Here is a 57,525-nt window from a genome sequence, read left to right as displayed (position 1 = left end):
CCTCCACTGCGGCTTCTTCGAGTCCTTCGGCGCCCATCCCGATGGCGCCCGCGGGCCGTTCTCCGCCTCCGAGGTCCACCAGGTCAGGATCGTGTCGGAGGCGCCAACGGGCACGAGAAGATGTCGTCGACTCTCGCCGAGGGCATCACCGGGACGCTCGCCTGGGGCATCGCCGTGGGGCTGGGGCTGTTCGCCTGCATGGGGCTGGGGGCGCACCACGGCGAACAGTCGTGGTGCGACGTAGCATGCGGGGAGAGTCTCCGGTAGGCGAGGAGTTGCTGGATGGCGCAGGTCAAGCCCATGCGCGCGGACGCTCGGCGCAACTACGAGCGGTTGTTGAGGGCGGCGGTGGAGGCCTTCGCCGAGCACGGGGAGGGCGCGTCGCTCGACGACATCGCCAAGCGGGCGGGAGTCGGGTCGGGCACGCTGTACCGCCACTTCCCCACGCGACGGGCGCTGTTGGAGGCCGCCTACCTGGACCGGATCGAGGCGCTGGCGCTGCGCGCCGACGAGATCGCTCGGGAGCTGCCGCCGGGTGAGGCGCTGGTGGAGTGGCTCAACGAGCTGGGCCTGGGCGTGATCCAGGTCCGTGGCCTGAAGTCACTGCTGGGGTCGGCCGTCACCGACGACGGCTCGGCCGTGGCCACCGCCTGCGGGACCTGCCTGACCGGGGCCGCGGAACGGCTGGTGCGGGCGGCGCAGGCGGAGGGGACCCTGCGAGGGGACGTCGAGCCGATCGAGGTGCTGCGGCTGACGCACGGGGTGGCGACCGCGTCGGAGCTGGCGAGCGGGGAGGGGACGGACATCCGGCGTTACCTGTCACTGCTGACGGAGGGCCTGCGAGCAGCCCGCTGAGGGGACTCCGGGAATCCGCGCGCGCGAAGCCTCTCGGCGCGGTCCGGTGCCGGTCCGGTGCAGTCCGGTCCGGCGCGGTCCGGTGCGGTTCGGTGCCGGTCCCGTCCGGTCCGGGAAATGCTCCGGCCCCGGCTCGGGGTCCAGGTATCCCATGTCGGGTGCGGCGGGCGGCGGGGCTTGTGGTGTGGGGCGCCCGCCGCCGTCCTCGTGGCGCTGCCGGTTACTGCGTGACCGCCGCGGAGGGCGGTCTGCCGGTCCCTGCAAGGCCTGCTACAGGGCCTGCGCCGCCGGCTTGACCATGTTGCGGACCGTGCGGGCCTTGACGAAGTCCCCCATGGCCGTCATCTCCCACTCGCCGGAGAACTGCCGGATCAGCTTGGCCATCATCACGCCGGTCTGCGCCTCGGCGTTGGTGAGGTCGAAGCGGACGAGTTCCTCGCCGCTGGCCGCGTCGATCAGGCGGCAGTAGGCCTTGGCGACCTCGGTGAACTTCTGGCCGGAGAAGGAGTTGACCGTGAAGACCAGGCCGGTGACCTCCTGCGGGAGCCGGCCGAGGTCGACGGTGATCACCTCGTCGTCGCCGCCGCCCTCGCCGGTGAGGTTGTCGCCGGAGTGGCGGATCGCGCCGCCCACGATCTGGAGCTTGCCGAAGTAGCAGCTGTCGATGTGGTTGCGCTGCGGGCCGTACGCGATGACCGAGGCGTCCAGGTCGATGTCCCGGCCGCGGTACGCCGGCTCCCAGCCGAGGCCCATCTTGACCTGGGAGAGCAGCGGGCGGCCGCCCTTGACCAGGGAGACGGTCTGGTTCTTCTGCAGGCTGACCCGGCCCTTGTCCAGGTTGATCTTCCCGGCGCCGGGAGCGGCGGCGGGCGGGGCCGGGGGTGCGGCGGGCGGCGGGGGAGCCTGCGGGGTGGACAGCGGCGGGGCCGGCGGGGCCACCGGGGGCTGCACAGCGGCCGGGGGAGGGGTGACCGGCTGGGCCGGGGCGGCCGGCTCCTCGACGGTCACGCCGAAGTCGGTGGCGATGCCGGCCAGGCCGTTGGCGTAGCCCTGGCCGACCGCGCGGGCCTTCCAGGCGCCGTTGCGCAGGTAGATCTCGACGACCACCAGTGCCGTCTCGGTGCCGAGCTGCGGGGGCGTGAACGTGGCCAGGACGCTGTTGTCGTCGGCGTTGCGGATCGTGGCCGTGGGTTCGACGCCCTGGAAGGTCTGGCCCGCGGCGTCCGGGCTCGCGGTGACGACGATCTTCTCGATGCCCGGCGGGAGGGCGGTGGTGTCGACCGTGATCGCGTCGGGAGCGGCGCCGCCGCCGGAGCGGTAGGTCACGCCCGGACCGCTGGGCTGGTTGTAGAAGATGAAGTCGTCGTCGGAGCGCACCTTGCCGTCGGCGGTGAGCAGCAGGCCCGATACGTCGAGCCGCACCGGGGCGGCGACATCCACCGTCACGCGGGCGGCGGAAAGAGGGATGTTCGAGCCGGGGGTCATAGCTGTCATGCTCCGAGAACGACCGGGGCCGCTTTACCGTTCCCTTACCGTGCGGCCGATCGCGTCACCGGCGGTCCGCCCCGCACGGCCTCGCTCCCGAACGCCGGACGGGCCGGTTCCGCTGCCCCTCCGGCACCCGGGAGGCGCCGTCTCCTCCGGGCCCCCTACGGCACGACCACGATCTTCCTGCCCACCCCCGACGCGAACTGCTCCAGCGCCTCGGGATAGCCGCTCAGCGGCAGGCGGTCGCTGATGAACACCTCGGGGTCCAGGACGCCGTTCGCGAACAGCTCCGCCGCGCGTTCGAAGCTGTGCAGGACCGCCATCGAGCCGGTGATGGTGATCTCCTGGCTGTAGATGCGGTACGGGTCGACGGTCACCCGCGTCGCGTAGTCGGCCACGCCGAACTGGAGGAACGTACCGGCCTTGGCCACGCGGTCCAGGCCGTCCTGGATCGCCGCCGCGTTCCCGGTCGCGTCCACCACCACGTCCCAGCCCTGCGGTCGGTCCAGCTCGTCGGCGTTCGCCGCAGAGGCCGACACGCCCAGCCGGCGGGCGGTCTCCAGCCGCGCCGGGTTGACGTCCACCACGTCCACGCTCGCCGCGCCCGTGCGCTTGGCCAGTTCCAGCATCATCAGACCCATCGTGCCCGAGCCGTAGATCAGGACGTGGGCGCCGAGGCGGGAGCGCAGGACGTCGTAGCCGCGCACCGCGCACGACAGCGGCTCGACCAGTGCGGCGTCCTGGGTGCGGATGTGCTCGGGGAGCCTCACGCAGTTCGCCACCGGCGCCACCGCGTACTGCGCGGCGCCGCCCGCCGTCGTCACGCCGATCGCGGCCCACCGCTCGCAGAGGTTGTTGTGTCCGGTACGGCAGTAGCGGCACTCGTGGCAGTACAGCGACGGGTCGACGGCGACCTGGTCGCCGGGCGTTACCTCGGTGACCTGGGCGCCCACGGCCACCACCTCGCCCGCGAACTCGTGCCCGGGGACGATTGGGAGCTTCGGCGCGAACTCGCCCTGCAGGATGTGCAGGTCGGTGCCGCACAGACCGCACGCGGCGACCTCGACGACGACCTCGCGTGGGCCCGGCGTCGGGTCCGGGACCTCGGTGACGACGGCCCTGCCCACGGACTCGATGACGGCGGCCTTCATTTCACGGCTCCCAACGACAGGCCCTGGACCAGCTTGTCCTGGGCGGCGAACCCCGCGGCGAGCACCGGCAGGGAAATGACGAGCGACGCGGCGCACACCTTGGCTAGGAACAGGCCCTGGCTGGTGATGAAGCCGGTCAGGAAGACGGGGGCGGTCTCGGCCACCACTCCCGTCAGGACCCGGGCGAACAGCAGCTCGTTCCAGCTGAAGATGAAGCAGATCAGCGCGGTGGCGGCGATGCCGGGCAGGGCCATCGGGGCGATCACCCGGGCCAGCACCGTGGGCAGGCGGGCACCGTCCACGCGGGCCGCCTCGATCACCGCCACCGGGACCTCCGCCAGGAACGACTGCATCATCCACACCGCGATCGGCAGGTTCATGGAGGTGTAGAGGACGACCAGCAGCCAGATGTTGTCGAGCAGTCCGGCGTTCTTGGCGAAGAGGTAGATCGGCAGCAGGCCCGCCACCGCCGGCAGCATCTTGGTGGACAGGAAGAAGAACAGCACGTCCGTCCACTTGCGCACCCGGCGGATGGACAGTGCGTAGGCGGCGGGCAGCGCCAGGAGCAGCACCAGCAGCGTGGAGGCCACCGACGCCACCGTCGAGTTGATCAGGGACGGCCAGGGGCCGGCCCCGCCGCCCGCGCCGAAGAACTCGCGGTAGCCGTCGAGGGTGAGCGCGGCGCCGAAGGACGGCGGGTTCGTGGCCGCGTCCTTCTCGGAGTGGAAGGACGTCAGCGCCATCCACGCGACGGGCAGGAAGAAGACGATGCCGGCCAGCCAGGCCACCAGGCCCGGGCCGGCGCCCTTACGGGGGACACGACGGACGCGTACGGCGGTGCCGCTCATCCGCGGTTCACCTCCTCGCGGAACAGGGACGACACCACGCGCAGGGCGAAGGTCGCGATGACGATCGAGCCGATGACCACGAGGACGCCGGCGGCCGAGGCGAGGCCGTTCTCGTGGGCCTGGTAGAAGCTCTGGTAGACGGTGTACGGGAGGTTCGCGGTGCCCAGGCCGCCGGACGTGATGGTGAACACCGCGTCGAAGTTCTGGACGATGTAGATCGAGCCGAGCAGGGCGCCGAGTTCCAGGTAGCGGCGCAGGTGCGGGAGCGTGAGGTGGCGGAAGACCTGCCAGTCGCTCGCGCCGTCCACCCGCGCGGCCTCGACCTGCTGCGGGTCACGGCTCTGCAGGCCGGCCAGGATGATCAGCATCATGAACGGGGTCCACTGCCAGACGAGGGACGCCTCGACCGCGAGCAGCGGGGTGCCCGAGATCCAGTCCGGCTGTGGGCCGCCCACATAGTGCAACAGCCCGTTGAGCAGGCCGTATTCAGGGTTGTAGAGCACGTGTTTCCAGAGCAGTGCCGCCGCGACCGGGACGACCAGGAACGGCGCTATCAGCAGGGTGCGCACCAGGCCCCGGCCCCTGAAACGGCGGTCCAGCAGCAGCGCCAGCAGCAGGCCGAGGAGCAGGCTGACCAGGACGACGGTCACGGTCAGCAGGATCGTCGTCCACACCGAGTCGCGCAGGTCGGCGTCGGTGAGGACGTGGCGGTAGTTGTCGACGCCGGTGAAGCGGCGGGCGTCGGGGTAGAGGGCGTTCCAGTCGAAGAAGGAGATCACCAGCGTCGCGACGAACGGCAGCTGGGTCACGACGATCATGAAGATCAGGGCGGGCAGCAGGGGCGCCCGGGTGGCCCAGGCGCGCAGGCATGCCGACGGCCGGGGCCGGCCGGTGCGCACGGAGGGTGCGGCCACGGGGGCCGTGGTGGTGGCGGTCATCGTCCCTCGTACTCCTCGGAGATGCGCTCGGCGAGCTGCTGGGACTTCCTCAGGGCCGCGTCGACGGACTGGCGTCCGGCGATGGCCGCGCTGATCTCCTGGGAGACCTTGGTGCCGAGGTCGGTGAACTCGGGGATGCCGACGAACTGGATGCCGGGTGCGGGACGCGGCTGCACGCCGGGGTCGTTGGGCCGGGCGCCCTCGATGGCCTCCTTCGTCATCTCCTGGAAGGCGGCGGCCTCCGCGCGGTAGTCGGGGTTCGTGTAGGTCGACGCCCGCTTGCCCGCCGGGATGTTCGACCAGCCGATCTCCTCGCCGACCAGTTGCTCGTACTCCTTGCTGGACGCCCAGGAGACGAACTGCCAGGCCTTGTCGGCGTTGCGGGAGGCGTTCTGGATGCCCCAGGCCCAGGTGTAGAGCCAGCCGGACGACTCGGTCTTCTCCACCGGAGCGGGGGCGTAGCCGACCTTGCCCGCGACGGGGGAGTCGGCGGCTTCCAGGGAGCCGGCCGCGGAGGTGGCGTCGTACCACATGGCGACCTTGCCCTGCGTCATGTTGTTGAGGCACTCGGCGAAGCCCGACTGGGCGGCGCCGGACTCGCCGTGCTCGCGGACCAGGTCGACGTAGAAGCTCGTCGCCTCCTTCCACTCCGGGGAGTCGAGCCGCGCCTTCCAGTTCTCGTCGAACCAGGTGCCGCCGAAGGTGTTCACCACGGTCGTCAGGGGCGCCATGACCTCGCCCCAGCCGGGCAGGCCGCGCAGGCAGATGCCCTTCATGCCGGGCTCGGCGCCGTCCGTCTTCGCCGCCAGCTCCGCCACCTGGGTCCAGGTGGGGTGCTCGGGCATCGTCAGGCCCTCCTTCTCGAACACGTCCTTGCGGTACATCAGGAAGGACGACTCGCCGTAGAAGGGCTGGCCGTAGAGCTTGCCGTCGTCGGCGGTCAGGGACTGGCGCATCGGCCCGAGGACGTCCTGCTCGTCGTAGGCCGGGTCGCCGGCGACGTAGGAGTCCATCTCCTTCAGCCAGCCGTTGCGGGCGTAGATCGGTATCTCGTAGTTGGAGAGGGTGGCGACGTCGTACTGGCCCGCCTGGTTCGCGAAGTCCTGGCTGATCTTGTCGCGGACGTCGTTCTCCGGCAGCACGGTGAAGTTCACCTCGATGCCGGTGTCCTTGGTGAAGTGGGCGGCGGTCAGCTTCTGCAGCTCGACCATCTGGGGGTTGTTGACCATCAGGACGTTGATCGAGTCGCCGCCCGATCCGGCCCCGCCCGCTCCGACCCAGCAGCCGGAGAGCAGCGGGGCGAGCAGCGTCCCTGCGGTGGCCGCGACGAGCGTGGCTCGCGGTCTCCGTCGGCTCTGGGTTCGCATGGATCGCTCCTGAACAATTGGGGAGATAAGGGGCACTGCTGGGCGTGGGGGCGCCCAGGGGGAGTGAGTGGACCGTCAGACGCGGATGACCTGGGGACCGAGCAGGGAGTGGCGGTGCGCCTCGGCGGCGGGCAGCAGCGTGCTCGTGACGATCGCCTCCAGCGCGCCGATCTCGGCGAACCGGCAGAAGCTGACCGCCCCGAACTTGGTGTGCACGCCCGCGAACACCGTGCGCCGAGCCGCCCGCACCGCCTGCGCCTTGACCTCGCCGACCGCGGGGTCGGGGGTGGTCAGGCCCTGCTCCCGGGAGATGCCGTTGGCGCCGATGTAGGCGAGGTCGACGACGAAGCCGGCGAGCATCTTCGTCGTCCAGTGGTCGACGGTGGCCAGGGTGCCCGAGCGGACCCGGCCGCCGAGCAGCAGCACCGAGAAGCCCTCCACCTCCGCGAGCGCCCCGGCGACCGGCAGGGACGCGGTGACCACGGTCAGCGGCCGGTCCCTGGGCAGCGCCTCGGCGATGAGCCGGGGGGTGAAGCCCTCGTCGACGAAGACCGTCTCGGCGTCCCCGAGCAGTTCGGCCGCGGCGGCCGCGATCCGGCGCTTCTCCGGCACGTGACGGGTGGCGCGGAGGGCGAGGGTGGTCTCGAAGCCGGCGCTCTCCACCGGGTAGGCGCCGCCGTGGGTGCGGCGGACCAGCCCGTGGTCCTCCAGGGCGCGCAGGTCCCGCCGTACGGTCTCCTTGGCCACGCCGAGCCGGGCGGCGAGCGCGGTGACGTCGACGGAGCCGGTGGCGCGGGCCGCGCGCACGATGTCGCGCTGCCGTTCTTCTGCGGTCCGGTTCACCTTCGTCACCCGCCTTTTCGCTGCGCTGTGCCCGTTCGGGCCATGGGGGAAGTTCTACAGCGGGTGCTGGATGGTGACCAGGTCTGTTAGGGGGGTGATAGTGCCCGGATGTGCCCGTTCGGTCTTGGGTGCGGGCGGTTGCGGGGGGAGGGGTTTGTGTGTTGGCCGCGGGTGCGTCGGGGCTGGTCGCGCAGTTTCCCGCGCCCCTGGGGGCGGGTCCGGGCCGTTTCTCGAGGGGTGCCCGTATGCGGGGGCGGGCGGGCCCGCTTTCTGCCCGCCCGGCCTTGTCGTGGTCGGGATCTCGTCAGTACGGCCAGATCGGCGGGTCGGTGACGAAGTGGCCGCCCAGGCGGGCGTGCGCCGGATCGGCCGGGTCGAGCTCACCCTGCTCGGCGATCAGCTTCTCGGCGTACGGCTCGGAGTCGTCCTGCGGGTCGTAGCCGAGTGACCGCGCGCTCGACAGGTCCCACCACAGGCGCGTGTTCGCGGAGGAGCCGTAGACGACCGTGTGGCCGACGTTCGGGGCGGTCAGCGCGGCGTGGAAGAGGCGGGCGCCGTCGGCGGGGCTCATCCACACCGAGAGCATGCGCACGCTGGTCGGTTCCGGGAAGCAGGAGCCGATCCGGACGGAGACGGTCTCCATGCCGTACTTGTCCCAGTAGAACTGGGCGAGGTCCTCACCGAAGGACTTGGACAGGCCGTAGAAGGTGTCCGGACGGCGCGGCGTGTCGATCGGGATGAGCGGGTCGTCGCCCCGAGGGCGGGGGGTGTAGCCCACCGCGTGGTTCGAGGAGGCGAAGACGACGCGCCCGACGCCCTCCTCGCGGGCGGCCTCGTACAGGTTGTACGTGCCCTCGATGTTGGCCTTCAGGATCTTCTCGAAGGGGGCTTCCAGGGAGATGCCCGCGAGGTGGATGATCGCGTCGACGCCCCGCACGGCCTCCCGCAGGGCGGCCCGGTCGGCGAGGTCCGCGGTGATCGCGTCCGGTGCGCCCTCGACGGGGCGCAGGTCGAACAGGCGCAGCGCGTACCCGTGCGCCGGGAGCAGGTCCCGCATCAGGGTGCCGAGCCCGCCGGCGGCGCCGGTGAGCAGAACGGTGCGGGGAGCGGGCATCCTCGGGTCTCCTTGAGGGGTCTCCATGAGCGAATGGCCGCATGCATGCACGGCATTCACATTCGTGGACACGCTAGGGGGCGGGACCATGTCCGTCAAGGGGCGCGCGAAGTGGCGAATCCGCTGGTGTGATGGGGGTTGACCGGCTTGACCCCCCGCCAGGACCCGCCTTAGCGTGGGCTTGTTCAGGAATGTGGACGCGGAACAAGAATATAGACCTTGGACCTTGGAGAGCCCGTGACGCCAGCCCCGCTCGCCGCCCGCCTCAGCGTCCCCAGCGGGCCGCTGTTCTTCCCGGTCACCGCCTTCGGGCCCGACGGCTCGCTGCGCCTCGACGCCTACCGTGCCCACGTCCGCCGCGGGGTCGAGGCGGGGGCCGCCGCCGTCTTCGCGTGCTGCGGCACCGGGGAGTTCCACGCGCTCACGCCCGAGGAGTTCGAGGCCTGCGTGGAGGCGGCGGTGGAGGAGACGGCGGGGCGCGTGCCGGTGGTCGCGGGCGCCGGATACGGGACCGCGCTCGCCGTGCGCTACGCGCGGACCGCCGAGCGGGCCGGGGCGGACGGGCTGCTCGCCATGCCGCCGTACCTCGTCGTCGCCGGGCAGGAGGGCCTGCTGCGGCACTACCGGGAGCTCGCGTCGGCCACCGCCCTCCCGGTCGTCGTCTACCAGCGCGACAACGCCGTGTTCACCCCCGGGACCGTCGCCGACCTCGCCCGCACGGACGGGATCATCGGCCTGAAGGACGGCCTGGGCGACCTGGACCTGATGCAGCGGATCGTCAGCGCCGTACGCACCGGCGTCCCCGGCGACTTCCTCTACTTCAACGGACTGCCGACCGCAGAGCAGACCCAGCTCGCCTACCGTGCCATCGGCGTCCCGCTCTACTCCTCGGCCGTCTTCTGCTTCGCCCCCGAGATCGCCCTCGCCTTCCACGCCGCCCTCGCCTCCGGCGACGACCGCACCGTGCACCGTCTCCTGGACGGCTTCTACCGGCCGTTCGTCGAACTGCGCGCCCAGGGCCGCGGTTTCGCCGTCTCCCTCGTCAAGGCGGGCGTACGACTGCGCGGGCTCGACGTGGGCGAGGTGCGGCCCCCGCTGCACGAGCCGAGCGAGGACCAGGTCAAGCAGCTGGCCCAGCTGATCGAGCGCGGCCACGCGCTGCTGGAGGAGGCCGAGTGAAGGCGTCGGCGTTCGTCTACCCCTGGGACGTCAACGGGGACCCGGAGGCACCCGCGCGCGTCGCCGCGCTCGGTGTGGACCAGGTGACCCTCGCCGCCGCCTACCACTCCACGCGCGCCTTGACGCCCCGCCACCCACGCCACCGCGTCGTCACCGCCGAACACGCCGCCGTGCTCTACCCGGCGGACGCCCGCTGGGAGGGCCGCCCGCTGCGCCCGTACCCGGCCGGCGACTGGGCGCCCGGCGACGCCTACGGCGAGGCGGCCCACGCCCTCGCGGACGCCGGCCTGCCGGTGCACACCTGGGTGGTCCTCGCGCACAACTCCCGCCTGGGCGCCGAGCATCCGGACACCTCCGTCGTCAACGCCTACGGCGACCGCTACCCCTGGGCGCCGTGCGTCGCACAGCCCGCCACGCGCGCGTACCTGGTGGAGCTGGCCGCCGAGGCCGCGGTCCGGCCGGGCGCGCACGGCACCGAGCTGGAGTCCCTCGGCTGGTACGGCCTGGCCCACCTGCACGCCCACGACAAGACCGCGGGCGTCGCTCTCGGCGACGCCGCGCAGTACCTCATGTCGCTGTGCTTCTGCCCCGACTGCCGCGCGGGCTACGCCGCACACGGCCTCGACCCCGAACGGCTCGCCCGTGGCGTACGGACCGCGCTGGAACCGGTCTGGCAGGGGTCACCCTTCGACGGGGGCGGTTGGGCGGGCGTCGAGAAGCTGCTCGGCGAGAGCACGGCGAACGCCACGCGCGCGTGGCGCGACGCCACCGCACGAACCCTCCAGGAGGCGGCGGTCGCGGCCGTCCGCGCCGCCGCACCCGACGGATTCCAGGTCCTCCTCCACGCGGACCCGGTGTCGTACCACTGCGGGGCCAACGCGGGCGTGGACCCGGCGCACGTCCTGTCCGTCGCGGACGGCGTGGTGGTGCCGTGCACGGGCGGGGCGGGTCTGCTGACGCCGTTCGCCGAGGAGGGCCGTCAGGGCGCCGTGCTCGCCGCCAACTTCACCGTGGTCTCCGGCATGGGCGGCCGCCCCGGCACCCTGGCCGAGGACGCCGCACGCGCGCGTGCCCTCGGCGCCACGGAACTGCGGCTGTATCACGCGGGGTTGGCGTCGGACGGCGACCTGGCGGCGGTACGGGCGGCGCTCGCCCGCAGCTGAAGCGGCGTCGCCAGCAGGGCCAGACCCAGCAGCAGGAGCAGCGGCTGGTGGGGGAGGAGTTCGACCAGGGCCGCACCCACCGCCAGCCCCAGCACGTTCGGGGCGAACATCAGGGTGCTCGCCGTGGCGGCCGTACGGCCCACCAGGCCCTCCGGTGTGCCCCGCTGCACGGCGGTCAGGGCGGCGATCAGCACACAGGGCAGCCCCGCGCCGACCGCCACGCTGCCGGCCCACGCCGCCGCGTCGTACGGCACCGCCCGCAGCGCCACCGCGACGCCGGTGAGCGCGATCCCGGCCGCCGCGAACCGGCGCTCACCGAGCCGGCGCAGGGCGGTGCCGGAGGCCAGGCCGACCGCGACCGACCCGAGCCCCTGAAGGGCGGCGAGGACCCCGGCGTACGCCGGAGGGTGGCCGAGGCGCTCGACGACGGCGTACAGCAGGGCGCCGTTGAGCCCGGCGCAGAGCATCGTCGTGCCGCCCGCAAGGACCAGGGGACGCAGGCGGGGGTGGGCGCACAGCAGGCGGACGCCCTCGGGCGTGGAGGCGCGCCGGCCCGCGGCGGGCGGACGCTCCCGGACGCGCAGAGCGGCGTACAGGCCCGTCGCGACCAGGAACGTGGCCGCGTCCAGCAGGGCCACGCCCGCCCCGCCGTACGCCGCGTAGACGCCCGCTCCGGCCAGCGGGGCGATCAGCTTCATGCCCTCGGTGACGGTCGTGCGCAGGCCGTTGAAGTCGCCGAGCAGGGCGGGGTCGAGCGCGGTGGCGACGAGCGCCGACTCGGCGGCGTCCTGGACGACGCCCGCCGCGCCGTACACGAACAGGACCGCGAACAGCAGCCACACGTCACCCGGCGCGTCCACCGTGAGGAGCGTGGGCAGCAGCGCCGCCATCAGCAGGTTCGTGCCGATCAGCAGGGGCTTGCGCCGGACCCGGTCGGCCAGGGCCCCGAGGACGGGGCCCGCGAGCGTGGGCGCCCACATGGCGAGCAGACTCAGCGCGGCGAGGCCGTCCGAGCCGGTGAGGTCCTTCACCCAGACGCCGGTGGCCAGCCACAGCGCGGAGGTGCCGAGGCCGGAGACCACCGCGCCGGTCAGCTGCAGGGCGGCGTTGCGGTCGCGCAGGAGGCGGGCGAGGGGGCGGGTGCGCGCCGGACCGCTCCCGCGAGCACCGCCAGGTGTGCTGTTCATCCCGGTCATGCCTGGTCATCGTGGTTCTGAGGCCCCGGGGAGCGGATCGGGCAGATGCCGTAGACAGCCGTGCGGCGACCGATGACTTTCGCGGCCGCGGTCGGTCCACCTCCCGAGAGATCCTTCCCGAGGAGTACCGATGACCGACGTGACCGATGTGACCACCCTGGACCTCGGCCCGCAGACCCGGGTCGTCGCCCGCCTCGCCGCCGGGGTGAGCGACGAGCAGTTCGCGGACCCGACGCCGTGCCCGGACATGGCGGTGCGCAACCTGCTGGGACATCTGCTGGGGCTGTCCGTCGCCTTCCGTGACGCCGCCCGCAAGGCCCTGGGCCCGACGACCGACACCAGTCCGGACACGACCGTGCCGGACATCGGCCCCGGCTGGCGCGAGGAGCTGCCCAAGGTGCTCGACGACCTCGCCGACGCCTGGCGCGACCCGGGCGCCTGGACCGGCATGACCCGCGCGGGCGGCGTGGACCTGCCGGGGGCGGTCGCGGGCGTGATCGCGGCCGACGAGCTGGTGATCCACGCCTGGGACCTGGCCCGCGCGACCGGCCAGTCCTACGCTCCCGACCCCGCCGCACTGCGCGCGTCGTACGACTTCCTCCTCGCGGCGGCCGGTGAACCGGCCCGCGACGACGGCCCCTTCGGCCCGGTCGTCGACGTTCCGGCGGACGCGCCGCTGCTGGAGAGGGCCGTGGGGCTGAGCGGCCGGGACCCGGGGTGGCGGCGCGGCTGACCGCCCTGCCTAGCCGGTCGCGGTTCCTGCGGGGCGGTCCGCGGTCTCCGGACCGCGGGCCGCCCCCGGCCGGTCGGGCAGGTCCAGGGGTGAAGCAGGCGATGCGAAAGAGAGCCGCACCCAGCCGTCGTCGGCCACCACGCGGGCGCCGGCCGGCTGCGCTGACGTCCCACGGCCGGCCGATCTCACGGTGCGTGCCGTCGCCGCCGGGGCGGCCCGGGCCGTTCAGGGCGGACAACCGGCGTACTCGGGCTGCGCGGGCATGAACCATCCTGTGAGAGGGCGGCTGTGTGGGTTCGGGTGTCCTCGGAGTGCCACCGGCGATGTGACAGTGCGTCAATCGGTGCGAACGGTGCGGGTGGGAGCGACACTCTCGGTCGATCCGACGTACGGCGGGGCGATATCCATTCCGTAACACGGGGAAAACCTGAAACCGCGTCGACGTGGGAACAATCCAGCCAACATCCGCACACAGATCATTCAGGCACCAGGGAGCGTCCGCCATGTCCGATACGCAGAAGGTGACCGACCGGCCGAGTGCCCCGCCACCGGCGGCGAACGGCGTCGACCGGTTCTTCAGGATATCCGAGCGGGGATCCACCTTCGGCCGGGAGATACGCGGCGGCTTCGCCACGTTCTTCACGATGGCCTACATCCTCGTCCTGAATCCCCTCATCCTGGGCAGCGCCGAGGACAAGTACGGCGATCAGCTCGACCCCGTCCAACTCACCACCGCCACCGCCCTGGTGGCCGCGGTGATGACCGTCATCATGGGCATCGGCGGCAATCTCCCGCTCGCCCTCGCCGCCGGACTGGGCCTCAACGCCGTCGTCGCCTTCCAGATCGCCCCGCTGATGAGCTGGGACGCCGCGATGGGCCTGATCGTCGTCGAAGGCCTGCTGATCTGCGTGCTGGTGGTGACCGGCCTGCGCGAGGCCGTCATGCACGCCATCCCGCAGCCCCTCAAGCAGGCGATCAGCGTCGGCATCGGTCTGTTCATCGCGTTCATCGGCTTCGTCGACGCCGGCTTCGTCAGCCGGATCCCGGACGCCGCGAACACCACCGTGCCGGTTCAGCTGGGCGGTGCCGGCACGCTCACGGGATGGCCGATTCTCGTGTTCTGCCTCGGGGTGCTGCTGACCGTCGGACTGCTCGCCCGCAGGGTCAAGGGCGCCATCCTCATCAGCATCGTGACCATGACACTCGTCGCGATCGTCATCGACTCCCTCGCCGACGTCAAGAGCTGGGGCCTGACCACACCCGCCTGGCCCGACCAGGTGGTCGGCACCCCCGACTTCGGGCTGATCGGCGACTTCGACCTGTTCGGCGCGTTCGGCGAGCCCGGCGTCGGCGTCATCACGGTCGTGCTGCTGATCTTCACGCTGATCCTGTCCGACTTCTTCGACACCATGGGCACGGTCGTCGGCATCAGCACGGAGGCCGGGCTGCTGGACGAGGACGGCAAGGTCCCGAACCTCGGCCGCGTCCTGCTCATCGACGGCGCGGCGGCCGTCGCGGGCGGCGCCGCGTCGTCGTCCTCCGCCACGTCCTACATCGAGTCGGCGGCCGGCGTCGGCGAGGGCTCGCGCACCGGCTTCTCCAATCTGGTCACCGGCGGCCTGTTCGCCCTCGCCCTGTTCCTCACCCCGCTGCTCACCATCGTCCCCCTCCAGGCCGCCGCGCCCGCCCTGGTCGCCGTCGGCTTCCTGATGATGACCCAGGTCAAGCAGATCGACTGGGACAGGTACGAGATCGCCGTCCCGGCGTTCCTCACCATCGCCGTGATGCCGTTCACGTACTCCATCACCAACGGCATCGGCGCGGGCTTCGTCGCCTACGTCGTCATCAAGACGGTGCTGGGCAAGGCCAAGGAGGTGCACTGGCTGCTGTGGGCGACCTCGGCGCTGTTCCTGGTGTACTTCGCGATCGACCCGATCGAGCAGGTTCTCGGCGTGAAGTGAGGGACGCTGCGCGGCCGGTGCGGGTTCACCGTGGCCGGCCGCGCGCACGGGGCGGGGCCGCACATCGCACACAGCCCCGCCCCCCTCGGGGCGTTACCGCAATGCCGCTTCCATCACGGCCTTGGCCACGGGGGCGGCCAGCCCGTTCCCGCTCACCTCCGACCGCTCCGCGTCCGACTGCTCCACCACCACCGCCACGGCGACCTCCTTGTCCGAGGAGTCGGACTTGGCGTACGAGGTGAACCAGGCGTACGGCGTCTTGCTGTTGTTCTCGCCGTGCTGGGCCGTGCCCGTCTTGCCGCCGACGGTGGCGCCGGAGATCCGCGCGTTCGACCCCGTGCCCTCCGCGACGACCGTCTGCATCGCCGACTGGAGCTGCTCGGCGGTGGAGGAGCTGACGATCTCCTTGGTGGAGGCGTTGTCGTCGTAGTCCTCCAGCACGTCGCCGCTGTGGTCGGTGATCTTCGACACCATGTGCGGCTCGACCAGCTCGCCGCCGTTGGCCAGCGCCGCGGAGACCATGGCGATCTGGAGCGGCGTCGCGGTCACGTCGAACTGGCCGATACCGGAGAGCGCGGTCTGCGCCTTGTCCATGTCCTTCGGGTAGACGCTCTCGTACGCGCGCACCGGCACGTCCTGCTCGCTGTCGTTGAACCCGAACTTCTCGGCCATCTCCCGGACCTTGTCCTGGCCCAGGTCGACCGCCATCTTGCCGAAGACGTTGTTGCAGGAGTACTGGAGCGCCACCCGGATCGACGCGTCCTCACAGGGCGCGTTCGGGTTCTCGTTGGTGAGGTTGCTGGAGGACTGCGGCAGCGGGTACGGGTCGGGGCTCTTCGTCCTCTCGTCCACCGAGGAGTACAGCCCGTCCTCCAGCGCGGCCGCCGCCACCACCAGCTTGAAGGTGGAGCCGGGCGGCAGCGGCTGGCGCAGCGCCCGGTTGGTCATCGGCTTGTCCTCGTCGTCCTCGGTGAGCCGCGTCCAGACCTCCGAGTTGCCCGCGGTGATCTCCGACGGGTCGTACGACGGGGTGGAGACGACTGCCAGGAGCCTTCCGGTCCTCGGGTCGATGGCGACCGCGGCGCCCTTCTTGTCGCCGAGCGCCTCGTACGCCGCCCGCTGGGTGTCCGGGTCGATCGTCGTGATCACGTCACCGGGGTCGGCGCGCTTGTTGGTGACCGTGTCCAGCACGGTCTTCAGCCGGGTGTCGGTGCCGTCCAGCAGCTCCTGGTAGACGCCCTCCAGCTGGGTGGCGCCGTACACCTGTGAGCTGTAGCCGGTCACCGCCGCGTACAGCGCGCCGTCCTCGTAGGTCCGCTTGTATCCGAGGTCGCCGCCGGTCGTCCGGGCCGAGCCGGTCACCGGGTCGCCGGCCACGACGATGTTGCCGAGCGGCTCGCTGTACAGCTCGATCGCGTTCCGTCGGTTGTCCTTGTCGTCCGCGAGTGCCTGGCCCTTGTAGAACTGCACCCAGGTGGCCCTGACCAGCAGCACCAGCACCAGGAGCAGGGTGAAGACCGCAGCCCGCCTGATCGTCCTGTTCATTCCGCTGAGGAAGACGAGCGGCACCGGACGGAACGTTCCCTTCCGTCCCGTTTTCTCATCCGCTCCTCAGAAAACGGCGTCCCGGCCGCCGGGCCGGGCCGGTCACAGCCTGCGCGTGGCCAGCGTCAGGCGGTCGCGGGCATCGAACAGGGCGTCCTTCACCATCTGCTCGTGGGCGGGGGTGAGCCGGGCCACCGGGATCGAGCAGCTGATCGCGTCGCGGGCCGGGGTGCGGTAGGGGATGGCCACGCCGAAGCAGCGCAGCCCGAGGGTGTTCTCCTCGCGGTCGACGGCGTACCCCTGCTCCCGTACCAGGTGCAGCTCCTCGATGAGCCTCTCCCGGTCGGTGATGGTGTTCTCGGTCAGCGCGGGCAGGGTCTCCGGCAGCATCTTGCGCACCTGCTCGTCGGAGTACGTGCTGAGCAGCGCCTTGCCCAGCGAGGTGGAGTGGGCGGGCAGCCGGCGGCCGACCCGGGTGAACGGGCGCAGGTAGTGCTGCGACTGGCGGGTCGCGAGGTAGACGACGTTGGTGCCGTCCAGGCGGGCCAGGTGGATGGTCTCCGTGGTGTCGTCCGAGAGCCGGTCCAGGGTCGGCCGGGCCACCGCCACCACCTCGTCGCCGTCGATGTACGACGTGCCGACGAGCAGCGCGCGCACACCGATGCCGTACCGCGTGCCCGTCGCGTCCGTCTCCACCCAGCCGAGCTCGACCAGGGTGCGCAGCAGCATGTACAGGCTCGACTTGGGGTAGCCCACGGCCTCCTGCACGGCGGCCAGCGAGTGCATACCGGGACTTCCCGCGAAGTACTCGAGCAATTCAACGGTTCGCACCGCGGACTTGACCTGCGCCCCGCCGCCTGTCTCGCCTGCCGACATCGCCCTTGACCCCTTCGTTCGACGGGAAATAGTCTCCGCATCATATTCACCATGAGAGACAGCGTTCAGTATATCGAACAACGCTGGTGGATCGCGTGGTGAACGACGTACGTACTGCGGCAAGACATGTGGAGGGACCCGCGGTGGCAGCAGCACCAGTCTGGAGTGTCGACCCCCGAACCGGGAAGCAGCGCGAGCAGGTTGCGGTGGAGGCCACAGCCCAGGAGGTGGACACCACCGTCCGTGCCGCGCACGCCGCCCGTGGCGCCCTCGCCGACCGGGCCGTCCGGGCCGCCTTCCTGCGCACCGCCGCCGACCACCTGGAGGCGGCCCGGGACGGACTCGTGGAGACCGCCGACGCCGAGACGGCGCTCGGCCCCGTCCGGCTGACGGGCGAACTCGCGCGCACCTGCTATCAGTTGCGGGCCTTCGCCGACATCGTCGACGAGGGCGCCTTCCTGGACGTCGTCATCAACCACCCCGACGACACCGCCACCCCGCCCGTCCCCGACCTGCGCCGCTACAAGGTCCCGCTGGGCGTCGTCGCCGTCTACTCCGCCTCCAACTTCCCCTTCGCCTTCTCCGTCGCCGGTGGTGACACCGCCAGCGCGCTCGCGGCCGGCTGTCCCGTCGTCGTCAAGGCCCACCCCGACCACCCGGGCCTGTCCGAACTGGTCGCCAATGTGCTGCGCCGAGCCGCCCGGGAGCACGGCATACCCGACGCGGTGCTGGGCCTCGTCCACGGCTTCGAGGCGGGCGTGGAGCTCATCGGGCACCCGTTGGTCGCGGCGGCCGGGTTCACCGGCTCGGTACGCGGCGGGCGCGCCCTCTTCGACGCGGCGGCCGCCCGCCCCGTCCCGATCCCCTTCCACGGCGAGCTGGGCTCCCTGAACCCGGTGCTGGTCACCGAGGCGGCGGCGGAGGAGCGCGCCGAGCAGATAGGCGGCGGGCTCGCGGGCTCGATGACGCTGGGCGTCGGGCAGTTCTGCGTGAAGCCGGGACTGGTGCTCGCGCCCTCCGGCGCGGCGGGGGACCGGCTGGTGAAGTCGCTGACCGAGGCGGTCAGCAACACCGAGGCGGGCGTGCTGCTGGACCACCGGATGCGCGACAACTTCGTCGCCGGGGTCGCCGAGCGGGCCGCGCTCGACGGCGTCGAATCGCCCGTGACACCGGGCGCCGGCGGGGAGCACACGGTCAGCGCGGGATTCCTGACGGTGCCGGCCGAGAAGCTGGCCCGCGAGGGGGCGCACGACCTGCTCCTGGAGGAGTGCTTCGGGCCGGTGACGGTCGTGGTCCGCTACGAGGACGAGAGCGAGGCGACGGCCGTGCTCTCCCGACTGCCGGGCAACCTCACGGCGACGGTGCAGCTGTCGGCGGAGGAGGCCGCGGGAGCGGGGCGCGGACCGGAGCTGCTCGCGGAACTGACGCCGCTCGCGGGGCGCGTCCTGGTGAACGGCTGGCCCACCGGCGTCGCCGTGGCGCCGGCCCAGCACCACGGCGGGCCCTACCCGGCCACGACCTCGACGTCCACCTCCGTCGGCGGCACGGCGATCGAGCGATGGCTGCGCCCGGTCGTGTACCAGGGGGCACCGGAGGCGCTGCTGCCGCCGGAACTGCGGGACGACAACCCGCTGGGCCTGCCCCGGCGGTTCAACGGCCGTCTGGAGCGTTGAAGCGAGAAGGAGCACTGAGGCGAGAAGGCCGCCCGGCGCCGCGCGTGAGCGCGGCGGGACGGCCCGGGATCCGGCCACTCCCGGCCCGGCGGCCGTCGGGGCGGCAGTGGCCGGCAGCACGGATCCTTACGTCGGCCTCGACCAGCGGCGACCCGACGCGGCGTCCCGGGCGGGGGACCCGTGTGGCCGCCCGGGACGCCGCGACGGCCGTCAGAACATCGACGACAGCCCGCTGGTGATCGAGGAGACCAGTTCCTTGCCCTCCTCCGCGACCCGCTTCACCGCGGGAGCCACCCGCTTGGCGACCGGGGTGATCCACCTGGACTGGCCGTAGGTGACCAGGCTCAGCGCGGTGCCGCCCGCGGCCCACATGAACTCGCTGCTGGTGAAGCCGTGTTCGATGCCGGTGAACAAGGTGCTCAGCGCGCCGGCGCCCATGGCTATGCCGCCGAAGACGGCGGCGGCCGGGAGACCGACGACCGCGAACGGGGGAAAGACGAGGCTGGCGACCCCGAGGCCGGCGGAGATGAGGCCCGCGCCGATGCTGACGTAGCTGAAGGCGTCGGCCCACCAGCCGGCGTCCGAGTACCACTCGTCGTTGTCTCCGCCGCTGCCGTTCTCGTTGACCTCGTCGTGGGTGCCGCTGTCGGCCGGGTCCCTGCCGTTGTCCCGGTCCTCCTGCGCTTTCTCGGCGGCCTCGCGGGCGGCCTCGCGGGCCTCCTCCTGACGCTTCTGGACGACGATGGCGCGCGCCTGGTTCGCCGCCGCGGCCGCCGTGGCCGCGTCCCGGCCGGCCTCGAGTTCGGACTGGCGCGCGCTCGCCGCGGACGCCTGGGCGCTGTAGGCGGAGTTCAGGGCCGAACGGGCCGCGTCGATGGCCCTGTTCGCGGAGTAGTTCGCCGAGCGGGAGGCGCTGCGCGCCGTCGACGCGGCAGCCGAGGCCTTGTTCGCGGAGGCCTGTGCGTCCGCGGCCGACCTGTCCGCCGCGTCGGCGTTCTGCCGGGCCTGGTCGGAGTACTGGCCGGCCTTCGCCCCCGCGGCGATGGCCTTGTCCGCCCAGTCCTGCGCCTCCTCGGCCGCGTCGCGTGCGGTCGCCGCCACCTGCGACGCCAGTGCCGCGGTCTGCTGCGCCGTGTAGGCGGTCTTGGCCGCGGCGGCGATCGCCCCCTGGATCGCGGCGACGTGGGTGGCGGAGTCGTGGTCGAGTTGGGCCGAGGAGTACTGCACCACCTGGACGAAGTTCCGGCGCATCCACGTCGGCCCCTCCAGGGCCACGTCCCCGTACGCCTTGGTGTAGTCGCCTCCGTTCGCGACCGAGGTCGCGGTCTCGACCGCGTCGTCCTCCCGGACGGCGGCGGGGTAGGTGCGGTCGAAGAAGTCCTGCAACGCCTCCGGGGTGTTCTTGTCCAGTGCGTCGTTGGCCGCCTCGGTGACGGCCCGGCCGGGCTTCTGGTCGAGGATGCGGCCGATCTGCACCCGGTTGTCGTCCTGCGAGGCCCGGATCACCCCGGAGGTGAGGAAGTCGCCCACCGCCGTGGAGCTGCTGCTGGCCAGCGCCGCGTGCGCGGCCGCCGCGATGGCGGGGTTGGACACCTGGGCGATGTACAGGACGGTCTCGCGGTCGTCCTGGTTCTGGGCGACCGCCCGGTCGAGGTCGATCCAGGAGAACATGTCGTCGTCGCTGCCGGAGAGCGCGAACTGGGCGGCCTCCCGCGTCCACGCGCCCTTGGCTTCGAGCAGCCCGGTGGCGGCCTTGCGGCCCAGTGTGGCGGCGAGTGACAGGTCGCCGTCCGTGAACAGGGCCTTCTCGGCCGCGCTGATCAGGTCCTTGATCGCCTGATCGGTCTGCGCCTCCTGCGCCCGCTTGTTCGCGTACTCGGCCTGCTCCTGCGTCTCGATCTCGGCCAGCAGCCGGGCCTCGTCCAGGCCCTGCAGCCGCTCCTGCTCAAGGCGCGCCAGCTCGGCGCTCCGGGCCGCCTGGGCGACCGCGACGGCGTCCGTGACGGCCTGGGTGGCGGCGTCGGCGGCCTTGACGGCCTCGCCGGCGTGGGCGGTGGACTTGTTCGCGAAGTCGATGGCCTTGCCCGCGTTCGCCACGGCCTCGTCGACGGCGTCGGCGGCCTTCTCGGCGTGGGCGGCGGCGGAGTTGGCGGCGTCCCGGGCGACGCGCGCGGCGGAGGCCGCCGTGTTGGCGAGGGCCTGCGCGCTGGAGGCGGCGTTGGTGGCGCGGTTGGCGGCGGCGGTGGCGATGGCGGCCTGGCGCTTGGCCTCGGCGGCCTGCGACTGCGCGGCGCCGGACGCGGCGGCGGCCTGCGCGGCGGCGGTGGCGGCGGCCGCGGAGTTGCGAGCCGCGGAGGCGGCCGAGGCACTGGCGCTGACGGACTGGGCGCAGGCGGCCCGCGCGTAGTCGGCGGCCTTGGCCGCGGTACGGGCCTTGGCGGCGGAGTTGCGGGCCGCGACCGCGGCGTCCTTGGCCGCCTGGGTCTTGCCCGCATCCTTGGAAGCGGCGATGGCCGCGTTGTAGGCACGGGACGCGGCTCCGCCGGCGGCCGAGGCGGCCTGGGAGGCGGCCGTGGCGGCCCAGGAGGCGCGGCGGGAGGCGTTCACGGCCGCGTTGGAGGCGTTGATGGCGATACGGGCGGCGTTCGCGGCGCCCTTGGCCGCGCCGGCCGCCTTCCGGGCCGCCGCGGCGGATTTCTGTACGTCCTCCTTCGCGGCCTCGGCCTCGGCGGCGGCCCTCTCCGCCGCCTTCTTCGCCTCGGCCGCGGCGGCCAGGGCCCGCTCGGACGCCTCGACGGCGAGGTCCGTCTCGGCCTGGGCGCGCTTTCCCTCCCGGTCGACGACGGCGACGAGCTCCTCGATGGTCGCCCTCTCCTGGTCGCGGGCACGCGCGATGTGCTGACCGGTGTCGAGGAACCACTGGATGTCCGTCGCGGTGCCGTTCAGGGCGCGGTTGGCGTACTTCTGCACCTCGGGTCCGGCGTTGACCAGCATGGTGGCGACCAGGAACTGCGAGTCCTCCAGGCGGGCGGAGTACTGGCCCTCGGTCAGGAAGGACTCCAGCGCCGCCCGCGTGCCCGAGTCCAGGGCCGCGGACGCCTCGCGCCGGACGGCCTTTCCGCCGGTGGCCGACAGGGTTGCGGTGGCGACCTGGAGGTCTTCCAGGAGGGCCGACTCGTATCCGCCCTGGAGGAAGGCGGCGATGGTGCCGTCACCGCCGTCGAGCGCGGCGGTGGCCTCGCGGCGCAGGCCCTTGCCGGAACGGGCCAGGTAGCTCGCGATCGCGACGCGGTCGTCCTCCGTCGTCACCCTCGGCAGGGTCTGGCCGAGGAAGACCTGGATGTCCGCGTCGGTGCCGAACAGCGCGTCGGCGGCCGCCGCCTTGGTGGCCCTGCCACCGGTCATCCATGCCCTGACCACCTTGGCCCGGTCGGTGTCGGGCAGGGTGAGCGGATCGGCCGTGGTGGCCAGTGCCCCGGCGGCGCGGGCCACGGGCGTCCACGCCAGGGGGGTGGCGGCGGCGGCCGTGACGGCGGCGAGCGAGCCGAGAAGCCGTCTGCGACTCCAGAAAATTGTCTGCATAGGAAATTGCCCTCGTGGTCTCTGCCGGTGAGGCAGATCGGCGATCACTGACACGGCAGGCTTCCCCCGCATGCCCGGGCAGTCATGTGCGGCCCCCGTGAGGCGTATGCGTTGCCTGCGCAATGACGTGACCATACCAACGCGTGTTCACGAAGCAATCAATTTGGGGCCGCGAACGGAATCCGTCCGAGAAGTGTGCGGCACGGCTTCTTTGTCATTTCTTTGCAAGAGTCCCTACAACCGTTGGAGTTGTGTGGCGAGGGTCACAACTCACCCCCAACTGCCGCCCGTTTTGAGGCTGTTGGCGGAGTGGACAAAGCCAGGGAAGCAAGGTGGCATAGAGCGGGGGAAGGCGGCTGCCTAAATTTTTGGGGGCTTTTTTGTACGGGGGAAAGACGATTCCTTCACGCATGCCTTGAACCACGTTACGGACATCTTTTTGGAAGCAACGATTTGAGGAAAGTGATGAAGTCGCGCACCACATTTGCGGCGCAGCTGAGCCGATTTGCGATACAGCAACGGCGCGGGAGATTCCTGACCCGCGCCCTGGGCGCCGCGGCGGTCGGCGCCCTGGCATGGGCCGCCCTGGCGGCCGGCCACCCCGGTGGGTCCCACGCCCCGGCAGGCACGGCCGCGGTGGCCGACGAGGCTCCGGGGTACGCGGTCGAGGACTTCGACTACCCGCAGGCGGACAAGATCCTCACCGAGAAGAACATCCTGCTCAAGCGGGGCGACGGTCACATCACGCTCGCCGACTGCGCGAGCGGCACCGGGCAGTTGGAGGTCCAGGCCCGGGACCGGAGCAAGGTCTGCTTCGACGTCAAGGGAAACTCCGGCTGGCTGACCCTCGAGCTGCCCTCGGTCTACCTCATCCGGGGCAACGACTACACGACCGAGGCGGACATGACGGTCGGTACCGAGCAGCAGTCGTACGACATCGCGAAGAACGCCTGGACCCCCGTGGGCGAGAGCGCGGACGAGCAGGCCCGTGAGTGGACGCTCCTGGAGCTTCGGACCTCCAAGTAGCGCCCCGCCGAGCCCTCCTGTCCGATCCGTCACCACCCACCCAGGGGAACCACTTCATGACCTACGCCAGACCCGTGCGCCTCGTCGCACTGGCCGCCGCCCTGACCTTCGGCTCCGCCGCGCTCGCGGCCGGTTCCGCCGCCGCCGTCACCGGCCCCGCCGTCCCCGCCGCCGACACCACCTACGCCTACACCGCGCAGATCGTCGTCGGCGACCACGACCGCGGTTGCTCGGGTGTCCTGGTCGACCGCGAGTGGCTGCTCACCGCGGCCAGTTGCTTCGCCGCCGATCCCGCCACGAGCCTGTCCGTGCCGGCCGGAAAGCCGGCCACGAAGACCACCGCCGTCATCGGCCGCTCCGACCTCACCGGCACCGCCGGCGCCGCCCGCGTCATCGTCGAACTGGTCCCGCGCACCGACCGCGACGCGGTACTGGCCCGCCTCGACCGCCCCGTCACCAACGTGTCCCCGATCTCGCTGGCCACCACGGCGCCCACCGCCGGGGAGACCCTCGGCCTCGCCGGCTACGGCCGCACCGCGACCGAGTGGGCACCCCTCAGCCTGCACACCGGCACCTTCACCGTCGACGCCGCCGCCGCCACGACCGCCTCGGTCACCGGCACGGACGGCACGGCCGCGTGCATGGGCGACACCGGCGGCCCGCTGGTCCGCGGCAGCGGCGGCACGGCCCAACTGGCCGCGCTCGCCAGCCGGTCGTACCAGGGCGGCTGCTACGGCATCGACACCACCGAGACCCGCACGGGCGGCGTCGTCACGCGCGTCGACGACCTCGCCGCCTGGGTGAACTCCACCACCGGCGCGGTCCGCGTCACCGACTTCAACTGCGACGGCGTCGAGGACATCGCGATCTCCGACCCGCGGGCGACCGTCGGCGCGGTCGGCGCCGCGGGCCTGGTGCGGATCGTTTACGGCGGGGGCAAGGGCACGGCCGAGATCAACCAGGACCTCGACTGGGTTCCCGGCGCCGCCGAGGCCAGCGACTGGTTCGGCGAGTCCCTGGACACCGTCGACTGGAACGAGGACGGCTGCACCGACCTGGTCGTGGGCACCCCGGCCGAGGACATCGGCAGCGCGGCCGACTCCGGCATGGTCGACGTCCTGCACGGCGCCCCGGGGGGCCTCGGCACCGGCGCGGTCAAGAACACCCACTTCGAGGAGGGCTCCGGCGCCGGCTCCCTGGCCACGGCGGTCGCCCAGGCCGGCGACCGGTTCGGCGACTCCGTCGCGGCCGGCGTCACCGCCGCCGGCAAGCCGTTCCTGGTCAGCGGCGCGCCCGGGGAGGCCGTCGGCGGCCTGGCGAAGGCCGGCGCCGCCTTCTACCTCCACGGCACCACCAGCATCGTCTTCCACCAGGACAGCGCCGATGTGCCCGGCGGCGCGGAGGCGAACGACGGCTTCGGCGGCTCGGTCGCGGCCGACCCCAACTTCTTCGCCGTCGGCGCTCCCGGTGAGGCCATCGGCGAGGACGCCGGCGCCGGCAACCTGGCGGTGTTCAGCCACACCCTGACCTCCGCGGGCCTGCCCACCCCGAAGTTCGGGCTCGACCAGGACCTCGACACCGTCTCCGGCGGCGCGGAGGCGGGCGACCAGTTCGGCTACTCCCTGGCCCTGGCCCCGTACCGCCCCTCCGGCGCGGCCGCCGCCACCGACTCGATCCTCGCGGTCGGCGCCCCCGGCGAGGACCTCGACGTCGACGGCGTCTCCAAGGCCGATGCCGGCACCGCCCTGACCTTCCGTGTCACCGCCGCGGGCACCGTCACCCAGCTCTACGGCATCTCCCAGGGCACCGGCGAGGACGACGTGACCGGCACCGGGGAGGACGGCGACCGCATGGGCACCACCGTGACCGCGATCAACACCGCCCCGCGGGCCCTGAGCACCACCGCCACGATGAAGCTGGCCGTGGGCGCCCCCGGCGAGGCCATCGGCACGGCGGCCAAGGCCGGCGCGGTGCACACCTTCTCCCTGCTGGGCGCCCCGGGCGCCAACGACCGGTGGCTGGAGGCGGGTGACGGCGACGGCATTCCCACCGCGCCCGGCGCCGACCAGCAGCTGGGTTCGAGCATCCGCTACACCGGCACCAAGCTGTACGTCGGCCTGCCGCTGGGCCCCAGCACCTACGGCACCCTGTACGCCCTGCCCCTGTCGAACGTGACCGCCGGCGGCGCCGTCGCCCCCGTCACGACCTACCAGCCCGGCGCGGGCGGCCTCCCGGCAGCCGGCGACCGCTTCGGCTACGCGGCGCGGTAACCCACTCCGGCGGCACCACCCCGGCGCTCGGCGTCGGGGTGGTGCCGCCGTCATGGCTGGTCAAGTTCCCCTGAGACACCGCCCGTTGTCTGGTGCCCCCTGCGAGGAGAGGTATGACGATCAAGCATGCGAGACGACCTGGACGGCCTGGACGCAGACGCGTCAGATCGGTCGTACTGACCCTGCTGACCGTGGTGGCGGCGGGGCTCGCCACGCCCGGCGTGAGCCATGCGCAGCAGAGGGGGGAAGCGCAGCCGCCGCAGGTGGGCAGGATCGACGCGGCGGACCCGTCGGCGACCGCGCCCCTCATCGGGACCAGCGCTCTTGCGGTGGACTCCGGGGAGCAGTGCGAGCCCACGCCGGCACGCTCGAAGGAACGCCGGGCGGGTGCCGCCGAGGCATGTGTGAGCGTGAGCCCCGCCCCGGCCAGGAGCACGGCGACACGACAGAAGACCCTCGCCGCGGCCGCCGACGCCGGCAGCTGCGACCTCACCCACCCCGGCAGCTACAGCTACGAGCGCTTCTCCTACTGCGTGACCGGCATCAACGTCACCTACGTCCTCCGCGACACCAACGGCGCGGAGCTGGGCCGCGGCGTCCTGGAGGTCTCCACCGGCGGTGACCTCTCGGCGACGGCCACGACCTGGAGCGAGCAGGTCTCCGTCACCATGGTCGGCGCGACCGGCCAGGTCACCGCGCTGAACGCCAAGTTCCGCGCCTCCTGCGACGCCGGCTGCACGGCCACCAAGTCCGCCCCCTGGTACGGCGGCGGCATCGCCCTCGGCCAGACCCTGACCGGTACCGTCACCTACTCCTCACCCCGGACGACGGGTTCCTCCGCCTCCTTCTTCACGTCCTACGCGATGTACGTGACGTCCCCGGGCGCGACGGCGACCGACCCGAACGCGTCGTGGAGGAACGCGCGTCAGATCAGGTGCGACGACGCGGTCGGCGGCACGTCGGTGGCGGGCTGTGCCGTGCCCTCCGTCATGGCCGTCGTGCCGATGAAGGCGACGAGCGCGGACGCGGGCGGCGCCGTGGCCGCCTACGGCTGGGCCCAGAACCACCTCGACGGCGCCTGGGGGAAGACGGGCAGGCCACTGACCCGGTCGACGAGCGGCGTGGCCGGCCGCACCGCCGCCACCTGCGGGGGCTTCACGGCCCAGCCGGAGCTCGTCGACACCGACACCTGCGCCGACTTCCCCTTCGGGGAGGCGAAAGAGGGTGGTGCCCCCGGCGACCGGTGCGTCGAGGTGATCCCCAACCTCGGCAACGGCGAATGGGACACCTACATCTTCAACGACAGCCGTGACATGGACCCCGCCGCTCCCTGCGTGCAGTCCCATGTCACCCCTGCCGAGAAGCAGTTCGCCGACGCGCAGCTCGCCGACGGCTTCAGGGACCAACGGGTCATCGAGGCCGACCAGTTCGAGCTGGCGGTCTCGACGCCGGACACCGGCCCGCAGGCCCGCTGCCTGAACGACCCCCCGCCGGCCGGCTCGATTCCCAACGGCGACGGCTGGTTCAAGAACACCACCGAGCCGGTTCCCCTCATCCAGCAGACCGTCCCGGCGGACGGGGCGGGCCTGCGGCCGACCCAGGCGCAGGCCTGCCTCGGGAAGGGGATCGGGAGGGGTACCGGAACCCAGAAGGAGATCACCGGCTGGAAGGACGCGGAGGCCTTCAAGGCGGCGAACAATGTCACTTCCGGGCTGTCCCGGTGTCATCTCATCGCGAGCATCCTCGGCGGAAAGGGGACGACCCTGGTGACCAAGTACAACCTCGTCCCCTGCTGGCAGTCGGGGATGAACACGGGCACGCCCAGCATGCGGACCTACGAGTCCATGGCGCAGAGCATGGTCAAGGACCCCGCCTCGAGTCTCGGAGTCGACGACGCGATCTTCTACCAGGTGACACCCGTGTACAGGGACGCCAACAGCACCATCCCGGTGGGGGTCACGATGAACGCCACCGTCGAACGGGTGAACGGGGCGACCGAGCAACTGTTCCCCAACGTCTTCATCCCCAACACCCTGGCGGACACCCTGCAGTACAACCTCGGTAACTGACCGACCGTTCCTCACCAGCGCACGCCAACGGGAGCCCGAATGAGTTTCACCACCCCACCGAGGCCGGTCGACGTGACCGCGCTCTTCCCTCAACTGGCCCCGCTGGCACGCACGGCGACCCGGCTGCATCCGCGTCCCGGGTCGCCGACCGTCTCCGACAGCTCCGTCGGCGGGCCGCTGCTGTGGCCCGCCGACGAGCCGTGGCCGTACTGCGACGAGCCGCACGACAGGCGCGTGGCGCCGGTGGTCCACTCACCGGACGACATCCGGCTCCACCGGCGTGTCTGCGCCGCGTCGGCCGAGCGGCTGCACCTCGACCCCGAGGCACCCCGGTGGACCCCCGAGGAACGGGAGACGCTGGAGCGGATCGGCGCGGGCCGCCCGTGGTTCGACGGCCCGATCCCCCTGCTTCCCGTCGCCCAGCTGTACGCCCGCGACGTGCCCTTCCCCTGCCCGCCCGACGCGGATCTCCTCCAGGTCCTGTGGTGCCCCTTCGACCACGCGATGGCGCACCCCCGGACCGCCCTCTTGTGGCGCTCCTCCGCCACCGTCACCGATGTCCTCGACGCACCGCCCGAGCCGCCGGTCATCCAGCTCGGCCACTACCTCCCGGAGCCGTGCCTGCTCTCACCGGAGCAGGTCACCGATTTCCCCAACCCCATGGAGCTGGGCAAGGAACTGCGCGACCAGGTGGACGACATGAGCCGCTGGGAGTCGGTCGACCCCGTGCTGTACAGCTCGTACGCGGAAGATCCGCAGGAGCTCTACTTCACCAACCTCTGCCACGCCCCCGGCTGGAAGACCGGCGGCTGGACCCGCTGGGGCCTGACCGACCCCGTCGACCGCTCCTGCCCCGAGTGCGGGACGGAGGCGGTCCCGCTGCTCACCATCGCCTCGTCGGAATGGGACTCCGTCGGCGTGACCTGGATCGCCGAGGAGGAAGGGACGGCCCCGGCCCCGCCTCCCCTGGGCGCCCGGGACGGCAACTTCACCCTGATCGACATCGTCGGCGGCTACGACCTTCAGCTCCATGTCTGCCCGGCCGACCCGTCCCACCCCCACATCGAGCTGGTTCAGTAGGGGACGCCCGGGCTCTGAGAAGACCTGGCCATGGACATGGAACTTCCCGAGGTGTCCTTCCCCCTGCGCAGTTACGGGCCCGACGGCAACTGGGCCTTTGAGGACGGTGTGCTCACCGGATGGGCCGGGGCGCGGCAGGACCGGTTCGTGCCGCCCACCGGGGAGGCGCTGGAGCCCGCCGCCGACGCGCCCCGGCTGCTGGGGGCGCCCGAAGGGGACTTCCAGCTGATCGCCCGGGTGACGGTCGGCTTCAACGCGGCCTTCGACGCCGGGGTGCTCTACGTCCACGTCGGCGCGCGGGAGTGGGCCAAGCTCTGCCTGGAGTACTCTCCGGACGTGCCGACCGTCTGCACGGTGGTCACCCGCGGCCACTCCGACGACGCCAACTCCTTCACCGTGGAGGGCAGTTCCGTCTGGCTGCGGGTCAGCCGCACCGGCCGCGCGTTCGCCTTCCACGCCTCCCGGGACGGCGAGCGGTGGACCTTCGTCCGGCTGTTCACGCTGGGCGGGGAGACGGAGACGGGCGCCGCCCTGGTCGGGTTCATGACGCAGTCGCCGACGGGGGAGGGGTGTGTGGTGACCTACGATCGAGTTCCGGCCCTTCTGGCCGCGTGAGCTGCGCGACGGCAGCTGAGCGCGCGGGCCGGCCGAGGCGCCCTCGGGAATGAACGGGAGCTCTTGAACGTTCACGTACCGGCGGAGAGGGCCTCCGCCGCCGTACGACCTGGAGAGAGCTGTGACCCTGCGCGTCGAGATCTGGAGCGACATCGCCTGCCCCTGGTGCTATGTGGGCAAGGCCCGCTTCGAGAGGGCGCTCGCGGCCTTCCCGCAGCGCGACCAGGTCGAGGTGGTGCACCGGTCCTTCGAGCTGGACCCCGGACGGGCCAAGGACGACGTGCAGCCCGTGCTGACGATGCTCGCGAAGAAGTACGGCATGAGCGAGGCGCAGGCGCGGGCGGGCGAGGACAACCTGGGCGCGCAGGCCGCGGCCGAGGGGCTGGAGTACCGCACGCGGGACCGCGACCACGGCAACACCTTCGACATGCACCGCCTGCTCCACCTCGCCAAGGAGCACGGGCGGCAGGACGAGCTGATCCAGCGGCTGTACCGGGCGAACTTCGCCGAGGAGCGGTCCGTCTTCAACGACGACGAGCGGCTCGTGGAGATCGCCGTCGGCGCCGGGCTCGACGAGGCCGAGGTGCGCGGGGTGCTCGCCGACCCGCGGGCCTACGCCGACGAGGTCCGCGCCGATGAGCGGGAGGCCGCGCAGCTCGGGGCGACCGGGGTGCCGTTCTTCGTGCTCGACCGGAAGTACGGGGTGTCGGGAGCCCAGCCCGCGGAGGTGTTCGAGCGGGCGCTGACGCAGGCCTGGGGCGAGCGGTCGCCGCTGACGCTGATCGAGGACGGCGGCGCGGACGCGTGCGGCCCCGACGGGTGCGCGGTGCCGCCCCGGCAGTGAACGCGCTGGTCGGACGGCGTGCATAAGCGTCTCTTAGGGGTTCCCCGTAGAAATACGCGATGGACTTGGGGACTCTCCGGTCGCAGAGTGGAGCCATGGAGACCTTCGAGAGTCTGGTCCGTGCCGAGTTCGCCCCGCAGAACACCTACCTGAACACCGCGAGCAACGGGCTGCTGCCGGCCCGCACCGTGACCGCGTTGCACGAGGCGGTGCGGCTGCGGGTCGAGGGCCGATCCCTGGACCCGCTGTTCGACGACGTGGAAGCCGCTCGCGCGGTCTTCGCCCGGTTGGCCGGAGTCCCGGTCGGCCGGGTGGCGGCGGGGGCCTCGGTCGCCGCGCACACCGGCGTGATCGCCGCCTCACTGCCCGCGGGCGCCGAGGTCCTCACCGCCGAGGACGACTTCACCTCCGTCCTCAACCCGTTCCACGTGCGCGGCGACCTCAAGGTGCGGGCCGTGCCGCTGGAGCGGATCGCCGAGGCCGTCCGCCCGGGCACCGCGCTGGTCGCGGTCAGCGCCGCCCAGTCCGCCGACGGCCGCGTCGCCGACCTACCCGCGCTGCGCGAGGCGGCCCGGGAGCACGGGGCCCGTACCTACATCGACTTCTCGCAGGCCGCCGGCTGGCTGCCGATGGACGCCGACGCGTACGACTTCACCACCGTCACCTGCTACAAGTGGCTGCTCGGCCCGCACGGGGCGGCCTTCTTCGTCGTGCCGGAGGACTTCGGCGGACTGACGCCGGTGCTGGCGGGCTGGGTCGCCGGGGAGATCCCCATGGACAGCTGCTACGGCCCGGTCACCGAACTCGCCCACTCCGCACGGCGCTTCGACCTCACCCCGGCCCTGTTCACCTACGCCGGGCTGCGCCGCTCGCTCGAACTGATCGAGGAACTCGGCGTGGACGCCGTGCACGCCCATGACCTCGCGCTCGCCGACCGCTTCCGCGCGGGTCTCGGCGAACTGGGCCACGAGGCCGTCCCCGCGCCCGGCTCCGCGATCGTCTCCGTGCCGGGACTCGGGCACCGGGCGGAGGAGCTGGCGCGCGCGGACGTCCAGGTCTCCAGCCGCGCGGGCAATCTGCGGGCGTCGTTCCACCTGTACAACACGCCCGCCGACGTGGATCGCGTCCTGGACGTGCTGTCCGCCTGACCCGCCGCACGAGCGGAGCCCGGGCCCCGCGAAGGGGCCCGGGCCCGACGGCTCCGGCTCAGGCGCGACGGCTCACCTCACCGGCGTGAAGTCCCGCGCGCCGACGAACGACGGCCGGCGCACCGGTGCCGCGAACGGCTCGACCGCCGCGTTCTCCACGCTGTTGAACACGATGAAGACGTTGCTGCGTGGGAACGGCGTGATGTTGTCGCCCGACCCGTGCATGCAGTTGCAGTCGAACCAGGTCGCCGAACCGGCCTTGCCGGTGAACAGCTTGATGCCGTACTGCGAGGCCATCGCGGTCAGCGCCTCGTCCGACGGCGTGCCCGCGTCCTGCATCTGCAGCGACTTCTTGTAGTTGTCCTTCGGCGTGGCCCCCGCGCACCCGAGGAACGTCTTGTGCGACCCCGGCATGATCATGAGACCGCCGTTGGTGTCGTAGTTCTCGGTCAGTGCGATCGAGACGGACACCGTCCGCATGTTCGGCAGCCCGTCCTCGGCGTGCCAGGTCTCGAAGTCCGAGTGCCAGTAGAAGCCGCTCGCCCCGAAACCGGGCTTGACGTTGATCCGCGACTGGTGGACGTACACGTCCGAGCCGAGGATCTGCCGTGCCCGTCCGACGACCCGCTCGTCGCGCACGAGCGCGGCGAACACCTCGCTGATCCGGTGCACTTCGAAGACGGACCGGATCTCCTTGGACTTCGGTTCGACGACCGACCGCTCGTCGGCCCGGATCACCGGGTCGTTCACCAGCCGGTCGAGCTCCTGCCGGTAGACGGCGACCTCGTCCTCGCCGATGAGTTCCTCGACGGCGAGGAAGCCGTCACGCTCGTACGCCTGGAGACCGGCGACGTCGACGGGGCCCGGCGTGCCGGGCGCGCCCCAGACGACGGGGTCCTGGCGGGGGGTGGTCACCTCGGTGGTGCCGCGGCTGGGATACAGATCGGTGACGGTGGTGGTGGTCATGGTCGGTCACACCTCCTCGGGTTCGGTGAGCAGGGGGTAGACGCCGTTCTCGTCGTGGTCCTCCCGTCCGGTCACGGGCGGGTTGAACACGCAGACGCAGCGGAAGTTCTCCTTGACGCGGAGCGTGTGCCGCTCGTGGCCGTCGAGGAGGTACATGGTCCCGGGCGTGATGGTGTACGTCCGGGAGGTCTCGTGGTCGGTCAGTTCGGCCTCGCCCTCGACGCACACCACGGCCTCGATGTGGTTGGCGTACCACATCGACGTCTCGGTGCCGGCGTAGAGGACGGTCTCGTGCAGGGAGAAGCCGACCTTCTCCTTGGCGAGGACGATGCGCTTGCTCTCCCAGGTGCCGGACGCGGCCTTCACGTGCCGGTCGGTGCCTTCGAGTTCCTTGAACGAACGGACGATCACGGTGGTGCGATGCCTCCTGGGTATCGGGGTCCTGGTGCCGGGGTGGGGTGGTGAGGTGACGACTCTCAGACGGTCACGAGCGGGGAGGTCTCCCGGACCGCGCGGGCGAGGACGCGTAGGCCCTCGTCCAGCTCCTCGGGGGTGATGGTCAGCGCGGGCAGCAGCTTGACGACCTCGCTCTCCGGGCCGGACGTCTCGATGAGCAGGCCCAGTTCGAAGGCGCGTCGGGCGACCCGCTCGGCCCGCGCCTTGTCGTGGAACTCCATGCCCCAGACCAGGCCGCGGCCCCGGTACTCCTTCACGTCGGCCAGGTTCTCCTCGGTGATGGCGATCAGTGCCTGCTCGACCTGCTCACCGCGGCTGCGGGTCTGCTTCTCCATCGCCGAGCCGTCCGTCCAGTACGTCTCCAGCGCGGCCGTCGCGGTGACGAACGCCGGGTTGTTGCCCCGGAACGTGCCGTTGTGCTCGCCCGGCTCCCACACGTCCAGCTCGGGCTTGAACAGGCACAGCGACATGGGCAGCCCGTACCCGCTGATGGACTTCGACACCGTCACGATGTCGGGGACGACACCGGCCTCCTCGAACGAGAAGAAGGCGCCGGTACGGCCGCAGCCCATCTGGATGTCGTCGACGATCAGCAGCATGTCCTGGCGCTCGCACAGATCGGCCAGCGCGCGCAGCCACTCGGGGCGGGCCACGTTGATGCCGCCCTCGCCCTGCACCGTCTCGACGATCACGGCGGCGGGCTTGTTCAGGCCGGAACCCTGGTCTTCCAGCAGGCGCTCGAACCACAGGAAGTCCGGGACCTTGCCGTCGAAGTAGTTGTCGAACGGCATCGGCGTGCCGTGCACCAGCGGGATACCGGCACCGGCTCGCTTGAAGGCGTTGCCGGTCACGGCGAGGGACCCCAGGGACATGCCGTGGAAGGCGTTGGTGAACGACACGATCGCCTCCCGTCCCTTCACCTTCCGCGCCAGCTTCAGCGCGGACTCCACGGCGTTGGTGCCCGTCGGTCCCGGGAACATGACCTTGTACGGCAGGTCGCGCGGCCGCAGCACCAGGTCCTGGAAGGTCTGCAGGAAGGCGCGTTTGGCGGTGGTCGACATGTCGAGACCGTGGGTGACGCCGTCCCGCTCCAGATAGTCGAGCAGGGCCCGTTTCAGCACGGGGTTGTTGTGTCCGTAGTTGAGCGAGCCGGCGCCGGCGAAGAAGTCGAGGTACTCGTGGCCGTCCTCGTCGTACATCCGGCTGCCGCGCGCACGGTCGAAGACGGTGGGCCAGCCGCGGCAGTAGCTGCGCACCTCGGACTCCAGGGTTTCGAAGACGCTGAGGTCGGGCTGGGTGATGGTCACGGGGATTCGCTCCTCTGTGCGACTGATCAATGTGGGGCGTGGCGAGAGCAGGGCGGAGGCGTGGCGGGCCCGGGGCCCGTTGGAGGACCCGGAGTCCGTGTGCGTCAGTCCGTCGTCCGGGGCGGGTGGGTCAGCGGGCCGATGCGGTAGAGGACCTCGGGGTCGTGGGGGCCGTCCGGGAACAGGTCCGTGCCGAACAGCACCTCTCGCTCGACGCGGGCCCCGTGGCGGGCGGCGTACGAGGTGAACAGCCGCTCGGAGGCGGTGTTGCCCGGTGTGATCGTGGTCTCGACGGAGGTCAGTCCGTGCTCGGCGGCGAGCCGGGCCGTCAGCCCGTCGAGCATGCGTGCCGCCAGCCCGCGTCCGCGGTGCGCGGGGTCGACGGCCACCTGCCAGACGAGCAGGGTCCCCGGGCGGTCCGGCCGCAGAAACCCGGTGACGAACCCGACGGCCTCGCCGTCGGCCGTCCGTGCAACGGCCGACGTGCCGGCGAAGTCACGGCACCAGAGCAGATAGCTGTACGCGGAGTTGAGGTCGAGAGTTCCCGATTCCTTGGCGATCCGCCAGAAAGCGGCTCCGTCGGCCACCTTCGGGCGGTCTATGCGCAGGTCTGCTTGAGCGGCAGTCATGCGAATTCAATTTACCGATCGCGAATTGAAAATGCATGGCCGCGAGGTCTTCTGTGGGGCCGCGCCGTGTGTTATCGCGCGGGCGCGGGCGTTCGCGTGAGAGTTGGGTGATATGCACCGTTTCCTGCAGGTCAAAGGAGGCGAAACGGCCGTGATGTGTAACGCGTCACAGCCGTGTAACCCTCACGAGATCCACCCGGAACGCACCACTCGGCGTTCGCGAAACCTTTGCGTTTAGGGCGAAGAAAACCGGGCAGAAGAAGACGGGATAGCCGCATCGGATAACGTTATGGAAATTGGGGGCCGGAGAATGCCCGCTTATCGCGTGGAATTCAGGTTCCGGTCACACCGTCGATACGCTCGCGGAGGATGTCGGCGTGACCGTTGTGCCGGGCGTACTCCTCGATCAGATGGATGAGCACCCAGCGCAGACTCACCTCCATGCCGGCCACCGGGCCGTCGACGAGGCGTCCGGTGTCGTCCAGCGACCGCCCGGCGCAGATCTCCCGGCCACGCGCGATCTCCCGGTGCCAGATCGTGAGCGCCTCGTCCAGGCCGCGGTCCGGGTGCAGGGCGTAGCCGGTCTCGTCCTCGTGCACCGGCGGCACGTCGAGGCCGGCGAACACCCGCTGGAACCAGTTCCGCTCGACCTCCGCAAGGTGCTGCACGAGCCCGAGCAGGGTGAGCGACGACGGTTCGGCCGAGGCGAGGCGCACCTGGACGTCGTCCAGCCCGCGGCACTTCAACTCCAGCGTGGAGCGGTGGAAGTCGAGCCAGCTCTCCAGCATGGCCCGCTCGTCGCCGGTCATGTACGGCACTTCACGCCCGTCGGGAAGCACCGGACGACTGTCGGAAGGATGCGAAGTCATACGCCGAGCATGCCAGCGCCCACCGACAACACCGCCCGCCCCCCTCAGGAACGCGGGAAACGGCACGCCCGACAACGGACGGCCCGCGCCCGTGTCCTCGGGGGCGCGGGGAACTGTGCGACCGGCCTCGGACGGCCGGCACCCGAAATGCGGTCCGCGCCCGTGTCCTCGGGGGCGCGGGGAACTGTGCGACCGGCCACGGACGGCCGGCACCCGAAATGCGGTCCGCGCCCGTGTCCTCGGGGGCGCGGGGAACTGCGCGACAGACCACGGACGGCCGGCACCCGAAAAGCGGCCGCGCCCGTGTCCTCGGGGCGCGGGGAACTGCGCGACAGACCACGGACGGCCGGCACCCGAAAAGCGGCCGCGCCCGTGTCCTCGGGGGCGCGGGGAACTGCGCGACCGGCCACCGACGACCCGCACCCGAAAAGCGGCCCGCGCCCGTGTCCTCGGGGGCGCGGGGAACTGTGCGACCGACCACCGACGACCCGCACCCGCAGAACGACCCGCACCCTGCAGAGCCCCCCCCGCCCCCCGCGAAGCCCTCAGCGCCAGGCCCGCTCCGCCGCCCCGCGTCCCGCTTCCAGGTCCACCGTCAGCCCCTTCTCCGACAGGGCCGCCCCCAGCGCCGCCAGGCTCGCCTGGACCGCGCCCGGCGTCGCGTCAGGGCCGTAGTGGTTGACGCGGATCATCTCCCCGGCCAACGCCCCACCGCCCGCGGCCAGCGGCAGCGCGGGATCGGTGGCCAGGGCACGGGCGACCAGCTCGGAGGCCACGACGCCGGCCGGGGCCCGCAGGGTCGTCGCCACCGGCGCCGCCTCCGAGGCCTCGTGGACGTACGGCTCCAGGCCCCCGCCCAGCGCGAGCGCCCCCGCGCGGGTCGCCGCCGCCGCGGACGCGTGGCGGGACATCACCGTCCGCAGCCCCTCCGCCTCGATGCGCTCGACGCACGCCTCGAGGGCCAGCATCTCCAACTGGGCGGGCGCGTGCAGCAGCGCCTTGCGGCCGGCGTCGACCCAGCGCTCCTTCCAGTCCAGCAGCGACAGGTACGAGCGGCGCGGCGCCCGCGGGTTCGCCGCCATCCGGGCCCACGCCCGCTCGCTCACCGACACCGCCGACACCCCGGCGGGCCCGCCCATCGCCTTCTGCGCCCCGATCACGCACAGGTCCACGCCCCACGCGTCGGGCAGCACCGGCTCGGCGCCCACGGAGGCGACGGCGTCGAGGTAGAACAGCGCACCCTGCTCCCGTACCGCCGCACCGATCTCCGCGACCGGGTTGGTGTTGCCGGTCGCCGCCTCCGCGTGCACCAGCGACACGAAGTCGATCCCCGGGTGCTCGGCGAAGGCCTGCCGGATCTGCGCCGCCGTGACCGCGGTGTGGAACGGCACCGCGAGGTCGTGCACCGTGGCCCCGCAGTCCCGCAGCCAGTCGCCGAAGGTCTGCCCGTACGGACCCGTGATCACGTTCAGCGCCACCGTTCCCGGACCCGCCGTGGCGCGGATCGCGCCCTCCAGTGGCAGCAGCGCCTCGCCCTGCATGATCACGACGTCCTGCCGGGTGTCCAGCAGCCGGGCCACCCGGTCCTCGATCGAGGCGAAGTGCGCGGCGCTCAGCGGGGGCAGGTCCAGGAAGGGGTGGGTCACGGCGGTGCTCTCTTCGGTCACGGGATCGACGCCGTCGAGCCTAACTCCGCGCGGTCGCCCACGATCACCGGCGACTTCTCAGGCCGCACCCCCTCCATGGCCATGGGTTTGTTTTGAGCACCCCAAAGGTCTCCTTATAATCGGATCCCAAAGTTCCCTCACAGGAGGTTCCCCGTGAACACGGTCCTCGGGCGCCGGGCCCGCATACTGGCCGCCACCACCGCGACGGCCGGGCTGGTGCTGGTCGCCGGCTGCTCGTCGGACGGCGACGGCGGCAGCGCTGCGAAGACCGCCGCCGGCGGGGTCGAACTCGTCAAGGCCGGTCAGCTCACCACCTGCACCCACCTGCCCTACCCGCCCTTCCAGTCGGAGATCGACGGCAAGGTGCAGGGCTTCGACGTCGCCCTCGTCGACCTGGTCGCCGAGGACCTCGGGGTCAAACAGCAGATCCTCGACACGCCGTTCGAGAACTTCAAGACCGGCGCGTTCCTCAACTCCGGCGAGTGCGACCTGGCCGCCGCCGGCATGACCATCACCGAGGAGCGCAAGAAGAACGTCGACTTCTCCGACCCGTACTTCGAGGCCACCCAGGCCGTGCTGGTCGACAAGAACAGCGGCATCACGTCGTTCGACGGCCTCAAGGGCAAGAAGGTCGGCGCCCAGGCGCAGACCACCGGCGAGGACTACGCCAAGAGCCAGGGCCTCGACCCGGTCTCCTTCGAGTCCTCCGACGCCGTGCTCAACGGCCTGCGCACCGGCCAGGTCGAGGCCGTCGTCATCGACTACCCGGTCGTGCAGGGCTGGCTGAAGGACAAGGCCAACGCGGCCGCGTTCCAGGTCGCCGAGCAGGTCAACACCGGTGAGCAGTACGGCATCACGGTGAAGAAGGGCAACAGCGAGCTCCTCGCGGCCGTCAACAAGGCGCTCGCCGACGCCAAGGCCGACGGCACCTACAAGAAGCTGTACGAGCAGTGGATCGGCCCGTACGAGGAGTCCGCCGCCTCCCCGTCGCCCACCGCCTCATGACCGACGCCTCCAAGGCCGGGGTCCAGCCCCGGAAGAAGGGGCTGACGCGGCGCCAGAAGCGCAGCCTGTCCCGGGGGGCCCAGTACGTCGTCTTCGTCGGCGCCCTGATCGCACTCGCGGTCGGCGCCGACTGGGACCGGCTGGCCAACCAGTTCGCCCAGGGCGACATCGCCCGGCAGATGTTCCCCGACGTCATCACGCTGGCGCTGAAGAACACGGTGCTCTACACCGTCTCCGGCTTCGCCGTCGGCCTGGTGCTCGGCATGGTCCTCGCGCTGATGCGGCTGTCGTCCGTCGGCCCCTACCGCTGGGTCGCGGGCGTCTACATCGAGATCTTCCGCGGCCTGCCCGCCCTGCTGATCTTCATCTTCATCGGCGTGGCCGTGCCGCTCGCCTTCCCGGGCGTGGAGATCCCCGGCGGCACCTACGGCAAGGTCGCCCTCGCGCTCGGCCTCGTGGCGGCGGCGTACATGGCGGAGACGTTCCGCGCGGGCATCCAGGCGGTGCCCAAGGGGCAGATGGAGGCCGCCCGTTCGCTGGGCTTCTCACCGGCCCGCGCGATGGTCTCGATCATCCTCCCGCAGGCCTTCCGGATCATCCTGCCGCCGCTCACCAACGAACTCGTCCTGCTGTTCAAGGACTCCTCGCTGGTGCTCTTCCTCGGTGTCACCCTGGCGGAGCGGGAGCTGTCCAAGTTCGGCCGTGACCTGGCCAGCCAGACCGCCAACTCCACGCCGATCCTGGTCGCCGGCCTGTGCTACCTGCTGGTGACGGTCCCGCTCGGCTTCGTCGTACGCCGCATGGAGGCGAAGGCCCAGGAGGCCGTGAAATGAGCCGACCCGAGATCCAGATCCGCGACCTGCACAAGTCCTTCGGCGACAACCACGTCCTGCGCGGCATCGACCTGGAGATCGGCCAGGGCGAGGTCGTCTGCGTCATCGGCCCCTCCGGCTCCGGCAAGTCGACGCTGCTGCGCTGCGTGAACCTGCTGGAGGAGCCGACCAAGGGGCAGGTCCTCGTCGGCGGCACCGAGGTCACCGACCCCGACGTCGACATCGACGCCGTACGCCGCCGCATCGGCATGGTCTTCCAGCATTTCAACCTCTTCCCGCACCTCACGGTGACCGAGAACCTCACGCTGCCGCAGCGCCGCGTGCTGCGGCGGGACAAGGCGCGGGCCGCGCAGGTGGCCGCGGAGAACCTGCGGCGGGTGGGCCTCGCCGAGAAGGCGAACGCGTACCCCTCGTCACTCTCCGGCGGTCAGCAGCAGCGCGTCGCCATCGCCCGCGCCCTGGCGATGGGCCCGGAGGTCATGCTGTTCGACGAGCCGACCTCCGCCCTCGACCCGGAGCTGGTCGGGGACGTCCTGGCCGTCATGCGCATGCTCGCCCAGGAGGGCATGACGATGATGGTCGTCACCCACGAGATGACGTTCGCGCGCGAGGTGGCCGACCGCGTCGTCTTCATGGACGGGGGCGTGATCGTCGAGGACGGCACGCCCGAGCAGGTGATCGCCAACCCGCGGCACGAGCGCACGCGCCACTTCCTGTCCCGGCTCCTCGATCCGGCCATGGCGGACGTGGAGGAGAACAACGCCGGTTGAGCGGCGCGGGGCCGTGACACGGTGCGGCTCACGCGACGTGGGCGCGGGCGGCCTCGTACGCCCCGTACCCGGAAACCGGTCCGGCGGGCGGCGTTAGGGTGCGGTACATGAGCGAAGTGCTGCACGTGAAGGGCCGCGTCCTCGTGGGCCCCGAGGACGTCCGCGACGAACTGTGGCTGATCGACGGACGGATCTCCCACGACCGCCCCGTGGGCGCCCACGACGTGCAGACCCTCCACGGCTGGGCCCTCCCCGGCCTGGTCGACGCGCACTGCCACGTGGGCCTCGACGCGCACGGCGCGGTCCCACGGGACGTCGCGGAGAAACAGGCCCTCACCGACCGCGACGCCGGCACCCTGCTGATCCGCGACGCGGGCTCGCCCTCGGACACCCGCTGGGTCGACGACCGCGAGGACCTGCCGAAGATCATCCGTGCCGGACGCCACATCGCCCGCACCCGCCGCTACATCCGCAACTACGCCCACGAGATCGAGCCGGAGGAGCTGGTCGCCCACGTCGCCCGGGAGGCCCGCCGCGGCGACGGCTGGGTCAAGCTGGTCGGCGACTGGATCGACCGGGACCTCGGCGATCTGTCGGCCTGCTGGCCCAGGGACGCGGTCGAGGCGGCGATCGCCGAGGCCCACCGCCTGGGCGCCCGCGTGACCGCGCACTGCTTCGCCGAGGACTCCCTGAGGGACCTGGTCGAGGCGGGCATCGACTGCGTCGAGCACGCCACCGGCCTCACGGACGACCTGATCCCCCTCTTCGCCGCGCGCGGCGTCGCGATCGTCCCGACCCTGGTGAACATCGCCACCTTCCCGCAGCTGGCCGCCGGCGGCGAGGCCAGGTTCCCCCGCTGGTCGGCCCATATGCGCCGGCTCCACGAACGCCGCTACGACACCGTCCGCAACGCCCACGACGCGGGGATCGCGGTGTACGTCGGCACGGACGCGGGCGGCTCGCTGGCGCACGGTCTGGCGGCGGCCGAGGTGGCGGAACTGGTCACCGCCGGCATCCCGCCGCTCGAGGCCCTGTCGGCGGCGACCTGGGCGGCCCGCACGTGGCTGGGGCGCCCCGGCCTCGACGAGGGCGCACCGGCCGACCTGGTGGTGTACGGGAACGACCCACGGGCGGACGTACGGGCACTCGCGGCGCCGCGGGCGGTGGTGCTGAACGGGCGCGTCGTCGGCTGAGACGGCCGCGCCGAGCGGTCATCGAGCGGCGGGCTGCGCCGGCAGGTCGAACACGTTCCGCGGGCTGACGATCCTCGTGATCGCGTCGCCCAGGAGCGTGCTGGGCTCCTCGTTGTCCTTGCCGATGTCCGTGTTCAGCAGCACCACCAGGGTGGCCCGGGCCGACGGCAGGTAGATGGTCAGGGACTCGTAGCCCGGCAGGGAGCCGTTGTGCCCGATCCAGCCCTGGACGTCGAAGACGCCCAGTCCGTACCCGGTGCCCGGGATCGAGGTGGGCGGGGTGTCGAGCCGCTGCTTCTGCGTGTCGGGGCTGATCAGGGTCTCGCCGTCGGGCAGGACGCCGGTGGCGACGGTCGGCGCCCAGACGCGCAGGTCCTCCAGCGTGGAGATCATCGCGCCGGCCGCCCAGCCCCAGGAGGGGTTCCAGTCGGTGCTGTCGGCGACCTTCCCGTCCGCGGTCTGGTTCGTGTAGCCCTGGGCGTGCGGGCGCGGGAACGCCGCGTCGGTCGGGAAGACCGTGCGGTCCATGCCGGCCGGCCGCAGCACGTTGTCCCGGATGTAGTCCTGCAGCGGCCGGCCCCCGACCTGTTCGACGACCAGTCCGAGCAGGATCAGGTTGGTGTTGGAGTAGGAGAACTCCTCGCCCGGCTGGAACAGCACCGGGTGCTCGAAGGCGTAGTCGAGCAGCTGTTGCGGGGTGAACGGCCGCTCGGGATCGGACGTCAGCGCCTTGAAGAAGTCCGGGTCCTCGGAGTAGTTGAAGAGCCCGCTGCGCATCCCGGCCAGCTGGCGCAGGGTGATCTCGTCACCGTTGGGCACGCCGTCGACGTACTCGCCGATGGTGTCGTCGAGGCCGACCTTGCCCTCGTCGACCAGCTTCAGCAGGGCCGTCACGGTGAAGGTCTTGGTCTCGCTGCCGATCCGCATGTACAGGTTGGGCGACATCGGCCGGCCGGTCTCCTTGTCGGCGACGCCGAACGACCGTACGTGGCTGCCCTTGTCGGGGGTCCAGATGCCCACGGTCACGCCGGGGATGTCCGCGTCGCGCATGACCTGCTGCACGGCCCGGTCGACCTGCTGTTTCACCTCGGGGGTCAGCGCGCGGAAACCGTCCGAGGGCGACGGGGAGGGCGAGGGTTGTCCGGCGACGGCCGGTGCGGAGTCGGGCGCCCCGAGGGCGGGTCCGCCCGCGAGGGGCACCACGAGTGCCCCCACCGCCGCCGCGGTGACGGCCCCCCTGCGCAGTCGTCGGCACGATCGCCTCATGGACTGCTCCCAGCACGACGAGGAGAGGCCCGCGACCTGGGCCGCAAGGCCCTTTACCTCAGCATAGGAGCGCTCGTGGCCCGTCGCCCGTCGGAGGGCCGGCGTGCGGGCCGGGGTCGTTGAACGAGCGACGGTCGGGGGGGACATCTGTGCCGGGAAATCGAACTCGTTCACAGAAACCCCCCGATGGGGTGAAGTGACGCAGGATCGCTTCCCGTTCACTCTCAGTGCGTAATTCTTTCTGGGTCCCAAGCGTCACTCTTCTGGGGGGTCCCACCACCGTGAACGGCACCAACTCCCGTATGCCCGCACGTCGTCCGGTCGCGCTCGCGGCCGCCGCCGTCCTCGCCGCCGGTCCCGCGGCCCTGGCCGGCGCGGGCTCCGCGCACGCGACCCCCGACCAGGGGCGCGCGAGCGCGCTCGTCCTGCGCACCGGGCTGGACGTCTCCCTGCTCAACAAGACCGTCAACGTCCCGCTCGCCGTCACCCTCAACGAGGTGTCGGCACCCGGCAACGCCGAGAAGACCGTGCTCACCGCACAACTGGAAGGCGTGGACGGCGGAAAGCCGTTCAGCGTGCTGCGCGCCGACGTGGCGCAGGCGAAGGCGACCGTGACGCCCGAGAAGGCGGAGGGCAGCACCCGGCTGGCCAACGCCCGGCTGCACGTGCCCGGACTGCCACTGCTGTCGCTCATCGAGGTCGGGGCCGTCACGTCGACCGCGACCTGTGCCGCGGGCGAAGCGCCCGTCGCCGAGTCGAGCGTGGCCGGCGCCACCGTGCTCGGCAAGAAGGTCACGCTCACCGCCGGCGGGACGACGAACGTGACGGTGCCGGGCGTGGGCGAGGTGCGCCTGGACCTGTCGAAGCGGGAGACGACCACCCGCACGGCCGCCGCCACCGCCCTCGAACTGACCGTGTCCGTCGACCCGTTGAAGCTGAACGTCGCCGAGGTGCGGGGCACGGTGACCCTGGCGAAGGCGACCTGCGAGGCACCCCCGGCGCCGACCGGGCCGGCCGCCGAGTCCCCCGCCCCGAGCGCCGGCACGGGCACCGACCCCGTCACCGACGTGCGGCCCCAGGGCGCTCCCGCACAGGCCGGCCTCGCGAAGACCGGCGGGAACGCCATGACGCCGTACGTCGTGGGCGGCGCCCTGGCGCTGCTCGTGGCCGGCGGGGGAGCGGTCGCCGTGGCCCGCCGCAACCGGGGCTGAGGGCAGGCGCGCGAAGGCGCCACCCGGTGGCCCGTGTCGACGCCGGACGACGACATGGGCCCGCGCGCCATGGACCGGCGGCTCCCGGCCGCCCTCGCCGCACCCGCCGGCGGATCAGCCGTCCGCCGACGCCACCGCCCGTTCCAGCGCCCGCAGGAACGAGTCGGCCGTCGCCCGGTCCCGCACCGCCAGTCGCAGCCACTCCCCACCCAGCCCCGGGAAGGTGTCCCCGCGCCGCACCGCGAACCCCAGGTCGCGCAGCCGTCGGCGCACGTCGGCGGCCCGGGGCAGCCGTACGAGGACGAACGGACCCTCGGCCGGTTCCACGACCCGCAGCCCGGTGATCCGCGACAGGCCCGCTACCAGGTGGGCCCGGTCGGCGGCGACGCGGTGCGCGGCGTGCGCCGCCTCCGCCAGCGCCCGCGGCCCGACGCACGCCTCGGTGGCGGCCAGCGCGGGCGTGGACACGGGCCACAGCGGCTGGGCGCGTTCGAGGTCCGCCACGGTCTCCGGCGCGGCGAGGACGTAGCCGACGCGCAGCCCGGCCAGGCCCCACGTCTTGGTCAGGCTGCGCAGCACGACCAGCCCGGGGACGTCCGTCCGTCCGGCCAGCGCCTCCCGCTCACCCGGCACGGCGTCCATGAACGCCTCGTCCACGACCAGCGTCCGGCCCGGCCGGGCCAGTCGGGCGACGGCGGCCGCCGGGTGCAGCACCGACGTCGGGTTCGTCGGATTGCCGATCACCACCAGGTCGGCGTCCTCCGGTACGGCCGCCGCATCCAGCCGGAAACCGTCCTCCTCGCGCAGCAGCACCCGGTCGACGGAGTGCCCCGCGTCGCGCAGCGCCGCCTCCGGCTCGGTGAACTGCGGGTGCACCACCACGGGGTGACGTACCTTCAACGACCGCGCCAGCAGCACGAACGCCTCGGCGGCCCCCGCCGTCAGCAGCACCCGCTCCACGCCGACTCCGTGCCGTGCCGCCACCGCCGCCCGCGCGCGCCGCCCGTCCGGATACGCGGCGAGCCCGCCCAGCGAGTCGGCGATCACCTCCCGCAGCCAGGCCGGGGGAGTGTCCGCACGGACGTTCACGGCCAGGTCGACGAGTGCCGCACCGTCGTCGCGGACCTCGGCGTCGCCGTGGTGCCGCAGGTCGTGCGCGTCAGTGGGCATGGGTGTGCGCGCCGTGGTGGTGCCCGTGGTGGTGGCCGTCGTCGTCGGGGTGGTGGTGCGGCTGCTGCGGCAGGCCCACCTTGTCCTCGAAGCCGGGCAGCGCGACGCGGTACACGCACGAGTCGCAGTTCATCCGCAGATCGCCCCGCACCGCCTCCTCGTACCGCTCCATCACCAGATCGAGCAGTTCCGGCTCCGGGCCGATGACCTCCGCCGAACGCACCTCGACCTCGGGGTGAGCGGCCGCCCAGCCCTCGGTCTGCATCCGCACCCGGTCCGGCAGGATGCCGGTGAACAGGAAGTAGGGCAGCACGACGATCCGCCGCGCGCCCAGCCGCACACAGCGGTCCAGCCCGCTCGGCACGTCCGGCGCCGCCAGCGACACGAACGCCGTCTCCACCCCGGCGAACCCGCGCCCCTCCCACAGCAGCCGGGCGGCCTTGTGCACCTCGGCGTTGGCGTCGGGGTCGGTGGAGCCGCGCCCGACCAGCAGCACGGTCACGTCGGAACGGTCCCCGGGCGTGCGCCCCCCGGTGCCGAGCGCCTCGTCCAGCCGCCGCTCCAGCACGGACAACAGCGCCGGGTGCGGGCCCAGCGGACGGCCGTAGGCGTACGAGATCCCGGGGTGCCGTTCCTTCTCGCGGGCCAGCGCGGCCGGGATGTCGCCCTTGGCGTGTCCGGCGGACACCAGCATCAGCGGCACGGCGGCGAAGCGGCGCACGCCCCGCTCGACCAGCTCGGCGACGGCCTCGCCCAGCGGCGGCGGGGACAACTCGATGAAGCCGCCCGCGACGGGCAGGTCGGGGTGGCGGCGCCCCAGCTCCCGTACGAAGGCGCGGAACGCCTCGGCTCCGGCGTCGTCCCGGGTGCCGTGGCCGGCGATGAGCAGGGCGGGCGGCGGGGTGGTCACGGGTTCTCCTCGTACGAAGTGGGGTGGTACAGCAGGGCGTTGAGCGCGGCCGCGGCGACCGCCGAACCGCCCTTCTCGGACACGTTGCTCACGGCGGGCAGTCCGCTCTCCCGCAGGGCCGCCTTGGACTCGGCCGCACCGACGAAACCGACGGGCAGCCCGATCACCAGCGCGGGGTCGGCGTCCAGGGTCAGCAGCTCCTCCAGCGCGGTCGGGGCACAGCCGATCACCCAGATCGCGCCGGGACCGACGTCCTCGTACGCCAGCCGCACGGCGTGCGCCGAACGCGTCAGACCCGGCCCGGGCCGGGCGTCCCTCAGCCGGCAGACCGTGTCGCGGCGGGTGATGCCGGCGGCGACCATCTCGACGTCCACGACGACGGGCGTGCCGGAGTGCAGCGCCCGGTGGGCCGGTTCCAGGTCCTGCTCACGCAGGACCAGGTCGCTCGCGTAGTCGAGGTCGGCCGCGGAGTGGATCACCCGCTCGACCACGGCCCGGGTCAGCGCCGGGAAGCGGGAGGTGTCCAGGCGGGCGCGCAGCCGCCGGAAGGACTCCTGCTCGATGGGATGCACCACACGGTTCACCGGGCCTCCTCCTGCTCCTGCCAGCGGTAGCCGCGCGGCGTCACCATGCGCCCCGCGATCGCGCGGGTGGCCGTGTTGCCCACGGTCACGACCGTCATCATGTCGACCGTCGCCGGGTCGAGTTCGGCCAGGGTCGTCAGCCGGCTGGACTCGTCCGGCCGGGACGCGTTGCGCACGACGCCGACGGGCGTCGTCGGCGCGCGGTGCCCGGCGAGGACCGCCAGCGCCTTGGGCAGCTGCCAGTCACGGCCCCGGCTGCGCGGGTTGTAGAACGTCACGACGATGTCCGCCTCGGCGGCGGCCCGCACCCGCCGTTCGATGACCTCCCACGGCGTGTGCAGGTCGGACAGGCTGATCGACACGTGGTCGTGCCCGAGCGGCGCCCCGAGGATCGCGCCGGCCGCGAGCGCGGCGGTGACTCCGGGCACGCCCACGACGTCGATGTCGTCGCCCGCCTCCGCCAGCGCCGGTGAGGCCATCGCGTAGACGCCCGCGTCGCCACTGCCGATCAGCGCGACCGCACGGCCCTTGCGCGCCTCCTCGACCGCGGTGCGGGCCCGTTCCTCCTCGGCCCCCAGCCCGGACTCCAACACCCGGGTGCCGGGGCGCAGCAGATCGCGGATCTGGTCGACGTACTGGTCGAGTCCGACCAGCACGGACGCGCGGCGCAACTCCGCCTCGGCACGCGGGGTGAGCAGATCGCGGGCCCCGGGCCCCAGTCCGACGACCGCGAGCCGGCCGCGCGCGGGCCGCCGTACGACGGCACAGGTCGCCATGGCGGACTTCCGTTTGGGCACGAGGAGTTCGCCACCGCCGACGAGTGCCGACGCCTCCGCGACGGACGGGGTGCCGACGGCGGCGAGGGGGGCGTCGGAGGGGTTGGGGACCTCCACGGCCGCCAGCCGCTCGGAGGGGTGGGTCACCAGCGGGACGCCGAGGCGTTCGGCGGCGGCCACGATCCCGGCCTCCCCGGCCTTGGCGTCGACGGTGGCGAGGTGGGCGATGTTGCGCGCCGACAGGCCCGCCTCCCGCAGGGCGCCCTCGATCAGCGCGAGCACCTCGTCGGCGGGGGCGCCCCTGGACGCGCCGACTCCGACGACGAGCGTCGGCGGACGCAGGACGACCTCGCGCGCCGCGGGCTCCACGGCCCGGTCGGTGACGCGGACGGTGTACGAGCCGTCCGCCGCGACCGGCAGCGCGGGCAGCGGCCACGCCGACTCGGCCCGCAGCGCGACCGGTTCGCCGTCCAGCAGCGCCCGGGACACCGCGGCCACGTCGCCCTCCACCGGCAGGCCCAGCGTGTCCAGGCCCGCCAGCCCGACGGAGTCCGTCGCCGTGGTCACCACCGGCTCGGCGCCCAGCAACGCGCCCACCTCACGGGCGAGTTCGTTGGCGCCGCCGCCGTGCCCGCCCACCAGGGACACCGCGAACCGGCCGCCCTCGTCGACGCACACCACGCCGGGGTCGGACGCCTTGTCGCCCAGCAGCGGAGCGACCAGCCGCACCACGGCTCCCGTGGCCAGGAAGCACACGAGCTGCTCGCACTCGGCGAACGCGGCCCGCACGGCGTCCGCCACCGCACCCTCGTACACCCGCGTCCGGTCCGGCCACGCCGCGGCCAGCCGGTCCCGCGCCGCCGCTCCCGCCGCCGTGGCGGAGATGAGGCCGATCACTGAGCACCTCCTTCGGTACGTGCCGGAGGCCGGACGCCCCACAGCAGGAAAACTGGGTTGGTGGCCGCCAGCCGGCTCACCTCGCCCGGCAGCGGCGCGAGCCGCGACGACTGCAACAGCACGCCGTCGCACGTGAACCCGGCCCCGGTGAGGGCCTCGCGCACCCCCGGCACCCGGTCCAGCGCGGCCAGGGCGACGACCACCGTCCGCCGCGCCCGCCGCGCGCACGCGGTGACGACGGCGGGCAGGTCACGCCCCCCGCCCCCGACGAACACCGCGTCGGGATCGTCCAGCCCGGCCAGCGCGGACGGCGCCGCACCGTGCACCACCCGCACGTCGACGCCGTGCGCACCGGCGTTGGCGCGGACGCGCTCCACGCCGTCCGCCGCCTTCTCCACGGCGACGACGGCGGCGCCCAGCCGCGCGCACTCGACGGCCACCGAGCCGGAGCCCGCCCCGACGTCCCACACCAGATCCCCCGGTCGCGGCCCGAGCCGGGCCAGGGCCAGCGCCCGGACCTCGAACTTGGTGATCATCGAGTCCCGGTGCGTGAACTCGGCCTCGTCGAGCGCCCATCCGGCGGGCACCCCGGCAGGGCCCGCGACGGTCCGCACGGCGCCGAGGGCCCGCCGCTCGTCGAGGCACAGCACGACACTCACCGCCGAGCCCCAGTCCCGGACCGCGGCCTCCGCGGGCGTCACCCGCTCCACCCGCTCCCGCGCCGGGTCGCCCAGCGCGGAGGCGACCACGAGAACGCGCGCGCTGTGCCGCAGCGCCGCCCCCAGCTCCGCCGGACCGGCGCCGGGCCCGGTCAGCACGGCGACCTTCGGGTGCGCCCGGCACACGTTCACCGCTGTCCGCAGCGCACGCCCGTGCGCGCTGACGACCACCGCGTCGTCCCAGGGCAGCCCGACGCGCGCGAACGCGGCGGCCACGGACGACACACCCGCGCGGACCCGGAGCCGCTGCGGCCCGAACCGCTCGGCGAGCGCCCGCACGATCCCGAAGAACCCGGGATCGCCCGACGCCAGCACCACGACCGGCCGGTCCTTCGCGACGTACTCCCCGATGGTGTCCAGGGCGGGCGCCAGCGGCCCGAGTACGAGCCGCTCGGCCGTCTCGGGCACCCGCACCGCCTCCAGATGGCGCCGCCCGCCGACGACGAGTTCCGCGCCGGCGGCCACGTCGTCCGGCAGCGGCGCCCCCGTCCCCGCACCGACGACCGTGATCACGTGCTCGCACCGCGCTCGCGCAGGGCCCGGCGGGCCTCGGGGTCGGCCCTGCGGTAGCCGTGGAAGTGACCCGGGTGGTAGAGGTGCGAGCGGGTGCCGTGGGCGTCGAGGGCCGGGCCGACCAGGAAGAGGGTGTGCTTCCAGAGCTTGTGCTCCTTCACCGTCTCCTCCAGCGTTCCGACGGTGCACTTCACGACGAGCTCCTCCGGCCAGGTCGCCTGGTGGGCGACGACGACCGGTGTGGTCGTGGGATAGCCGCCCTCCAGCAGCTCCCGCACCAACTGCCCGCTGCGGGCCGCCGACAGGAAGACCGCCATGGTCGTGCCGTGCCGGGCGAACTCGCGCACCTCCTCACCGGGCGGCATCGGCGTCTTGCCGCCGCCGAGCCGGGTGAGCACCACGGACTGGGCCACCTCAGGAATCGTCAGCTCCCGCCGGGCGAGCGCGGCGACCGCCGAGAACGAGGAGACACCGGGCACGACCTCCGTCGCGATCCCGATCTCGTCACACCGGTCGAGCTGCTCCTGCGTCCCGCCCCACAGGGCCGGGTCGCCGGAGTGGATGCGGGCGACCCTCAGGCCCTCGGCGCGGGCCCGCTCGTACACGGCGACGACGTCCTCCAGCGACATCGTCGCCGAGTCGAGGATCTCGGCGCCCTCACGGGCGTGTTCGAGGACCTCCGCCTGGACCAGGCTCGCGGCCCAGATCACGACGTCGGCCTCGGCGATGGCTCGCGCGGCGCGGAACGTCAGCAGATCGGCGGCGCCGGGGCCGGCACCGACGAAGGTCACCTTGCCGGTGAGGGCTTCGGCCATGGGTTCGGGTCCTCTCGTACGGGATGTCAACGTGCGTGGCGTACGGCTGTCAACGCGCGTGCGGCCGGATGTGCGCGACCGCGGGCTGATCGGATAGCAAGGGCACATGGCGGTCTTCGTCGCGCTGGGCGCGTTCCTGATGACGCTGGCGGGTGGCTGGACGGCACAGCGCGTGACGGACCGCCGTCACCTCGTGCTGGGCCTGGCCGGCGGCCTGATGCTGGGCGTGGTCGGCCTCGACCTGCTGCCGGAGGCGCTCGCGGCGGCCGGCACCGAGGTGCACGGAGTCCCGGCCGCGCTGCTCCTGTTCGTGGTCGGCTTCCTGCTGGCCCACGGGGTGGAACGCCTGCTCGGCGCGCGGCGCGCGGCGCACGGCGCCGACGACCACCGGCGCACGCCCCAGGTGGGCCTGACGGCCGCCGCCGCGATGGTCGTGCACAGCGTCATGGACGGGGTGGCGATCGGCGCGGCCTTCCAGATCGGCGACGGCATGGGCCTGGCGGTCGCGCTGGCCGTCGTCGCCCACGACTTCGCGGACGGCTTCAACACCTTCACGATCACGACCCTGTACGGCAACGACCGCCGCCGCGCACTCGCCATGCTGTTCGGCGACGCGGCGGCTCCCGTCGTGGGCGCCGCCTCCACCCTGTTGGTCACCGTCCCGGAACAGGCGCTCGGCGCCTACCTCGGCCTCTTCGGCGGAGCACTGCTCTACCTGGCCGCCGCCGAGATCCTCCCCGAGGCCCACCACCGGCACCCCGCCGGCCCGACGCTGCTGTGCACCCTCGCAGGAGCGGCGTTCGTCTGGCTGGTGGTGGGCGTCGCCGAGTGATCCGCCGGTCCTCACAGCTTGCCGCCCCGCCCGCCGTCGCGCCGCGGGGGCGCGATGAGCGTGGACAGGTACGGCAGCGGCGCCCCGTCGAGTTCACCGGCGGGCTGGACGGACTGCTCCGGCAGCCCGAGCGCCGAGCCCCACACGGCGCCCTCCAGCCGCCCGCTGTCCCGCAGCGCCTCGGCGACCTCGGCGGCCTGCCGCCCGAACTTGTAGGCGACGACGGTCCCGGGCCCGTTCAGCGCCTCCTTCAGCACCGTGGTCCCGGCGGTCACCGGCACCAGCGTCAGCGGCTCGGTCCCCTCCGTCAGCACGGCACCCGACCGGGCGGCGAGGTCCTGCATGGCGGTGATGCCGGGCACGGTCTCGACGACGGTGCCCGGGACCAGCTCGCCGACGGTCTGGGCGAGATAGGTGAACGTGGAGTACACGTTCGGGTCGCCGATGGTGGCGAAGGCGACGGAGGCGTGCCGTCGCAGCAGCCCGGCGACCCGCTCGCCCGCCGCGTCCCACGCCGCCTCCCGGCGGGCCCGGTCGCTCCGCTCGTTCAGCGCGAACACGACCCGGACGACCTTCTCCCCGGGCACGTAGTGCAGCACGGTCGCCTCGGCGCGTCCCCGCTCCCCGCCGTCCGTCCCGTCGGCCGCGGCCATCACCGGCACGACGACGACGTCGGCGGCGCGCAGGGCGTTGACGCCCTTCACGGTCACCAGTTCCGGATCGCCCGGCCCGACCCCCACCCCGATCAGCCTGCTGCTCATGACGTCCGGCACCTCTCCACGAACCGACGGGCGACACCGGGCGCGGACGCCCAGTGCGTGTGCAGATAACTCGCGTGCACACCGCGCTGTACGAAACCCTCGACGCGCGGCCGGGGCGCACGCACCCCCCACGCCGGTGCCGCCCCGGCACCCGGCTCGACGACCGTCCGGTGGAACTCGTGGCCCCGCATCCGCGTCCCCACGCCGGCGAGCACACTGTCGCTCACGGTCACGGCGTCCCGGTATCCGAGGGTCAGCCGCTCCGACATCCGCGCGACCGCGTCCAGCACGCCGCACATCGGCCGCCCGTCCAGCTCCCGGCACAGATACAGTAGTCCCGCACATTCGGCGGCGACGGGCGCGCCGGTCTCCGCTAGGGCGGCAACGGCCTTGCGCAGCGGCTCGTTGGCCGACAACTCCCCGGCGTACACCTCGGGGAACCCACCCCCGACGACCAGCCCGTCCGTGCCCTCGGGCAGCTCTTCGTCCCGCAGCGGATCGAACACGACGACCTCGGCCCCGGCAGCGGCGAGCAACTCGGCATGCTCGGCGTAGGAAAAGGTGAACGCGGCCCCACCGGCAACGGCGACCCTCACACGCGCCCCGGCACCCATCAGCCCGTCCGGCGTGCGAGGACGAGCCCGTTCAGGCCGATCGGGGGTCCAGGGGGCAGAGCCCTCCGGTGGATGCGAAGGGGCGGTGCGCCCGGGGACGGGAACGGGCAGGGGCGGCGGGGGCGAGGAAACCAAGGCCTCGCCCGCGTCCCAGGCCGCACATGACAACGCCCCCGCAGTACGCGCCAGCCCCAGCAGCCCTTCCACATCGCACCCTTCACGCACCTGCGAGGCCATCGCTGCGACGGCCTCCACCGCCGCACCCCGCCGCTCCGCGACCGGCACGAGCCCCAGATGCCGCGAGGGAGTGTCCACCTGCGGCGCCCGCCGCAGCACCCCCAGCACCGGCACCCCGACCGACTCCAGCGCCTCCCGCAACAGCTCCTCGTGCCGGTCCGACGCGACCTTGTTCAGGATCACGCCCCCGACCCGCACCTCCGGGTCCCACGACACGAACCCGTGCACCAGCGCCGCCACCGAGCGGGACTGCGACGACGCGTCGACCACCAGCACCACCGGCGCCCGCAGCACCTTCGCCACCTGCGCGGTGGACGCCAGTTCGCCCTGCCCCGCGGCCCCGTCGTACAGCCCCATCACCCCCTCGACGACAGCGACGTCGCACCCGCGCGCCCCGTGCGCGAACAGCGGCCCGATCAGCTCCGGGCCGCACAGGTACGCGTCGAGGTTGCGGCCCACCCGCCCGGTCGCGAGCGCGTGGTAGCCGGGGTCGATGTAGTCCGGCCCGACCTTGTGCGCCGACACGGCGAGCCCCCGCGCGGCGAGCGCGGCCATCAGCCCCGTGGCGACGGTGGTCTTGCCGCTCCCCGAGGCGGGCGCGGCGATCACCAGCCGGGGCACGGACGTCACCACTCGATGCCCCTCTGCCCCTTCTGCCCGACGTCCATCGGATGCTTGACCTTGGACATGTCGGTCACGAGATCGGCGACGTCGACGAGCTCCCGCGGCGCGTTCCGCCCGGTGATCACCACGTGCTGGGTGCCCGGCCGGTCCCGCAGCACGGACACGACCTCGCCGACGTCCACCCACCCCCAGTGCATCGGGTAGGCGAACTCGTCGAGCACGTACAGCCGGTACGTCTCGGCGGCCAGGTCCCGCTTGACCTGCTCCCAGCCCTCCCGGGCCTTCTCCTCGTTGTCCATCTGGGCGTCCCGCTGCACCCAGGACCAGCCCTCGCCCATCTTGTGCCAGGCGACGGTCCCGCCCTCACCGGAGTCGCCGAGCACGCGCAGTGCCCGCTCCTCGCCGACCTTCCACTTCGCCGACTTGACGAACTGGAACACCCCGATCGGCCAGCCCTGGTTCCAGGCCCGCAGCGCCAGCCCGAAGGCGGCCGTCGACTTGCCCTTGCCGACGCCCGTGTGCACGACGACCAGCGGCCGGTTGCGTCGCTGACGCGTCGTCAGCCCGTCGTCCGGGATGACACTCGGCTGTCCCTGCGGCATTACGCGGCCCTCCTCCGTACGTCCTTCACCAGCCCGGCGATCGCGTCCGCCCGCAGCTCGTCCAGCGTCACGGCCGTCCCGCCCAGCTCGCCCGCGAGCTGGGCGGCGAGCCCCAGCCGCACCGGCCCGGACTCGCAGTCCACGACCACCGACGCGACCCCGTCGGCCGCGAACAGCCGCGCGGCGCGGGCGGCGAGCGCGACCGGCTCCGGACCGCCGGTGGCCCGGCCGTCCGTCACCACCACGACGAGCGGCCGGCGCGCCGGATCCCGCAGCCGCTCCACCCGCAGCACCTCGTGCGCCTTCAGCAGCCCCGCCGCCAGCGGCGTGCGCCCGCCCGTCGGCAGCGACTCCAGCCGCGCGGCGGCGGCGTCCACGGAGGAGGTCGGCGGCAGCGCGACATCGGCCGCCGCACCCCGGAAGGTCACCAGCCCCACCTTGTCCCGCCGCTGGTAGGCGTCGAGCAGCAGCGACAGCACGGCGCCCTTCACGGCGCTCATGCGCTGCCGCGCGGCCATCGACCCGGAGGCGTCGACCACGAACAGCACCAGGTTGCCCTCGCGCCCCTCCCGGGTCGCCTGGCGCAGATCGTCCCGGCGCACGACCAGTCCCGGGCCCGACCGGCCCCGCGCCCGCTGGTGCGGCGCCGCCGCCTGCACGGTCGCCGCCAGGTGCAGCCTGGTCAGGGCGCCCCGCGGACGCCGGGCGCCCGTGGTCCGCCCGTGCTCGGTCCGGGCGCGCGAACGCCGCCCGGCGGAGCCCTCGCCGAGGCCCGGGACGCTCAGCACCTTCGTCCGGAAGGGCTCGGCGGCCCCTACGGCGGACTGCTCACCGGCCCCGGACGGCTGCGGTTCGCCGTCCTCGCCCGCCTCGGGACGGGCCCCGGTGTCCCCGCCCCGCGGCGGTGCGTCCGGGGCCGGCTGCCCACCGCCCCCGCCGGGTCCGTCCGGACCGGGATCGGGATCGGGATCGTCGTCGGGCCCGGCGAACTCCTCGAGGGTCTCGTCGAGCTTGTCCTCGTCGAGGCCGGGCGCGTCGAAGGGGTTCCGGCGGCGCCGGTGCGGCAGCGCCAGCAGCGCGGCCTGCCGCACGTCCTCGGCGAGCACGTCGGTGCGGCCCGCCCACGCGGCCAGCGCGGTCGCCGTACGGGCCATCACGATGTCGGCGCGCATGCCGTCCACCTCGAACGCCGCGCAGGTCGCCGCGATCTGCCGGAGCGCGCCGTCGCCGAGGCGCACCGAGGGCAGCAGCTTCCGCGCGGCGACGATCCGCTGCCGTACGGCGGCCTCCTCGTCGGCCCAGCGGGCGGCGAAGGCGGCCGGGTCGTCGTCGTGTGCCAGGCGCCTGCGGACCACCTCGACCCGCTGGTCGGGCTCCCGTGAGGCCGTCACCTCGACGGTCAGCCCGAACCGGTCGAGCAGCTGCGGCCGCAGCTCGCCCTCCTCCGGGTTCATGGTCCCGACGAGCAGGAAACGGGCGGCGTGCCGTACGGAGACACCCTCGCGCTCCACGTACGAGGCGCCCATCGCGGCGGCGTCCAGCAGCAGGTCGACCAGGTGGTCGTGGAGGAGGTTGACCTCGTCCACGTAGAGGATGCCGCGGTGCGCGTCGGCGAGCAGCCCGGGCTCGAAGGCCTTGACCCCCTCGGCGAGCGCCCGCTCGATGTCGAGCGCGCCGACGAGCCGGTCCTCCGAGGCACCGACGGGCAGTTCGACCATGCGGGCCGGCCGCTGGGCGCGCGTGCCCGCCTCGTGCGGCCCGTCGGGGCACGCGGGATCGGCGGCGTCCGGGTCGCAGGAGAAGCGGCACCCGGGGACCACGGCGACCTCCGGCAGCAGCGCCGACAGCGCCCGCACCGCCGTCGACTTGGCGGTGCCCTTCTCGCCGCGCACCAGCACTCCGCCGACGGCCGGGGACACGGCGTTCAGCAGCAGCGCGAGCCGCAGGTCGTCCTGGCCTACGACGGCCGTGAACGGGAACGGGGTGATCACTTGGCGTCGCCCTCCAGGTCGCCTTCCAGTTCCAGGTAGGTGGCGCGCAGCCGCTCGAGCGTCTGCGCGTCCGGCTCCGCCCACAGCCCCCGGTCGGCGGCCTCCAGCAGCCGCTCGGTGATGCCGCGCAGCGCCCACGGGTTGGACTTCTTCATGAAGTCCCGGTTCTCCGCGTCGAAGACGTACTCGGCGCTGAGCTTCTCGTACATCCAGTCGTCCACGACCCCGGCGGTGGCGTCGTAGCCGAAGAGGTAGTCGACGGTGGCCGCCATCTCGAAGGCGCCCTTGTAGCCGTGCCGGCGCATCGCCGCCATCCAGCGCGGGTTGACCACGCGGGCGCGGAAGACGCGGTGCGTCTCCTCGCCGAGGGTGCGGGTCCTGACCCGGTCGGGGGTGGCCGAGTCGCCGACGTACGCCTCGGGGGAGGCGCCCGTGAGGTGCCGGACCATGGCGACCATGCCGCCGTGGTACTGGAAGTAGTCGTCGGCGTCGACCAGGTCGTGCTCGCGCGTGTCGACGTTCTTCGCGGCGACCGCGATCCGCCGGAACGCCGTCTCCATGTCCCCCCGGGCCGCCCGCCCGTCGAGCCCGCGCCCGTACGCGTAGCCGCCCCAGACGGCGTACACCTCGGCCAGGTCGGCGTCGCTGCGCCAGTTGCGGGCGTCGATCAGCGGCAGCAGACCCGCGCCGTACGCCCCCGGCTTCGAGCCGAAGACACGGGCCGTCGCCCGCCGCCGGTCGCCGTGCTCCGCGGTGTCCTCCTCCACGTGCGCCCGGACGTAGTTGGACCCGGCCGGCTCGTCCAGCTCGGCCACCGCCCGCACCGCGTCGTCGATCAGCCCGACCACATGCGGGAACGCGTCCCGGAAGAAGCCGGAGATGCGGACGGTGACGTCGATGCGGGGCCGGCCCAGTTCCTCGAGACCGATGATCTCGAACCCGGTGACCCGCCGGGACGCCTCGTCCCACACGGGCCGGCACCCCAGCAGCGCCAGGATCTCGGCGACGTCGTCGCCCTGGGTGCGCATGGCCGACGTGCCCCAGACCGTCAGGCCCACGGACTTCGGGTACTCCCCGTTGTCGGCGAGGTAGCGCTGCACCAGCGAGTCCGCAAGCGACTGGCCGACCTCCCAGCTCAGCCGGGACGGGATGGCCTTGGGGTCGACGGAGTAGAAGTTCCGGCCCGTCGGCAGGACGTTGACCAGGCCCCGGGTCGGCGACCCCGACGGGCCCGCCGGGACGTAACCGCCGTCGAGCGCCTCGAGGATGTGGCCGATCTCGTCGGTGGTGCGGGCGAGGCGCGGGACGACCTCGGTGCAGGCGAACTCCACGACGGCGACGGCCTCGGGCAGTTGGGCGCCGGTCACCTCCCGGACGAGGGTGGCGCTCTCGGCGACCGCCCAGTGCCGCTGCTCCATGCCCTCCGCGATCCGCCGGCACAGCTGCTCCAGCAGATCGATCGCGTCGGCGGCGGTCCGTGCCGGACCGTCCACCAGGTCCGTCAGCTCCAGCGGCACCTTCACCGGAGCGCCCGGCTCGGCCAGCAGCTCCTTCTCGACCAGCCCGAAGTGCTCGGCCAGCGACGCCCGCAGACCGGGCAGCGCGTTCGCCTGCCCGCCCCACACCTGCGAGGCGCGCAGCACCGCGAGGACCAGGTTGACGCGCGGTTCACCCACCGGCCCGCCGCCCAGGACGTGCAGTCCGTCCCTGATCTGCACGTCCTTGATCTCGCACAGATAGCCGT

At 72.8% G+C, this 57,525-nt stretch carries 48 protein-coding genes and 1 pseudogene (1 of these 49 only partly in view); 20 read left to right on the top strand and 29 right to left on the bottom strand.

From position 1 onward, the window contains the following. Positions 1 to 120: 120 nt before the first annotated feature. Complete coding sequence (locus IPT68_RS08770) at positions 121 to 267, top strand: hypothetical protein (RefSeq protein ID WP_189698813.1); 147 nt, start codon at positions 121 to 123, stop codon at positions 265 to 267. Positions 268 to 282: 15 nt separating this feature from the next. Next, on the top strand, positions 283 to 855 hold the full coding sequence (locus tag IPT68_RS08765) for a TetR/AcrR family transcriptional regulator (RefSeq protein ID WP_189698812.1): 573 nt from the start codon (positions 283 to 285) through the stop codon (positions 853 to 855). 270 nt (positions 856 to 1,125) lie between these two features. On the opposite strand, the gene IPT68_RS08760 is transcribed toward IPT68_RS08765, so the two are convergent. The 7 genes from IPT68_RS08760 to IPT68_RS08730 form a co-directional block, all read right to left on the bottom strand. Beyond that, positions 1,126 to 2,340 (bottom strand): TerD family protein, encoded by a 1,215-nt coding sequence (locus tag IPT68_RS08760; protein WP_189698979.1) that lies wholly within the window; start codon positions 2,338 to 2,340, stop codon positions 1,126 to 1,128. 164 nt (positions 2,341 to 2,504) lie between these two features. Further along, a complete protein-coding gene (locus IPT68_RS08755) occupies positions 2,505 to 3,494 on the bottom strand; it encodes a zinc-dependent alcohol dehydrogenase family protein (protein ID WP_189698811.1) in 990 nt (329 codons plus the stop codon). Further along, positions 3,491 to 4,342, bottom strand: coding sequence for a carbohydrate ABC transporter permease (locus IPT68_RS08750; protein ID WP_189698810.1), 852 nt, complete (start codon positions 4,340 to 4,342; stop codon positions 3,491 to 3,493). Before IPT68_RS08750 ends, IPT68_RS08755 begins: the two co-directional genes overlap by 4 nt. Continuing rightward, positions 4,339 to 5,280, bottom strand: coding sequence for a carbohydrate ABC transporter permease (locus tag IPT68_RS08745; protein WP_189698809.1), 942 nt, complete (start codon positions 5,278 to 5,280; stop codon positions 4,339 to 4,341). Before IPT68_RS08745 ends, IPT68_RS08750 begins: the two co-directional genes overlap by 4 nt. Further along, on the bottom strand, positions 5,277 to 6,647 hold the full coding sequence (locus IPT68_RS08740; RefSeq protein ID WP_189698808.1) for an ABC transporter substrate-binding protein: 1,371 nt from the start codon (positions 6,645 to 6,647) through the stop codon (positions 5,277 to 5,279). The genes IPT68_RS08745 and IPT68_RS08740 overlap by 4 nt, the downstream gene beginning before the upstream one ends. 75 nt (positions 6,648 to 6,722) lie before the next feature. Next, a complete protein-coding gene (locus IPT68_RS08735) occupies positions 6,723 to 7,490 on the bottom strand; it encodes a DeoR/GlpR family DNA-binding transcription regulator (RefSeq protein WP_373300603.1) in 768 nt (255 codons plus the stop codon). 304 nt (positions 7,491 to 7,794) lie between these two features. Then, positions 7,795 to 8,604, bottom strand: a complete 810-nt coding sequence (locus tag IPT68_RS08730; protein WP_189698806.1) for an NAD-dependent epimerase/dehydratase family protein — start codon at positions 8,602 to 8,604, stop codon at positions 7,795 to 7,797. Between the two features lie 237 nt (positions 8,605 to 8,841). Between IPT68_RS08730 and IPT68_RS08725 the strand changes: the two genes are divergently transcribed. Beyond that, positions 8,842 to 9,783 (top strand): 5-dehydro-4-deoxyglucarate dehydratase, encoded by a 942-nt coding sequence (locus tag IPT68_RS08725; RefSeq protein ID WP_189698805.1) that lies wholly within the window; start codon positions 8,842 to 8,844, stop codon positions 9,781 to 9,783. After that, positions 9,780 to 10,946, top strand: coding sequence for a hypothetical protein (locus IPT68_RS08720; protein WP_189698804.1), 1,167 nt, complete (start codon positions 9,780 to 9,782; stop codon positions 10,944 to 10,946). The genes IPT68_RS08725 and IPT68_RS08720 overlap by 4 nt, the downstream gene beginning before the upstream one ends. On the opposite strand, the gene IPT68_RS08715 is transcribed toward IPT68_RS08720, so the two are convergent. Continuing rightward, a complete protein-coding gene (locus IPT68_RS08715) occupies positions 10,883 to 12,133 on the bottom strand; it encodes an MFS transporter (protein WP_189698978.1) in 1,251 nt (416 codons plus the stop codon). The genes IPT68_RS08720 and IPT68_RS08715 overlap by 64 nt on opposite strands. A 139-nt stretch (positions 12,134 to 12,272) precedes the next feature. On the opposite strand from IPT68_RS08715, the gene IPT68_RS08710 reads away from it, so the two are divergent. Both IPT68_RS08710 and IPT68_RS08705 read left to right on the top strand, forming a co-directional pair. After that, positions 12,273 to 12,875, top strand: coding sequence for a TIGR03086 family metal-binding protein (locus tag IPT68_RS08710; protein WP_189698803.1), 603 nt, complete (start codon positions 12,273 to 12,275; stop codon positions 12,873 to 12,875). Positions 12,876 to 13,378: 503 nt separating this feature from the next. Further along, positions 13,379 to 14,836 carry an NCS2 family permease gene (locus IPT68_RS08705; RefSeq protein WP_189698802.1) on the top strand — a complete coding sequence of 486 codons (1,458 nt, stop codon included), beginning with the start codon at positions 13,379 to 13,381 and terminating at the stop codon, positions 14,834 to 14,836. A 93-nt stretch (positions 14,837 to 14,929) separates the two neighbouring features. Here IPT68_RS08705 and IPT68_RS08700 read toward each other — a convergent pair whose 3' ends face one another. After that, entirely contained in the window at positions 14,930 to 16,381 is a 1,452-nt protein-coding gene (locus IPT68_RS08700) for a penicillin-binding transpeptidase domain-containing protein (protein ID WP_189698801.1), read from the bottom strand. Between the two features lie 102 nt (positions 16,382 to 16,483). After that, complete coding sequence (locus IPT68_RS08695; RefSeq protein ID WP_189698800.1) at positions 16,484 to 17,257, bottom strand: IclR family transcriptional regulator; 774 nt, start codon at positions 17,255 to 17,257, stop codon at positions 16,484 to 16,486. Positions 17,258 to 17,463: 206 nt separating this feature from the next. Between IPT68_RS08695 and IPT68_RS08690 the strand changes: the two genes are divergently transcribed. Beyond that, positions 17,464 to 18,930, top strand: coding sequence for an aldehyde dehydrogenase (NADP(+)) (locus IPT68_RS08690; protein ID WP_229818427.1), 1,467 nt, complete (start codon positions 17,464 to 17,466; stop codon positions 18,928 to 18,930). A 210-nt stretch (positions 18,931 to 19,140) separates the two neighbouring features. Here IPT68_RS08690 and IPT68_RS08685 read toward each other — a convergent pair whose 3' ends face one another. Beyond that, complete coding sequence (locus IPT68_RS08685; RefSeq protein WP_189698798.1) at positions 19,141 to 22,512, bottom strand: ALF repeat-containing protein; 3,372 nt, start codon at positions 22,510 to 22,512, stop codon at positions 19,141 to 19,143. 534 nt (positions 22,513 to 23,046) lie between these two features. Between IPT68_RS08685 and IPT68_RS08680 the strand changes: the two genes are divergently transcribed. The 7 genes and pseudogenes from IPT68_RS08680 to IPT68_RS08650 all read left to right on the top strand — a co-directional run bounded on the left by IPT68_RS08680 (position 23,047) and on the right by IPT68_RS08650 (position 31,564). Next, positions 23,047 to 23,538, top strand: a complete 492-nt coding sequence (locus IPT68_RS08680) for a hypothetical protein (RefSeq protein WP_373300612.1) — start codon at positions 23,047 to 23,049, stop codon at positions 23,536 to 23,538. 56 nt (positions 23,539 to 23,594) lie between these two features. Continuing rightward, complete coding sequence (locus IPT68_RS08675) at positions 23,595 to 25,808, top strand: S1 family peptidase (RefSeq protein ID WP_194074063.1); 2,214 nt, start codon at positions 23,595 to 23,597, stop codon at positions 25,806 to 25,808. A 113-nt stretch (positions 25,809 to 25,921) separates the two neighbouring features. Then, entirely contained in the window at positions 25,922 to 27,877 is a 1,956-nt protein-coding gene (locus IPT68_RS08670; RefSeq protein ID WP_189698797.1) for a DNA/RNA non-specific endonuclease, read from the top strand. 39 nt (positions 27,878 to 27,916) lie between these two features. Next, positions 27,917 to 28,957 carry a hypothetical protein gene (locus tag IPT68_RS08665; RefSeq protein ID WP_189698796.1) on the top strand — a complete coding sequence of 347 codons (1,041 nt, stop codon included), beginning with the start codon at positions 27,917 to 27,919 and terminating at the stop codon, positions 28,955 to 28,957. A gap of 30 nt (positions 28,958 to 28,987) precedes the next feature. Beyond that, a pseudogene (locus IPT68_RS08660) lies at positions 28,988 to 29,591 on the top strand (DUF1349 domain-containing protein). A gap of 108 nt (positions 29,592 to 29,699) precedes the next feature. Further along, positions 29,700 to 30,416: a DsbA family oxidoreductase gene (locus tag IPT68_RS08655; RefSeq protein ID WP_189698975.1), complete on the top strand. Its 717-nt coding sequence runs from the start codon at positions 29,700 to 29,702 to the stop codon at positions 30,414 to 30,416. A gap of 95 nt (positions 30,417 to 30,511) precedes the next feature. After that, a complete protein-coding gene (locus IPT68_RS08650; protein WP_189698795.1) occupies positions 30,512 to 31,564 on the top strand; it encodes an aminotransferase class V-fold PLP-dependent enzyme in 1,053 nt (350 codons plus the stop codon). Positions 31,565 to 31,636: 72 nt separating this feature from the next. Here IPT68_RS08650 and thpD read toward each other — a convergent pair whose 3' ends face one another. From thpD to IPT68_RS08620, 6 genes are all read right to left on the bottom strand, one after another. Then, positions 31,637 to 32,530: an ectoine hydroxylase gene (gene thpD / locus IPT68_RS08645; RefSeq protein ID WP_189698794.1), complete on the bottom strand. Its 894-nt coding sequence runs from the start codon at positions 32,528 to 32,530 to the stop codon at positions 31,637 to 31,639. A 6-nt stretch (positions 32,531 to 32,536) separates the two neighbouring features. Continuing rightward, positions 32,537 to 32,941, bottom strand: a complete 405-nt coding sequence (locus tag IPT68_RS08640) for an ectoine synthase (protein WP_189698793.1) — start codon at positions 32,939 to 32,941, stop codon at positions 32,537 to 32,539. A gap of 65 nt (positions 32,942 to 33,006) precedes the next feature. Next, on the bottom strand, positions 33,007 to 34,293 hold the full coding sequence (ectB, locus tag IPT68_RS08635) for a diaminobutyrate--2-oxoglutarate transaminase (RefSeq protein ID WP_189698792.1): 1,287 nt from the start codon (positions 34,291 to 34,293) through the stop codon (positions 33,007 to 33,009). Between the two features lie 104 nt (positions 34,294 to 34,397). Then, positions 34,398 to 34,922: a diaminobutyrate acetyltransferase gene (ectA, locus tag IPT68_RS08630; protein WP_189698791.1), complete on the bottom strand. Its 525-nt coding sequence runs from the start codon at positions 34,920 to 34,922 to the stop codon at positions 34,398 to 34,400. Between the two features lie 332 nt (positions 34,923 to 35,254). After that, positions 35,255 to 35,791, bottom strand: coding sequence for a DinB family protein (locus tag IPT68_RS08625; protein ID WP_189698790.1), 537 nt, complete (start codon positions 35,789 to 35,791; stop codon positions 35,255 to 35,257). Between the two features lie 545 nt (positions 35,792 to 36,336). Then, complete coding sequence (locus tag IPT68_RS08620) at positions 36,337 to 37,437, bottom strand: pyridoxal-phosphate-dependent aminotransferase family protein (protein WP_189698974.1); 1,101 nt, start codon at positions 37,435 to 37,437, stop codon at positions 36,337 to 36,339. Between the two features lie 174 nt (positions 37,438 to 37,611). On the opposite strand from IPT68_RS08620, the gene IPT68_RS08615 reads away from it, so the two are divergent. From IPT68_RS08615 to IPT68_RS08600, 4 genes are all read left to right on the top strand, one after another. Next, positions 37,612 to 38,463 carry a transporter substrate-binding domain-containing protein gene (locus IPT68_RS08615; RefSeq protein WP_189698789.1) on the top strand — a complete coding sequence of 284 codons (852 nt, stop codon included), beginning with the start codon at positions 37,612 to 37,614 and terminating at the stop codon, positions 38,461 to 38,463. Beyond that, a complete protein-coding gene (locus IPT68_RS08610) occupies positions 38,460 to 39,296 on the top strand; it encodes an amino acid ABC transporter permease (RefSeq protein WP_189698788.1) in 837 nt (278 codons plus the stop codon). The genes IPT68_RS08615 and IPT68_RS08610 overlap by 4 nt, the downstream gene beginning before the upstream one ends. After that, positions 39,293 to 40,066 (top strand): amino acid ABC transporter ATP-binding protein, encoded by a 774-nt coding sequence (locus IPT68_RS08605; RefSeq protein WP_189698787.1) that lies wholly within the window; start codon positions 39,293 to 39,295, stop codon positions 40,064 to 40,066. Before IPT68_RS08610 ends, IPT68_RS08605 begins: the two co-directional genes overlap by 4 nt. A gap of 107 nt (positions 40,067 to 40,173) precedes the next feature. Then, a complete protein-coding gene (locus tag IPT68_RS08600; protein ID WP_189698786.1) occupies positions 40,174 to 41,259 on the top strand; it encodes an amidohydrolase family protein in 1,086 nt (361 codons plus the stop codon). A gap of 18 nt (positions 41,260 to 41,277) precedes the next feature. On the opposite strand, the gene IPT68_RS08595 is transcribed toward IPT68_RS08600, so the two are convergent. Then, a complete protein-coding gene (locus tag IPT68_RS08595; RefSeq protein ID WP_189698785.1) occupies positions 41,278 to 42,525 on the bottom strand; it encodes a serine hydrolase domain-containing protein in 1,248 nt (415 codons plus the stop codon). Between the two features lie 281 nt (positions 42,526 to 42,806). On the opposite strand from IPT68_RS08595, the gene IPT68_RS08590 reads away from it, so the two are divergent. After that, positions 42,807 to 43,736: an SCO1860 family LAETG-anchored protein gene (locus IPT68_RS08590; RefSeq protein ID WP_189698784.1), complete on the top strand. Its 930-nt coding sequence runs from the start codon at positions 42,807 to 42,809 to the stop codon at positions 43,734 to 43,736. A 114-nt stretch (positions 43,737 to 43,850) separates the two neighbouring features. On the opposite strand, the gene cobC is transcribed toward IPT68_RS08590, so the two are convergent. Genes cobC through cobM form a run of 6 tightly spaced genes read right to left on the bottom strand, consistent with a single transcriptional unit; the run spans position 43,851 to position 50,120 of the window. Next, a complete protein-coding gene (gene cobC, locus IPT68_RS08585) occupies positions 43,851 to 44,906 on the bottom strand; it encodes an Rv2231c family pyridoxal phosphate-dependent protein CobC (protein ID WP_189698783.1) in 1,056 nt (351 codons plus the stop codon). Further along, the gene (locus IPT68_RS08580) at positions 44,896 to 45,816 is read right to left on the bottom strand and encodes a sirohydrochlorin chelatase (RefSeq protein WP_189698782.1); all 921 of its coding nucleotides are present in this window, start codon (positions 45,814 to 45,816) and stop codon (positions 44,896 to 44,898) included. The genes cobC and IPT68_RS08580 overlap by 11 nt, the downstream gene beginning before the upstream one ends. Continuing rightward, the gene (locus tag IPT68_RS08575; protein WP_189698781.1) at positions 45,813 to 46,400 is read right to left on the bottom strand and encodes a precorrin-8X methylmutase; all 588 of its coding nucleotides are present in this window, start codon (positions 46,398 to 46,400) and stop codon (positions 45,813 to 45,815) included. The genes IPT68_RS08580 and IPT68_RS08575 overlap by 4 nt, the downstream gene beginning before the upstream one ends. Beyond that, a complete protein-coding gene (gene cobJ / locus IPT68_RS08570; RefSeq protein WP_189698780.1) occupies positions 46,397 to 48,073 on the bottom strand; it encodes a precorrin-3B C(17)-methyltransferase in 1,677 nt (558 codons plus the stop codon). Before cobJ ends, IPT68_RS08575 begins: the two co-directional genes overlap by 4 nt. Then, on the bottom strand, positions 48,070 to 49,305 hold the full coding sequence (cbiE, locus tag IPT68_RS08565; protein WP_189698779.1) for a precorrin-6y C5,15-methyltransferase (decarboxylating) subunit CbiE: 1,236 nt from the start codon (positions 49,303 to 49,305) through the stop codon (positions 48,070 to 48,072). The genes cobJ and cbiE overlap by 4 nt, the downstream gene beginning before the upstream one ends. Then, positions 49,302 to 50,120, bottom strand: a complete 819-nt coding sequence (cobM, locus tag IPT68_RS08560) for a precorrin-4 C(11)-methyltransferase (RefSeq protein ID WP_189698778.1) — start codon at positions 50,118 to 50,120, stop codon at positions 49,302 to 49,304. The genes cbiE and cobM overlap by 4 nt, the downstream gene beginning before the upstream one ends. A gap of 106 nt (positions 50,121 to 50,226) precedes the next feature. On the opposite strand from cobM, the gene IPT68_RS08555 reads away from it, so the two are divergent. After that, the gene (locus IPT68_RS08555; RefSeq protein ID WP_189698777.1) at positions 50,227 to 50,952 is read left to right on the top strand and encodes a ZIP family metal transporter; all 726 of its coding nucleotides are present in this window, start codon (positions 50,227 to 50,229) and stop codon (positions 50,950 to 50,952) included. Positions 50,953 to 50,963: 11 nt separating this feature from the next. Here the strand turns inward: IPT68_RS08555 and cobI are convergent, their stop codons facing one another. The 5 genes in view from cobI to cobN are tightly spaced (each overlapping or abutting the next) and all read right to left on the bottom strand, a layout consistent with a single transcriptional unit that may run on beyond the window. Then, the gene (cobI, locus tag IPT68_RS08550) at positions 50,964 to 51,713 is read right to left on the bottom strand and encodes a precorrin-2 C(20)-methyltransferase (RefSeq protein ID WP_189698776.1); all 750 of its coding nucleotides are present in this window, start codon (positions 51,711 to 51,713) and stop codon (positions 50,964 to 50,966) included. Then, positions 51,710 to 53,197, bottom strand: coding sequence for a cobyrinate a,c-diamide synthase (locus IPT68_RS08545; protein WP_189698775.1), 1,488 nt, complete (start codon positions 53,195 to 53,197; stop codon positions 51,710 to 51,712). The genes cobI and IPT68_RS08545 overlap by 4 nt, the downstream gene beginning before the upstream one ends. Then, positions 53,191 to 53,790: a cob(I)yrinic acid a,c-diamide adenosyltransferase gene (gene cobO / locus IPT68_RS08540; RefSeq protein ID WP_189698774.1), complete on the bottom strand. Its 600-nt coding sequence runs from the start codon at positions 53,788 to 53,790 to the stop codon at positions 53,191 to 53,193. Before cobO ends, IPT68_RS08545 begins: the two co-directional genes overlap by 7 nt. Next, on the bottom strand, positions 53,790 to 55,781 hold the full coding sequence (locus IPT68_RS08535; protein WP_189698773.1) for a putative cobaltochelatase: 1,992 nt from the start codon (positions 55,779 to 55,781) through the stop codon (positions 53,790 to 53,792). The genes cobO and IPT68_RS08535 overlap by 1 nt, the downstream gene beginning before the upstream one ends. Continuing rightward, positions 55,778 to 57,525 carry the final stretch of a cobaltochelatase subunit CobN gene (gene cobN, locus IPT68_RS08530; RefSeq protein WP_189698772.1) on the bottom strand. 1,906 nt of this gene lie beyond the right edge of the window, so the window shows 1,748 of its 3,654 coding nt (coding positions 1,907-3,654); the start codon falls outside the window, past its right edge; it ends in the stop codon at positions 55,778 to 55,780. Before cobN ends, IPT68_RS08535 begins: the two co-directional genes overlap by 4 nt.

It is taken from the genome of Streptomyces chromofuscus (genome assembly GCF_015160875.1).
Lineage (GTDB): Bacteria > Actinomycetota > Actinomycetes > Streptomycetales > Streptomycetaceae > Streptomyces > Streptomyces chromofuscus.
This window is presented reverse-complemented; position numbering and strand designations above follow the sequence as displayed.

What these genes read in the sequence shown, in the direction of transcription:
- IPT68_RS08770 (WP_189698813.1), top strand. Translation starts at nt 121, where the DNA reads ATGTCGTCGACTCTCGCCGAGGGCATCACCGGGACGCTCGCCTGGGGC.
- IPT68_RS08765 (WP_189698812.1), top strand. Translation starts at nt 283, where the DNA reads ATGGCGCAGGTCAAGCCCATGCGCGCGGACGCTCGGCGCAACTACGAG.
- IPT68_RS08760 (WP_189698979.1), bottom strand. Translation starts at nt 2,340, where the DNA reads ATGACCCCCGGCTCGAACATCCCTCTTTCCGCCGCCCGCGTGACGGTG.
- IPT68_RS08755 (WP_189698811.1), bottom strand. Translation starts at nt 3,494, where the DNA reads ATGAAGGCCGCCGTCATCGAGTCCGTGGGCAGGGCCGTCGTCACCGAG.
- IPT68_RS08750 (WP_189698810.1), bottom strand. Translation starts at nt 4,342, where the DNA reads ATGAGCGGCACCGCCGTACGCGTCCGTCGTGTCCCCCGTAAGGGCGCC.
- IPT68_RS08745 (WP_189698809.1), bottom strand. Translation starts at nt 5,280, where the DNA reads ATGACCGCCACCACCACGGCCCCCGTGGCCGCACCCTCCGTGCGCACC.
- IPT68_RS08740 (WP_189698808.1), bottom strand. Translation starts at nt 6,647, where the DNA reads ATGCGAACCCAGAGCCGACGGAGACCGCGAGCCACGCTCGTCGCGGCC.
- IPT68_RS08730 (WP_189698806.1), bottom strand. Translation starts at nt 8,604, where the DNA reads ATGCCCGCTCCCCGCACCGTTCTGCTCACCGGCGCCGCCGGCGGGCTC.
- IPT68_RS08715 (WP_189698978.1), bottom strand. Translation starts at nt 12,133, where the DNA reads ATGAACAGCACACCTGGCGGTGCTCGCGGGAGCGGTCCGGCGCGCACC.
- IPT68_RS08710 (WP_189698803.1), top strand. Translation starts at nt 12,273, where the DNA reads ATGACCGACGTGACCGATGTGACCACCCTGGACCTCGGCCCGCAGACC.
- IPT68_RS08705 (WP_189698802.1), top strand. Translation starts at nt 13,379, where the DNA reads ATGTCCGATACGCAGAAGGTGACCGACCGGCCGAGTGCCCCGCCACCG.
- IPT68_RS08700 (WP_189698801.1), bottom strand. Translation starts at nt 16,381, where the DNA reads ATGAACAGGACGATCAGGCGGGCTGCGGTCTTCACCCTGCTCCTGGTG.
- IPT68_RS08695 (WP_189698800.1), bottom strand. Translation starts at nt 17,257, where the DNA reads ATGTCGGCAGGCGAGACAGGCGGCGGGGCGCAGGTCAAGTCCGCGGTG.
- IPT68_RS08685 (WP_189698798.1), bottom strand. Translation starts at nt 22,512, where the DNA reads ATGCAGACAATTTTCTGGAGTCGCAGACGGCTTCTCGGCTCGCTCGCC.
- IPT68_RS08675 (WP_194074063.1), top strand. Translation starts at nt 23,595, where the DNA reads ATGACCTACGCCAGACCCGTGCGCCTCGTCGCACTGGCCGCCGCCCTG.
- IPT68_RS08670 (WP_189698797.1), top strand. Translation starts at nt 25,922, where the DNA reads ATGACGATCAAGCATGCGAGACGACCTGGACGGCCTGGACGCAGACGC.
- IPT68_RS08665 (WP_189698796.1), top strand. Translation starts at nt 27,917, where the DNA reads ATGAGTTTCACCACCCCACCGAGGCCGGTCGACGTGACCGCGCTCTTC.
- IPT68_RS08650 (WP_189698795.1), top strand. Translation starts at nt 30,512, where the DNA reads ATGGAGACCTTCGAGAGTCTGGTCCGTGCCGAGTTCGCCCCGCAGAAC.
- thpD (WP_189698794.1), bottom strand. Translation starts at nt 32,530, where the DNA reads ATGACCACCACCACCGTCACCGATCTGTATCCCAGCCGCGGCACCACC.
- ectA (WP_189698791.1), bottom strand. Translation starts at nt 34,922, where the DNA reads ATGACTGCCGCTCAAGCAGACCTGCGCATAGACCGCCCGAAGGTGGCC.
- IPT68_RS08625 (WP_189698790.1), bottom strand. Translation starts at nt 35,791, where the DNA reads ATGACTTCGCATCCTTCCGACAGTCGTCCGGTGCTTCCCGACGGGCGT.
- IPT68_RS08610 (WP_189698788.1), top strand. Translation starts at nt 38,460, where the DNA reads ATGACCGACGCCTCCAAGGCCGGGGTCCAGCCCCGGAAGAAGGGGCTG.
- IPT68_RS08605 (WP_189698787.1), top strand. Translation starts at nt 39,293, where the DNA reads ATGAGCCGACCCGAGATCCAGATCCGCGACCTGCACAAGTCCTTCGGC.
- IPT68_RS08600 (WP_189698786.1), top strand. Translation starts at nt 40,174, where the DNA reads ATGAGCGAAGTGCTGCACGTGAAGGGCCGCGTCCTCGTGGGCCCCGAG.
- IPT68_RS08595 (WP_189698785.1), bottom strand. Translation starts at nt 42,525, where the DNA reads ATGAGGCGATCGTGCCGACGACTGCGCAGGGGGGCCGTCACCGCGGCG.
- cobC (WP_189698783.1), bottom strand. Translation starts at nt 44,906, where the DNA reads ATGCCCACTGACGCGCACGACCTGCGGCACCACGGCGACGCCGAGGTC.
- cobM (WP_189698778.1), bottom strand. Translation starts at nt 50,120, where the DNA reads ATGGCCGAAGCCCTCACCGGCAAGGTGACCTTCGTCGGTGCCGGCCCC.
- IPT68_RS08555 (WP_189698777.1), top strand. Translation starts at nt 50,227, where the DNA reads ATGGCGGTCTTCGTCGCGCTGGGCGCGTTCCTGATGACGCTGGCGGGT.
- cobI (WP_189698776.1), bottom strand. Translation starts at nt 51,713, where the DNA reads ATGAGCAGCAGGCTGATCGGGGTGGGGGTCGGGCCGGGCGATCCGGAA.
- cobO (WP_189698774.1), bottom strand. Translation starts at nt 53,790, where the DNA reads ATGCCGCAGGGACAGCCGAGTGTCATCCCGGACGACGGGCTGACGACG.